This is a genomic window from Rhizobium mesoamericanum STM3625, assembly GCF_000312665.1.
Taxonomy (GTDB): Bacteria; Pseudomonadota; Alphaproteobacteria; order Rhizobiales; family Rhizobiaceae; genus Rhizobium; species Rhizobium mesoamericanum.
Map to the genome: position 1 here is coordinate 925468 of NZ_HF536773.1, position 57671 is coordinate 983138.

General features: G+C 59.4%; 53 protein-coding genes, 2 pseudogenes and 1 riboswitch (1 of these 56 running past the window's edge). Of the genes and pseudogenes, 38 read left to right on the forward strand and 17 right to left on the reverse strand.

Translation table 11 applies throughout. The features are described from left to right. The 3 genes and pseudogenes from BN77_RS34250 to BN77_RS24530 all read left to right on the forward strand — a co-directional run. Positions 1–190, forward strand: a pseudogene (locus tag BN77_RS34250) (hypothetical protein); the annotation flags it as partial. Between the two features lie 147 nt (positions 191–337). Then, a complete protein-coding gene (locus BN77_RS24525; RefSeq protein ID WP_007537168.1) occupies positions 338–1555 on the forward strand; it encodes an alpha/beta hydrolase in 1218 nt (405 codons plus the stop codon). 10 nt (positions 1556–1565) lie between these two features. Then, the gene (locus BN77_RS24530; RefSeq protein WP_007537170.1) at positions 1566–3500 is read left to right on the forward strand and encodes a mechanosensitive ion channel family protein; all 1935 of its coding nucleotides are present in this window, start codon (positions 1566–1568) and stop codon (positions 3498–3500) included. A gap of 627 nt (positions 3501–4127) precedes the next feature. On the opposite strand, the gene BN77_RS24540 is transcribed toward BN77_RS24530, so the two are convergent. Next, complete coding sequence (locus BN77_RS24540; RefSeq protein ID WP_007537175.1) at positions 4128–5396, reverse strand: DUF892 family protein; 1269 nt, start codon at positions 5394–5396, stop codon at positions 4128–4130. A gap of 479 nt (positions 5397–5875) precedes the next feature. On the opposite strand from BN77_RS24540, the gene BN77_RS24545 reads away from it, so the two are divergent. The 6 genes from BN77_RS24545 to BN77_RS24570 all read left to right on the forward strand — a co-directional run bounded on the left by BN77_RS24545 (position 5876) and on the right by BN77_RS24570 (position 11355). After that, complete coding sequence (locus BN77_RS24545) at positions 5876–6355, forward strand: Hsp20 family protein (RefSeq protein WP_007537178.1); 480 nt, start codon at positions 5876–5878, stop codon at positions 6353–6355. A gap of 95 nt (positions 6356–6450) precedes the next feature. Next, positions 6451–6954 (forward strand): Hsp20/alpha crystallin family protein, encoded by a 504-nt coding sequence (locus BN77_RS24550; RefSeq protein WP_007537180.1) that lies wholly within the window; start codon positions 6451–6453, stop codon positions 6952–6954. 71 nt (positions 6955–7025) lie between these two features. Next, positions 7026–7538 carry an NADH dehydrogenase ubiquinone Fe-S protein 4 gene (locus BN77_RS24555; RefSeq protein ID WP_007537182.1) on the forward strand — a complete coding sequence of 171 codons (513 nt, stop codon included), beginning with the start codon at positions 7026–7028 and terminating at the stop codon, positions 7536–7538. Then, complete coding sequence (locus BN77_RS24560) at positions 7535–7951, forward strand: hypothetical protein (protein WP_040678421.1); 417 nt, start codon at positions 7535–7537, stop codon at positions 7949–7951. Before BN77_RS24555 ends, BN77_RS24560 begins: the two co-directional genes overlap by 4 nt. A gap of 79 nt (positions 7952–8030) precedes the next feature. Then, positions 8031–9125, forward strand: a complete 1095-nt coding sequence (locus BN77_RS24565; protein ID WP_007537186.1) for a glycosyltransferase family 4 protein — start codon at positions 8031–8033, stop codon at positions 9123–9125. A 16-nt stretch (positions 9126–9141) separates the two neighbouring features. Then, complete coding sequence (locus BN77_RS24570; protein WP_007537188.1) at positions 9142–11355, forward strand: amylo-alpha-1,6-glucosidase; 2214 nt, start codon at positions 9142–9144, stop codon at positions 11353–11355. Between the two features lie 369 nt (positions 11356–11724). On the opposite strand, the gene BN77_RS24575 is transcribed toward BN77_RS24570, so the two are convergent. Further along, a complete protein-coding gene (locus tag BN77_RS24575) occupies positions 11725–12180 on the reverse strand; it encodes a hypothetical protein (RefSeq protein WP_007537190.1) in 456 nt (151 codons plus the stop codon). Between the two features lie 443 nt (positions 12181–12623). Here BN77_RS24575 and BN77_RS24580 point away from each other — a divergent pair, with 443 nt between their 5' ends. Together BN77_RS24580 and BN77_RS24585 are read left to right on the forward strand one after the other, a co-directional pair. Further along, positions 12624–12959 carry a helix-turn-helix domain-containing protein gene (locus tag BN77_RS24580; RefSeq protein WP_007537192.1) on the forward strand — a complete coding sequence of 112 codons (336 nt, stop codon included), beginning with the start codon at positions 12624–12626 and terminating at the stop codon, positions 12957–12959. Next, entirely contained in the window at positions 12952–14199 is a 1248-nt protein-coding gene (locus tag BN77_RS24585; protein WP_007537194.1) for a type II toxin-antitoxin system HipA family toxin, read from the forward strand. The genes BN77_RS24580 and BN77_RS24585 overlap by 8 nt, the downstream gene beginning before the upstream one ends. A gap of 145 nt (positions 14200–14344) precedes the next feature. Here BN77_RS24585 and BN77_RS24590 read toward each other — a convergent pair whose 3' ends face one another. From BN77_RS24590 to BN77_RS24605, 4 genes are read right to left on the reverse strand one after another with little or no spacing between them, the layout of a single operon-like run. Then, positions 14345–14899, reverse strand: coding sequence for a DUF4334 domain-containing protein (locus BN77_RS24590; protein WP_007537196.1), 555 nt, complete (start codon positions 14897–14899; stop codon positions 14345–14347). Next, a complete protein-coding gene (locus tag BN77_RS24595) occupies positions 14829–15731 on the reverse strand; it encodes a hypothetical protein (RefSeq protein WP_007537198.1) in 903 nt (300 codons plus the stop codon). The genes BN77_RS24590 and BN77_RS24595 overlap by 71 nt, the downstream gene beginning before the upstream one ends. Positions 15732–15762: 31 nt before the next feature. Beyond that, positions 15763–18399 (reverse strand): DNA ligase D, encoded by a 2637-nt coding sequence (gene ligD / locus BN77_RS24600; RefSeq protein ID WP_007537200.1) that lies wholly within the window; start codon positions 18397–18399, stop codon positions 15763–15765. A 2-nt stretch (positions 18400–18401) separates the two neighbouring features. Beyond that, positions 18402–18710 carry a hypothetical protein gene (locus BN77_RS24605; RefSeq protein WP_007537202.1) on the reverse strand — a complete coding sequence of 103 codons (309 nt, stop codon included), beginning with the start codon at positions 18708–18710 and terminating at the stop codon, positions 18402–18404. Positions 18711–18886: 176 nt separating this feature from the next. Between BN77_RS24605 and dinB the strand changes: the two genes are divergently transcribed. From dinB to BN77_RS24625, 4 genes are all read left to right on the forward strand, one after another. Beyond that, positions 18887–19975, forward strand: coding sequence for a DNA polymerase IV (dinB, locus tag BN77_RS24610; RefSeq protein WP_007537205.1), 1089 nt, complete (start codon positions 18887–18889; stop codon positions 19973–19975). 443 nt (positions 19976–20418) lie between these two features. Continuing rightward, positions 20419–20856: a curlin gene (locus BN77_RS24615; protein ID WP_007537207.1), complete on the forward strand. Its 438-nt coding sequence runs from the start codon at positions 20419–20421 to the stop codon at positions 20854–20856. A 60-nt stretch (positions 20857–20916) separates the two neighbouring features. Beyond that, positions 20917–21315, forward strand: a complete 399-nt coding sequence (csgH, locus tag BN77_RS24620; RefSeq protein ID WP_007537209.1) for a curli-like amyloid fiber formation chaperone CsgH — start codon at positions 20917–20919, stop codon at positions 21313–21315. Positions 21316–21484: 169 nt separating this feature from the next. Then, positions 21485–21898, forward strand: a complete 414-nt coding sequence (locus tag BN77_RS24625) for a cryptic curlin major subunit (RefSeq protein ID WP_007537211.1) — start codon at positions 21485–21487, stop codon at positions 21896–21898. A 606-nt stretch (positions 21899–22504) separates the two neighbouring features. Here BN77_RS24625 and BN77_RS24630 read toward each other — a convergent pair. From BN77_RS24630 to BN77_RS24660, 7 genes are all read right to left on the reverse strand, one after another. Beyond that, positions 22505–22828: a DUF982 domain-containing protein gene (locus BN77_RS24630; protein WP_040678755.1), complete on the reverse strand. Its 324-nt coding sequence runs from the start codon at positions 22826–22828 to the stop codon at positions 22505–22507. A 424-nt stretch (positions 22829–23252) separates the two neighbouring features. Further along, the gene (locus tag BN77_RS24635) at positions 23253–23930 is read right to left on the reverse strand and encodes a YoaK family protein (RefSeq protein ID WP_007537215.1); all 678 of its coding nucleotides are present in this window, start codon (positions 23928–23930) and stop codon (positions 23253–23255) included. A gap of 78 nt (positions 23931–24008) precedes the next feature. Further along, complete coding sequence (locus BN77_RS24640; protein ID WP_007537217.1) at positions 24009–24845, reverse strand: alpha/beta fold hydrolase; 837 nt, start codon at positions 24843–24845, stop codon at positions 24009–24011. A 357-nt stretch (positions 24846–25202) separates the two neighbouring features. After that, positions 25203–27080: an amidohydrolase gene (locus tag BN77_RS24645; RefSeq protein ID WP_007537220.1), complete on the reverse strand. Its 1878-nt coding sequence runs from the start codon at positions 27078–27080 to the stop codon at positions 25203–25205. A 95-nt stretch (positions 27081–27175) separates the two neighbouring features. After that, on the reverse strand, positions 27176–27463 hold the full coding sequence (locus tag BN77_RS24650) for a XapX domain-containing protein (protein ID WP_007537221.1): 288 nt from the start codon (positions 27461–27463) through the stop codon (positions 27176–27178). A gap of 65 nt (positions 27464–27528) precedes the next feature. Further along, positions 27529–28215, reverse strand: coding sequence for a hydrolase (locus BN77_RS24655; RefSeq protein ID WP_007537224.1), 687 nt, complete (start codon positions 28213–28215; stop codon positions 27529–27531). Positions 28216–28330: 115 nt separating this feature from the next. Continuing rightward, positions 28331–29263: a ring-cleaving dioxygenase gene (locus tag BN77_RS24660; RefSeq protein ID WP_007537226.1), complete on the reverse strand. Its 933-nt coding sequence runs from the start codon at positions 29261–29263 to the stop codon at positions 28331–28333. A gap of 112 nt (positions 29264–29375) precedes the next feature. Between BN77_RS24660 and BN77_RS24665 the strand changes: the two genes are divergently transcribed. The 10 genes from BN77_RS24665 to BN77_RS24710 all read left to right on the forward strand — a co-directional run bounded on the left by BN77_RS24665 (position 29376) and on the right by BN77_RS24710 (position 42108). Then, positions 29376–30275, forward strand: a complete 900-nt coding sequence (locus tag BN77_RS24665) for a LysR family transcriptional regulator (RefSeq protein WP_007537228.1) — start codon at positions 29376–29378, stop codon at positions 30273–30275. A gap of 192 nt (positions 30276–30467) precedes the next feature. After that, positions 30468–30773, forward strand: coding sequence for a hypothetical protein (locus BN77_RS24670; protein WP_040678425.1), 306 nt, complete (start codon positions 30468–30470; stop codon positions 30771–30773). Between the two features lie 433 nt (positions 30774–31206). Further along, positions 31207–31318: riboswitch (guanidine-I (ykkC/yxkD leader) on the forward strand. Positions 31319–31391: 73 nt separating this feature from the next. Beyond that, positions 31392–32465, forward strand: a complete 1074-nt coding sequence (locus BN77_RS24675; RefSeq protein ID WP_007537231.1) for a putative urea ABC transporter substrate-binding protein — start codon at positions 31392–31394, stop codon at positions 32463–32465. Between the two features lie 58 nt (positions 32466–32523). Further along, a complete protein-coding gene (locus tag BN77_RS24680; RefSeq protein WP_007537232.1) occupies positions 32524–33342 on the forward strand; it encodes an ABC transporter permease in 819 nt (272 codons plus the stop codon). Further along, positions 33339–34163, forward strand: a complete 825-nt coding sequence (locus BN77_RS24685) for an ABC transporter ATP-binding protein (RefSeq protein WP_007537234.1) — start codon at positions 33339–33341, stop codon at positions 34161–34163. The genes BN77_RS24680 and BN77_RS24685 overlap by 4 nt, the downstream gene beginning before the upstream one ends. Then, positions 34160–34981 (forward strand): urea amidolyase associated protein UAAP1, encoded by an 822-nt coding sequence (locus tag BN77_RS24690; RefSeq protein WP_040678427.1) that lies wholly within the window; start codon positions 34160–34162, stop codon positions 34979–34981. Before BN77_RS24685 ends, BN77_RS24690 begins: the two co-directional genes overlap by 4 nt. Before the next feature lie 10 nt (positions 34982–34991). After that, entirely contained in the window at positions 34992–35642 is a 651-nt protein-coding gene (locus BN77_RS24695; protein ID WP_007537238.1) for an urea amidolyase associated protein UAAP2, read from the forward strand. 2 nt (positions 35643–35644) lie between these two features. Further along, a complete protein-coding gene (gene uca / locus BN77_RS24700) occupies positions 35645–39184 on the forward strand; it encodes an urea carboxylase (RefSeq protein ID WP_007537240.1) in 3540 nt (1179 codons plus the stop codon). 3 nt (positions 39185–39187) lie between these two features. After that, a complete protein-coding gene (atzF, locus tag BN77_RS24705) occupies positions 39188–40999 on the forward strand; it encodes an allophanate hydrolase (protein ID WP_007537243.1) in 1812 nt (603 codons plus the stop codon). A 311-nt stretch (positions 41000–41310) separates the two neighbouring features. Beyond that, the gene (locus BN77_RS24710) at positions 41311–42108 is read left to right on the forward strand and encodes a creatininase family protein (protein ID WP_007537245.1); all 798 of its coding nucleotides are present in this window, start codon (positions 41311–41313) and stop codon (positions 42106–42108) included. Between the two features lie 21 nt (positions 42109–42129). Here BN77_RS24710 and BN77_RS24715 read toward each other — a convergent pair whose 3' ends face one another. Next, on the reverse strand, positions 42130–43080 hold the full coding sequence (locus tag BN77_RS24715; RefSeq protein WP_007537248.1) for a LysR family transcriptional regulator: 951 nt from the start codon (positions 43078–43080) through the stop codon (positions 42130–42132). Positions 43081–43262: 182 nt separating this feature from the next. Between BN77_RS24715 and BN77_RS24720 the strand changes: the two genes are divergently transcribed. The 6 genes from BN77_RS24720 (at position 43263) to BN77_RS24745 (ending at position 49313) form a co-directional block, all read left to right on the forward strand. Beyond that, complete coding sequence (locus BN77_RS24720) at positions 43263–44276, forward strand: ABC transporter substrate-binding protein (protein WP_007537250.1); 1014 nt, start codon at positions 43263–43265, stop codon at positions 44274–44276. Between the two features lie 68 nt (positions 44277–44344). Beyond that, positions 44345–45169 carry an ABC transporter ATP-binding protein gene (locus tag BN77_RS24725; protein WP_007537252.1) on the forward strand — a complete coding sequence of 275 codons (825 nt, stop codon included), beginning with the start codon at positions 44345–44347 and terminating at the stop codon, positions 45167–45169. Then, positions 45169–46011, forward strand: coding sequence for an ABC transporter permease (locus tag BN77_RS24730; protein ID WP_007537254.1), 843 nt, complete (start codon positions 45169–45171; stop codon positions 46009–46011). The genes BN77_RS24725 and BN77_RS24730 overlap by 1 nt, the downstream gene beginning before the upstream one ends. Continuing rightward, positions 46011–47324 carry a cytosine deaminase gene (locus BN77_RS24735; RefSeq protein WP_007537256.1) on the forward strand — a complete coding sequence of 438 codons (1314 nt, stop codon included), beginning with the start codon at positions 46011–46013 and terminating at the stop codon, positions 47322–47324. The genes BN77_RS24730 and BN77_RS24735 overlap by 1 nt, the downstream gene beginning before the upstream one ends. Before the next feature lies 1 nt (position 47325). Further along, positions 47326–48735, forward strand: a complete 1410-nt coding sequence (locus tag BN77_RS24740) for an FAD-binding oxidoreductase (protein ID WP_007537259.1) — start codon at positions 47326–47328, stop codon at positions 48733–48735. Then, positions 48732–49313, forward strand: coding sequence for an NAD(P)H-dependent oxidoreductase (locus tag BN77_RS24745; RefSeq protein WP_007537261.1), 582 nt, complete (start codon positions 48732–48734; stop codon positions 49311–49313). The genes BN77_RS24740 and BN77_RS24745 overlap by 4 nt, the downstream gene beginning before the upstream one ends. Before the next feature lie 21 nt (positions 49314–49334). On the opposite strand, the gene BN77_RS24750 is transcribed toward BN77_RS24745, so the two are convergent. Continuing rightward, positions 49335–49724, reverse strand: coding sequence for a RidA family protein (locus tag BN77_RS24750; RefSeq protein ID WP_007537264.1), 390 nt, complete (start codon positions 49722–49724; stop codon positions 49335–49337). A 300-nt stretch (positions 49725–50024) separates the two neighbouring features. Between BN77_RS24750 and BN77_RS32530 the strand changes: the two are divergent. After that, a pseudogene (locus tag BN77_RS32530) lies at positions 50025–50430 on the forward strand (type IV secretory system conjugative DNA transfer family protein); the annotation flags it as partial. On the opposite strand, the gene BN77_RS24755 reads toward BN77_RS32530, so the two are convergent. Beyond that, positions 50418–51122 (reverse strand): SDR family oxidoreductase, encoded by a 705-nt coding sequence (locus tag BN77_RS24755; protein ID WP_007537266.1) that lies wholly within the window; start codon positions 51120–51122, stop codon positions 50418–50420. The pseudogene BN77_RS32530 and the gene BN77_RS24755 sit on opposite strands and share 13 nt — an antisense overlap. A gap of 115 nt (positions 51123–51237) precedes the next feature. Here BN77_RS24755 and BN77_RS24760 point away from each other — a divergent pair, with 115 nt between their 5' ends. Further along, positions 51238–52149: a LysR family transcriptional regulator gene (locus tag BN77_RS24760; protein ID WP_007537268.1), complete on the forward strand. Its 912-nt coding sequence runs from the start codon at positions 51238–51240 to the stop codon at positions 52147–52149. Positions 52150–52242: 93 nt separating this feature from the next. Here the strand turns inward: BN77_RS24760 and BN77_RS24765 are convergent, their stop codons facing one another. Then, positions 52243–52950, reverse strand: coding sequence for a GntR family transcriptional regulator (locus BN77_RS24765; protein WP_040678757.1), 708 nt, complete (start codon positions 52948–52950; stop codon positions 52243–52245). Positions 52951–53289: 339 nt separating this feature from the next. Between BN77_RS24765 and BN77_RS24770 the strand changes: the two genes are divergently transcribed. The 5 genes from BN77_RS24770 to BN77_RS24790 form a co-directional block, all read left to right on the forward strand. After that, complete coding sequence (locus BN77_RS24770) at positions 53290–54417, forward strand: BMP family ABC transporter substrate-binding protein (protein ID WP_007537272.1); 1128 nt, start codon at positions 53290–53292, stop codon at positions 54415–54417. Positions 54418–54437: 20 nt separating this feature from the next. Continuing rightward, positions 54438–55568: an ABC transporter permease gene (locus BN77_RS24775; RefSeq protein WP_007537274.1), complete on the forward strand. Its 1131-nt coding sequence runs from the start codon at positions 54438–54440 to the stop codon at positions 55566–55568. Further along, positions 55568–56494 (forward strand): ABC transporter permease, encoded by a 927-nt coding sequence (locus tag BN77_RS24780; protein ID WP_007537276.1) that lies wholly within the window; start codon positions 55568–55570, stop codon positions 56492–56494. Before BN77_RS24775 ends, BN77_RS24780 begins: the two co-directional genes overlap by 1 nt. Before the next feature lie 99 nt (positions 56495–56593). Then, the gene (biuH, locus tag BN77_RS24785) at positions 56594–57295 is read left to right on the forward strand and encodes a biuret amidohydrolase (RefSeq protein ID WP_007537278.1); all 702 of its coding nucleotides are present in this window, start codon (positions 56594–56596) and stop codon (positions 57293–57295) included. Further along, positions 57292–57671: the 5' end (the start) of an ABC transporter ATP-binding protein gene (locus BN77_RS24790; protein ID WP_007537280.1), read on the forward strand. 1171 nt of this gene lie beyond the right edge of the window; 380 of the gene's 1551 nt are visible here — the first part of the coding sequence; the start codon lies at positions 57292–57294; its stop codon lies off the right edge, out of view. Before biuH ends, BN77_RS24790 begins: the two co-directional genes overlap by 4 nt.

Sequence of the window (57671 nt, forward strand, 5' to 3'; positions counted from 1 at the left end):
ATCCGGAAAGATCGACCAGGCCAGAAGCGAACTCGATCGGCTTGATGCGAAGGCCCCGACGCTTATGCCGATGGTCGAGCGTGAGATTTCTATGCGTCTGGCCCGTCCAGAAGACCAGGAGCGCGTTCTTGCAGGGCTGCGGGCTGCAGGAGCCGCGATCGATCGGGTTCAGCCGACATTAATGAACTAGCCGTTGGCATTTTCAGGCGTGATAATTTCGCACCACGGGCGCGTCCATCCGCACAGATGTTACGCGATGTTACGGGCCTCGTCTCACGCCACCTGCTAGCGTCCAGCGTTGATAAGCCCCTCCCTGGGCGATTGCTGGAATGCGGGCATGGTGAAACGTAGTATCCCTCTTCTTCTCCTCCTTTTGACAAGTTGCGGACATCCCGACGGCGTGATGACGCCGGTTGCAGTCTCGGCGTCCACTCCTGCGACCTCCAAGGTAGAGATGTTGGTTGCAACTACGCGCGAGCCGTCTGGAGACCCGGCGACGCTATTTAATGGAGAGCGCAGCTCCAAACCCCATCTGACGCAAATTTCGGTCTCGCTTCCTCCGAAGCGCGAGGCAGGCACCGTGCAGTGGCCGAAGCGTCTCCCGCCTAACCCGGCAACAGATTTCGCCGTAACAAATGTCCAGCAGATTGACACTGTCGCGCAGGGGCGGGAATGGTTCGGGCAGCATGTGAACGGTGGACATGCGCTGGTGTTCGTTCACGGCTTCAACAACACCTACGAGGATTCTGTCTTCCGGCTGGCGCAGATCGTGCACGACAGCAAGATGGAGGCGACGCCCGTCCTGTTCACATGGCCATCGAGAGCCGAGTTAACGGCCTACGAATACGACAAAGAGAGCACGAATTATTCGCGGACAGGATTGGAGCAGGCTTTGCGCACCCTGGCCGCGGACCCCAATGTCAAGGACATCACCATCATGGCTCACTCGATGGGAACCTGGCTTGCCATGGAATCGCTCCGGCAGATGGGGATACGCGATGGCCACGTGAATTCGAAGATTCATAATGTGATCCTCGCTTCTCCTGATATCGACATCCAGGTCTTCGCCAAGCAATTTGTGGAGATGGGCGAGCCACGTCCGAAGTTCACGATCTTCGTGTCTCAGGATGACAAGGCTCTCGCGGTCTCGAGCTTTATTACCGGTCGGGTCTCCCGTCTAGGCGCGATTAACCCGACCGAAGAGCCCTACCGTTCGAAGCTTGAAAAGGCGGGCATCACCGCGATCGATCTGACGAAGGTGAAGACCGAGGATGGGCTCAATCACGGCAAGTTTGCCGAAAGCCCGGAGATCGTCCAACTTATCGGCCAGCGCCTTATGACTGGCCAGACACTCACCGATTCGAAGGTTACACTTGGCCAGGGCATCACCGCTGTAGTTGGAGGTACCGTAACGAACATCGGGACTGTTGCTGCGACGGCCGTCGCGGTTCCGGCCACGATCATCGAACAGCCGCCTCTCGCAAAAAGAAGGAAACCGCTGCCGGCCGACGAAACACTCGGTGGTGATCTAAAGCCGCAGACGCTCACGCAGTAGGAGGTTTATCATGAAGGGGTTTTTGTCTCTCGTCGCCGGACTTTTCTTCGCCTTCAATGCCCTCGCGCAAGCGCCGACGGCCGCGGCCCCACCGGAGAAGATCAACGAACTCGTGCGCCTCCTTCAGGATCCGGATGTGCAGACATGGCTCAAGGACCGGAAAGAGGCCGGCCCATCGAGCCCTGCCTCATCGACAGATAGCCCGAATTTGGCGAAATTGGAGTCTGCCACACGGACGCGCGTTCACGAAATCATTACTGCGATACCTTCAATTCCGGCGGAAGTGGCCGCGGCCGCTATGAGAGCACGGCAGGATGCCATAAGCAGGGGTTATGCACCCGTCTTCGTCATATTCGGCGGACTGGTCGCACTTGGTCTTTTCGCCGAGGGACTATACCGCAGACTGATCTCGCAGCATCAGACGCTCCCGGGACGGTTGGCCCCGGTGGGCATCTTCGCAGGCGCGATGGCGATTGTATTCTTCGCGGTAGAATGGCCGCCTCTCGCCCGCGTCACTTTGCTTGCCTATCTCTCCGCATTCATTCTGTTTCGCCTGGCAGTCGTATGCTTGTCAGCAGCCGATATCGCGGCGTCGTTGCGCGCAAGATTGATTGTCCTCGTCGGTATCGCTTGTTTGGCTATTGCGACCGCTGCTGTTGGCGAACCCCTTGGAGTTCCACCGCTCGTGACGGCTGCGATCAGTTATTGCTTCTCCGTCATCGGGCTACTTTTCGGAATCGAGGCTGTGTGGGCGACGTCGCAGCGGCCTCGACCGTGGAAAGCCGCTGTGTCAGTCTTTCTCGTCACGTTGTGGCTTATCTGGTGCCTCAATATGAGAGGGCTTTTCTGGATCGGCATCTATTTGCTTGTCCTGCCGGCGATGCTCAACACCGTTGGGCGCGCGGCAGCGTCCTTCGTAAGCGATTCCGGTAGCCTCCGTGGTGTCTTGGTCGTTCGGAGCGCACGCGCTGCGGTGATCTGCCTCGCCGTCGGTTGGCTGGCACTTGTTTGGCAATTCAATCCGGACACAGTGGGTCAGCGCAATCCGACCATCGCTGCCTTGTTCTATGGCGGCCTGAAGAGTGTTCTGATCCTCGTGGTTGCGGATTTGCTTTGGCAACTGGCCAGAGGCTGGATCGACCGAACATTACGCACAGCAACCGACACGACATCCCTTGCGCCTGCCGATGCCGCCCGGCGGGCGCGGTTCCGCACGCTTTTGCCGATCTTCCGCAATGCTTTAGCTGTCGTCGTTGCGGTCATGGCAGCCCTCGTCGTGTTGGCGCAGATGGGTGTGCAGATCGGGCCATTGATCGCGGGCGCCGGCATCTTCGGCGTGGCCATTGGTTTTGGCTCGCAGACTCTCGTCAAGGACGTCATCAGCGGTGTGTTCTACATGCTGGATGACGCTTTTCGCGTTGGGGAATACATCCAGGCCAAGGATTACAAAGGAACCGTCGAGGGTTTCAGCCTGCGATCGGTGCGGCTTCGCCATCATCGCGGACCGGTCTTCACGGTGCCATTCGGCGAACTGGGAGCTGTCCAGAACATGAGCCGCGATTGGGTTATTGACAAGTTCAGGATCACCGTCGGCTTCAATACCGATATCGAGAAGGCCCGCAAGCTGACCAAGAAGGTTGGAGCAGAACTCAAGGAGGACGCGGAACTGGGGCCACTCTTCATCGAGCCCTTGAAGATGAAGGGCGTCGAGGAATTCGCCGACTACGGCATTGTGTTGAGTTTTGCGATGACTACCGTTCCTGGCATGCAGACCTACATCCGTCGCAAAGCCTACGCCAAGATCCGTGAGTTGTTTCTGGCAAACGGAATTACGTTTGCGCAGCCGACTGTGCAGGTCGGAGGTGACGAGAAGGACGGTGGAGGCGCGGCCGCGGCCGCGCAGGCTATCCGGGCCCAGCAGGCAGGTTCTGCGTCGCCGGCATGACTATTCGACATCGACGTGGTTATGGTCAGGCAATTGGCGCTAGGTAGGCGCACGTAATGAACCTCCAATCAAAATAACCGGGGCACAACCAGGTTGTTCGTGTCCTTCGACCAGAATAGGCAACCGGCTGCCGAGCTTTCCAAAAGCAGATTGGTCCTGGACGCCAGTTGGAACTTGCATCTGATCGCGCGTGGTTCTTCCTCGCTATAACAAGCAGGGGAAAGCCGCAGGTTTCCAGCGCCATTCATAGATTCTGGGCTAGTCTTCCAAGAAATAAGATTGCCATCACCGTTCCAATTTTGAGCCAAAGACTCGTGGAACGCCGCGCCCTATTCTCGGTGGCCCTCAACACAGATGAAATCCCATTGCGCAGTTCGGCCACCTGCTTCCAAAGCCTTTCTATCTCCTCCTCTATGGGAACTTGAGAGGAACCAGGTCCCAGATCAGGACCGGTCGATTCGATGTCATTCAGGTACTCTTCCAATTGGGCTTTCGATTCGAAACCATGGGCACGTATGTTTGTCATCGCCTCACCTTAGTTCTGTCGTCTGATTCTTGATTGCGCACGGCGGGAGCGCGTCGCCCTCTCGCCGCAAGGTCTGAAAACCGATTGATTGCCGAGATCACTTACGCAACGGCGAGTGGCATGCGAGCAACCGACATCAGCGGCTGCGAGACCTGATCCAGCAATTGACCGGCATTCTGTTCTTCGCCCAGCGACAGCGTAAGAAGGTGGGCAATCTGCGGCTGCGAAAGCTGCAGCGCCAAGTTCCGGACCGTCATGTAGGCAGCGATTTCATAGTGTTCGACGCGCAAAGCCGCCCCAATCAGGGCGATATCAGCCGACGCATCATCCTTCTTCTTCGCTTCGCTCATCACTTCCTCACCCTCTTCGATGAGGCCGGCCATACCCTTGCACGGCTTCACACGAGCAGGTGCGCCCAAGATTTTGAGACATTCGGTAAGGCGTTCCGCCTGGACTTCAGTCTCATGGAGATGAGTTTGCAGCAGCGTCTGCAACTGCCTCGAGCGCGCGGCCTTTTCCATCTTGGGCAGAGCCTTTAGGAGCTGCTTTTCCGCGTGCAACAGATCTCGCAGTTGGTCAATCAGCACCTCCTGGATTGCCTTCGATCCTTCAAGGGGCGCACTTTGCGCGTGGATAGCTGCTCCCTCAACCTTGCCAGGCTTCATGCCCTGAAACGCTGGAGCCTCGACGAATTCCCACTGCTCGCCTTCATTCCAGGCGCCGCGCGTATCGACCTCTCCGTGATCCCCCTCTCCGGTCGAGTCGTTGAAGTACTGATTGACAAGTTTCGGCGTCGGCGCGATCGCACCAACGCTGAGGGGCGGCTTACCCATGGTCTCCAGAGCAAGCGAAAATGCACGCATATGTGTGATTTCGCGGGTCATCAGAAACTGAAGCGCGTCCTTCGTGCCAGGATCGCGGCAGAAATCAATCAGGCGCTCGTAGACGATCTTGGCGCGGGCCTCAGCGGCAATGTTGCTGCGCAAGTCGACATCAAGCTCGCCGGTGATCTTCAGATAGTCCGCAGTCCATGGATTGCCCATGGAATTGAACAGATTGATTCCACCACCGCCGGCAATGGCAATCAGAGGGTCAACCTCTGCTTCCTCTCTCACGGATTTCAGAGGTTTAAGGTGCAAGCGGGCAAGGGTACCGACAATTTCAAGGTGGCTGAGCTCTTCAGTCCCGATGTCCATGAGCAGATCCTTGCGGCCCGGGTCCTCGCAGTTCATGCCTTGGATCGAATATTGCATGGCAGCTGCCAGTTCGCCATTTGCCCCGCCGAACTGTTCGAGCAACATGTTGCCGAATTTTGGATCCGGTTCGTCGACCCGGACGGTGTACATGAGTTTCTTGACGTGATGATACATGACATCCTCGCTGAACAAAGAACTTCGGCTAACACGCAAATGTTCTGAAGGTTCCTGCGAAGCTGCTCATTCTACCTGACGTGTTCGGAAAATGACCAGGGCAAGCCAAAGATCCTCATCCATGTCACAAAATGGGAACATAATTGGGAAGCTCGCGACGCCTTCAATTTGCGGCGCGTTTTGTGAACCGGCGCACCTGAAATACACGAGCCGACTGGAAGGAATTCGGCCGCGTTTACATGCGAAACATTCCTTCATCAGGGCCGTGTCAAACTGTTGGTCATGAAGTCCGGCGGCCTTGCGGACCTTCGAAATTAGAAATTACGCGATCGGCGCCAGCCCCTCTTGAACCGTCACTTCGAGTAACTAAATCGTTTGTTGCCGGACGCCCAAACGGGGCCGGTACGTTGAGCAGACGCCGGGATGTCTTTGAACTCGGCGCTGTCTCGTATCCATGTTGCTTCAAGGAGGATGTGGCTATGAGAACCACCAATTTCGATTTCTCGCCCCTGTTTCGGTCGAGCATTGGCTTTGACCGAATGTTGAATGCCCTCGAGGCTGCGAGCCGTGCCGAGACGATGGACGATTGGCCGCCGTACAACATCGCCAAGACCAGCGATGATGACTACCGAATCACGATGGCGGTTGCAGGCTTCTCGCAAGACGAACTCGATCTTACGCAGAACCAGAACATGCTGATCGTCTCCGGTCAAAAGGCAAATGCTGAAGACGGCGAATACCTACATCACGGTATTGGCGGTCAAGCATTTCAGCGTCGCTTCGAGCTTGCCGACCATGTCAAGATCATGGGCGCAAGCCTCGTCAACGGTCTGCTGACCATCGATTTGAAGCGTGAACTTCCCGAAGAGATGAAGCCACACCGGATCGCGATCTCAACCGATTCGGCTCTGCCGGAAAGTGAGACCAAGCGGATCGACACGGCAAACCAGGCGGCCTGAAACCTTCCCGCCAGTGCATAGTTCGAACAAGGTGCCGGGGTGTGTCCCCGGCGCCATCGCAGACATGTCTATAAGAACGAGAAGGAGAAAAACCCATGAGTGTCCGTGATCTTATCCCCTGGGGTCGCAATGACGGCAACCAGGCACCCAGTCTCTACCGCGACAGCGATCGGGATCCATTCCTGGCGTTGCATCGCGAAGTAAACCGGCTGTTTGATGACGTCTTCCGCGGATTTGGTTCCGCTCTGCCTTCGGTTGGCGCAACCAGCGCATTCGGCGCCGGCTGGCCTAACATCGAGATCTCCGACAGCGACAAGGAGATCAAGGTGACAGCCGAGGTGGCCGGCCTCGAAGAAAAAGACATCGAGATCTTGCTGAACGATGGTGTGTTGACGCTGAAAGGGCAGAAGAACTCCGAGACCGAGAACAAACAGTTCTCGGAGCGCTTTTACGGTCGCTTCGAGCGCCGTATTCCCCTCGGCGTCGACGTCGAGGAAGACAAGGTGGAGGCCCTGTTCAAGAATGGCGTCCTGACCGTCACGCTACCCAAAACCGAGAAGGCGCAGTCGCAGCTAAAGCGTATCGCCATCAAGACCTGAGGAGAACAATTGACTGGGCCGCCGGTCAGCGGCGGCCCCTGCCATCCTTCGCCAATAAAGAGGGATGAACAATGGACAATATCAGCGAGACATATAGCACAGGCACGGCCCCCAATTCAGGTTTACGGCCCTCAAATGACAATCGGCGGGAAGCTCTGTTTTTGGAGCGCTCGCCGTTTCCAGAGGATGCGGTCGCTCGCATTTTCAAACCGCCGCGCTCGGTGACGACGTCGGGGGCCGCGCGGACCAGAGCTTGGCACCTTGTCTTCGAAGTCCGCACCCCACCCTTCATCGAGCCGTTGATGGGTTATACGGGCAGTGCCGACACGCTCACACAGCTCAAACTGGAGTTCCCAACCCTTCAGTCCGCTGTGCGCTATGCGGAAAGCAAAGGGTTGAGTTATGTCGTGCAGCGCCAGCCCAGCCGAACCGCTCGTCAGTCAATCCAAAGAGCCGACCGGCTGACGGAATTGCCGTCCCATTCCGATAGCACGCCAGAGCGCCTCGCTCTTGTCGCGCCCGCTTGCACGCAACATCGAACAAGACACGTTCCAACGGTCAAGATCAATGGAGCAACACCATGAGAAAGGAAGGCATCAGCAATTCAATACCGCAGGAAGCCATGGCCGCTATCAATGCCGGTCATCTGCTTCGCCCAGGCGAACATTTCCATCACCCGCGGGACGTCATTGCGGCCGAAAACATCGGCAAGGACGAAAAGCGGGCTATTCTGGCTTCATGGGCGTCCGACATCTTTGCCGTCGAGTCCACGCCTGCGCTTCGGCTCTATCCGGGAACCGATAAAGCCGCTTCTTATGATGAAATTCTCGAGGCGTTGAAGTTGTTGGACGGCGCGCATGAACCGTCACAGCAATGCTCTTCGGTGTCGCCCGTTCGCAAGACTCAACGTCGACGAGCGCGGGCACGGCCGTTCGGCGGATTTGGTCTCTGCAGCTACAGAAGAGGAGACCGACACCGACACCCATTCGAAAGCTGACCCCGGTTCGAACAAACCCGTGCCAACGAAAGGCATGATTTTTACCGACGACTCTTGCTCAATCGAGGAGGTTTTGCCGATGAAGATCGCTCAGATCGCACCGCTCGCCGAAAGCGTTCCGCCCAAGCTCTATGGAGGAACAGAGCGGATTGTCTCCTATCTCACCGAAGAACTTGTCGCGCAGGGCCACGACGTCACGCTCTTTGCCAGCGCAGACTCCGTCAGCGACGCAACACTGGTGCCCTGCTCGGACGTTGCACTTCGCCTTAATCCCGCAGTCCAGGATCAGCTCCCGCATCAGCTCGTAATGCTTGAGGAAATTCGCCGGCGCGCACATGAGTTCGACGTGCTGCATTTCCACATCGATCTGTTGCATTTTCCGTTGATCCGGGATTTTGCCGATCGCACGCTCACGACCTTGCACGGTCGTCTTGATCTGCCGGATCTCAGGCCCTTCTACAAGACCTTTGCCGATATCCCGTTGGTGTCGATCTCCAACGACCAGCGCCGACCGATGCCACCGGTTAATTGGGCAGGGACGGTCTATCACGGCATTCCGGCCGATCTCCTCCCCTTCACCGCCAAACCGCAAGGCAACTATCTTGCCTTCCTCGGCCGCATCTCCCCGGAAAAACGACCGGATCGCGCCATCAAGATTGCGGCCAAACTTGGCATTACTCTGAAGATCGCCGCCAAGATCGATAATGCGGACAAGGCCTATTGGGAAGCCGTTATCAAGCCGATGGTGGAGAGTCATTCCAACGTCGAGTTCATCGGCGAGATCAACGAGCAGCAGAAAGCAGCATTCCTTGGAAACGCGGGAGCCTTGCTTTTCCCGATCGATTGGCCCGAGCCGTTCGGACTGGTGATGATCGAGGCAATGGCTTGCGGCACACCGGTCATTGCCTTCGGCTGCGGATCGGTTCCGGAGGTGATTGACTGCGGCGTCTCCGGCATTGTGGTTGACAGCGTCACCGAGGCGGTCGAGAACGTCGAATGGGCGCTTCGGTTAGATCGCCGCAAAGTGCGAGCAACATTCGAGAAGCGCTTCACTGCGGAACGGATGGCGCGCGACTACCTCAACATCTACCGCAAGCTTCCGGGTGTTCGTACAAAAGCCGCGCCACGTCGCCGGTCGAACGGACAAGCAGTCGGACTTCAGGTCGTCGCCTGAGTTTTGAGGAGGAGCAATGTCGGTCGCTTCTGCAAACCCCAATTCATCCCCCGCATCGACAGGTCTGGCGCGGCCCGTCGCTCAGTTTTTCATCCCGGCCGCCGCCTCATTGCAGGAGCGCCGGCCGCGCACCCTTAAGCACGGCGATACATTCACCGTCTTCGATCACAATGGCGACGTGCTTTTCGGGCCAGGTAGCCCGGAAGGGCTTTTTCATCGCGACACCCGATATCTCTCGCATTTCTATCTGACCATCAATCGCCAGCGACCAATGCTGTTGTCGTCGAGCTTGCGCGACGACAACGCAACGCTCACCTGCGATCTCACCAATCCCGATCTCTTTGATGACAAGGATAGGCTTGTCCTCGGCCACGATCTCATTCACCTGCGTCGGTCTCGCTTTCTCTGGAATGGTCACTGCCACGAACGATTGACGGCAAAGAACTACGACGACCGGCCGCACCGAATTCGAATTGAGATCGCTTTTGAAGCCGATTTCGCCGATCTGTTCGAAGTCCGGGGCACGGTAAGAAGCAAGAGAGGACGTCATCTGTCGCCTGTCGTCAAACAGGACTATGTCCTTCTCTCCTATATCGGTCTCGACGATCGGACGCGATCGACCCGGCTTTCATTCGATCCAAAGCCGGACGAACTTGGCAGCAACCATATCAGTTATGATCTCGATCTTGCGCCGCATCAGTCCCGATCTTTGTTCATCGAGATTGGCTGCTACGAGGGCGAGCCCAAAAAACCCGGGGACCATCGATCCTTTTTCCTTGCGCTGCGAGACGCACGCAGAGCCTTACGCGCTTCCAGCTCACGTGCGGCTTCGATCGATACATCCAACGAAATCTTCAACGAGATGGCCCGTCGCAGCATCTCCGACCTCTACATGCTGATAACAGACAAATCGGAAGGCCCGTATCCTTATGCCGGTATCCCATGGTTCAGCACAGTCTTTGGCCGCGACGCGCTCATAACCGCGCTCGAGACGCTCTGGCTGGACCCTGCGATTGCCCGCGGTGTTCTGAGGCATCTCGCGGCAAATCAGGCAACGGAGATCGATCCCGCCGCTGACGCCGAACCGGGGAAAATCCTGCACGAGGTTCGCTGCGGTGAGATGGCCGAACTTGGTGAAGTTCCCTTCCGGCGCTACTACGGGAGCATCGATTCCACACCACTCTTTGTGATTCTGGCTGGCGAATATCTCAAGCGCACCGGTGATCTTTCGAGCATCTATCCTCTTCTGGCGCATCTGGAGGCCGCCCTTACGTGGATCGACGAGTATGGCGATCGAGACGGTGACGGCTTCGTAGAGTATGGTCGACTGACCGACGAGGGCCTCATCAACCAAGCGTGGAAGGACAGCCGAGATTCCGTCTTTCATGCGGACGGGACTTTGGCTCAGGGACCGATTGCCATCGCCGAGGTACAGGCATATGTCTACGGCGCTTGGCAAGCGGCGGCTGAAATATTCCGGCAGATTAATCGTCCAGAACGCGCAGCAAACCTCCTGGCGCGGGCGGAGGGCCTGCGACGATCCTTCGATGCCGCCTTTTTCGACGAGGAACTCGGCACTTACGTGCTGGCTCTCGATGGCGACAAGCAACCCTGCCGGGTTCGCTCCTCAAATGCCGGCCACGCCCTGTTCACCGGCATAGCCTATCCCGAACGGGCGGCACAGGTCGCCCGTGGCCTGATGAGTGCATCATTTTTTTGCGGATGGGGCATTCGCACGGTCGCCTCGACGGAGGCACGCTACAATCCCATGAGCTATCACAATGGGTCGATATGGCCGCACGACAATGCCCTGATCGCCAGCGGTCTTGCACGTTATGGTTTTCGAGCCGATGCCGCTCGGATCTTTGAGGGGTTGTTTGCCGCCTCAACCTACATCGATCTGCGGCGACTCCCCGAACTGTTTTGTGGACTGCCGCGTCAGCGCGCGCAAGGGCCGACCTTCTATCCCGTCGCCTGTTCACCGCAAGCCTGGGCGGCGGCAGCGCCACTGTTGTTGCTACAATGCTGCCTCGGTCTCGATTTCGAACCAAACGCATTGCAGATCAGCCTCAATCAACCACAGCTTCCATCCTTCCTAGACGAGGTGGTCTTGCAGCATATGTTGATTGGTGACGGGTCAGCCGATGTTGCGATCCGCCGTTCCGGCCGCCAAGTGGTGGTCGATGTCGTTTGCCGAAGGGGTGATGTACGCGTCCTCACGAGGGCATAGCAGGTGAACCTGCTGACCGTTTGTTCCCTGGCCCATCTTCAGGCTGGCCACCCTGCAGCCGCCTGGATGTGAAGTATCCTGGTTGGCGACAGGACTTCAAGTCCGCCTCGCCTTGTCGCGGCGGCCTACGGAGCGATGAAGCCAACCAAACCTTTGCCGCAATATCGAACCGCAGTCTTAGCTCGGCTTCCGTCATCCTTGCGCCAATTGCCGCGGAGATCGTCCTTGGCCATTGCTGGTCAAGCTCTGGCTGCCGAGAAAATCGGTCCGAAGCGACACGCGGCAGTTAAGCCCCAAACATTTACAGCTGAAGAGTACGCGCAGGCCGTATGTATTTCATGAAGCCTGTCACTTGCACTCACTTTGGAACTAACGATCAGTTTGAACCGGCAGGATCGTATTGACCGAAACGGTTCCTTGAAGCACACCCCGTTTCACGTCACGCCTGCCCCTGTCAATTTCCACAACCGAATAGAGTTTGTCGTCGCGAAAGGCACTGGCATTGGATGTGGTGACATCTTCTGCGGGCGCCGCGTCGACTTCCATAAAGTCAAGCTCTCGGCTTGATGCAACGATGCGCGCGTCCCCAGCTGTGCGGGCTGCCACGACGATAATGCCGTGATTGGTAGCATTGCCCCATCTTGGATCCTGCGGGGCGGCGAGCGGCTCAAGACGATAGATGTTTAGCATTTCCCCGTCAGCAGTCTCGAAGGCCTCGGATGCTGCGTCACGCCTTTGAGCTTGACTCTCAACTGACCTGCCAAAGGTTGTCCGGCTTGTCGCATTGTTCGGGTCATCACCCCCGGCTTTGGAAACATTGGACATCGTCTTTTCTCCGTTTAAGTTGGATAACAGCGACATGAGCTTTCAGTTCCCAATCATTGCGGCAGATCACCACATTGCGGGGCTTCAGACGAATTGCTCGCTGCCCTGACCCCGTCCCCTATGCCATCCCGTCTTGGAAGTTCAGACCAAGAGATGCGTCACTTCCGAGATCGCGCGAAGGATATCTGCTCGAATGAACTCCGCCCACATCGGAGAAATCTTTAGGAATTTATTACCAATGGGCTGAGGTTTGTGTTTCCTAGGTGGGGCTCATGCAACGGGGATCCCCAACGACGTTTGGCGCGCCGATGCTCCAGCAGCTTCTCGCCGGCGGCGGGACCCTAAAACGTGTGGCCCGCCGCCGACCTACGCTCCGACTCCAGCTTGGAAAATTGTAAACTTCGTGCTACATATTTAGCGAATTTGTAGTTTGATGGTGACAAATGCCTACTCCACATACCCCTCCAGCGGCCGTTCGCCGCGCGCTGCGGAAGCTTGGCGCGGATATCCACGACGCCCGCCGGCGCCGCAAGCTGCCTATGGCGGTCGTGGCTGAGCGCGCTTTCACATCTCGCTCGACTCTGCAAAAGGTCGAAGCCGGCGATACTAATGTCAGCATCGGTATCTATGCCGGCGTCCTCCAGGCCCTCGGTCTGCTCGAAGGTCTGGGCAAAGTGGCCGACATCAGCAACGACAGCGTCGGACAGGTGCTGGCCAGTGCCGATCTGCCCAAGCACGTTCATCTAAAGCGGCCAACCGGATCGTCCCGCGATGGCTGACTTCGAGGTACATATCGATCTGCATGGCAGCATGCGCCGGATAGGATTGGCGAGAGGCAATCGCGTCCGCGGCGCAGAAACAATTCTCTTCGAGTACGACGTTGCATGGCTTGAGGATCCGGACCGCTTCTCGCTGGAGCCTGCCCTTGCACTGACGCGTGGCGCCTTCGCTCCTCCTGCCGGACTGGCGACCTTCGGCTCGATCGGCGACTCGGCGCCGGATACCTGGGGCCGCCGCCTTATGCAGCGCGCCGAGCGTCGCCTAGCCGAACGCGAGAGCCGCGCCCTTCGTACACTCGCGGAAAGCGACTACCTGCTCGGGGTCGCAGATGCGACGCGACTCGGTGCGCTCCGGTTCCGCTGGGTTGGCGATGAGACCTTCCAGGCGCCGATAGGGGCCGACGTTCCGGCCATGATTGACCTTGGCCGCCTGCTTCAGATCACTGAGCGGATTCTTCGGGACGAGGAGACCGACGAAGACCTTCAACTAATCTTCGCGCCCGGCTCCTCCCTTGGCGGTGCGCGGCCGAAGGCCTCGGTCATCGATCAACATGGCCATCTCTCCATCGCCAAATTTCCGAAGGAGACCGACAGCTACAGCATGGAAACCTGGGAGGAGATCGCGCTGCGGCTGGCCGGCCAAGCCGGCATCGCCACTCCGCAACACGAACTTGTCGAAGTCGCTGGCAAGGCGGTGATGCTATCGCGGCGCTTCGATCGCGATGGCGTAATCCGCGTTCCGTTCCTGTCCGCAATGGCGATGATGGCCGCCAAGGATGGCGACCGTGGCAGCTACCCCGAGATCGTCGACGCCCTGGCCCGGCATGGCGCGCAGGGAAAGACGGACGCCCACGCGCTCTATCGGCGCGTCGTCTTCAATGTGCTGATCTCCAATGTCGACGATCATCTGCGCAACCACGGCTTCCTCTGGCTCGGCAAAGCTGGATGGTCCCTCTCGCCTGTTTACGACCTCAATCCAGTGCCGACCGATCTCAAGGCGCGCGTGCTGACGACAAACATAGATCTCGACGAGGGTACCTGCTCGCTCGATCTGCTCGAACACGCGTCGCAGTATTTCGGGCTCACCCTGACGCGGGCCCGCGCGATCATCAAAGAAGTCGCGACGGTGACCGCGACGTGGCGCGAGACCGCCAAGGCAGTTGGCGCCCGGTCGGCCGAAATAACCCGCATGGCCAGCGCTTTCGAGCACGACGATCTCACACGGGCGCTGGCGCTATGACGAGGAAGTCCCCTCACAGCTTTTAGCCAGCGACAGCGACCCATCGCTTCACCGTCGATTTGGAGGCGGTCTCAGACCTCTCCTCGGCAAGTCGATCATCATAACCAGCGGGTGGTGGATGGTAGATGATGCGGGTGACAGGTTTTCAGGGCTCGTCAACGCGCTCAAGTTCGAAGAAATAGACCCGCGCCTCGCCGGGGATCGTCATTGCCCCCATGACCCTGCGCTCATCGATCCGCCGGAAATGATCGACGATCGGCTGGTCGTCATAGGCCATCGCCGCACTCTCGACACCCCCAAACATCATGGTCTTTACGGAGGCGACCGGCCCCCTGGCGCGCAGCCGGCGCTGGAGATAGGAAAACAGGTTTCTCGCGATGCGGGTCCGGCCGAGCCCATGGAAGCGAAGTGCCAGGCGAAGTGGTATCCATTTCGGATTGATTGCGATCAGGCGCCGTTCGCCTGCACGAAACAGCAAGGCATCCGCGCGCATGTCAGACGTGAACCGCTTGCCAAACCAACCGAGATTTTCGAGCACCCCGTCGAAGGGATGCCCCGACTGTATGCCGCGTCCCTTCCACAGACCGACGAGTTCGCGTGGCTGGACCGGCGGCAGGCTTCGAAAGGCCTCAAGGGTCTGCAGTTCTCTCACCGGATGATTTGTCCTTGCGCTCTTCGGCTCGCCGCCTGGATCTCGCATTGCGTCGCGCCACTCGCAACTCTTCCAGGGTTGGCATCCACCAGCCGCGGTCGAGTTCGCTTTGTTCCGGTGGCGACCGGGCCGGCCAGGTGGTCACCAATTCTTCCAACCTGCCTGTTCGCCAGGACGCCCAGACATATTCCTTGCCATCCGCCGCAGGAAAGTAGAAGGCATCGATCATCGCCTGCTCGGCCAGCTCGCCGTCCGTGCCGGTGAAGAAAATGACGCCGACATGCGTGCCGATCGCGCGCTCGAGCGGCGGGTTGTCATCGGCAGGAACCGGATATCGCTTTTGCCGGCGTTCCCTGGTCCTTGCCTTGGACGCCGCCTCTTCCTCCGTCCCCTTGATGGCCTCACGCCTTGCGCGACGGGCCTCCGGCTCGCTGCGCAAGGCGGCCGCCTCGATTGCCGGCCAGCGCTGACGCAGTTCCTCAAACGAGCGATATGGAACGGTCCAAAGACGGCGGTCAGCGTCCCAGCGCGCATGCGGGATTTCCCGGATCTCGTCGATGACGCGCCGTGAATAGGGCGTACGGATCTGGAAGGCCGCCGGTGCTGCTTCGAGATAGCAGCTTTCAATCCTGTCGAAGGCGAAAGCATCCCGCCCTTTCTCGTCGGCGAACCTGTCTGCCTCGGCCTCGATCTCAGCCAGCCAGCGGCCGATGCGCTTCTCGGCGGTGCGGCCGGGCACGAACCAGGCATTGAGGCGGTCGTTCCACCGCGCACGTGGGAATGCCTGCCGAAACCGCTCAATGCTTATCCGGTCGTGCGGCAGATCGGTCGTTGCACCCTCACGTGGGGGGTTGGATGTATCCTTCGTTTCCTTTTCCATGTGACACTAACCGGAAGCCGCTCTTCGGAGATCATGCGGCCCGCCTTGATTTTCCCAGACGCTTGATGGCCTGCTCAAGCGGGCGCTCGCCATCGCAATAGTCCTGCCAGGCGGATGTTTTCGCAAGAAGCGCCGGCACCGTACGCACGGTAAACCGCTTCGGGTCGAGATCCGACTTCACTTGCATCCAGGTGAGCGGCATCGACACGGTGGCGCCTGTCCGCGCCCGTGGTGACAGCGGCGCCACGGCAGTCGCCATACGATCATTGCGTAGATAGTCGAGGAAGATCCTGCCGCCCCTCAGGCTCTTGGTCATCTTGATGAGATAGAGGTCGGAATTGTCGCGCGCCATCTCTTGGCACACGTCGTGCGCAAAGCTCTTGGCCTCGGCCCAAGTGAGCGGCTTGCGCTTGTTGACTGCGAGCGGGGTGACCACATGCAGGCCCTTGCCACCCGTGGTCTTGCAGAAACTGACGAGGCCGAGTTCCTCGAGCCGGTCGCGCATTTCACGCGCAGCGTCCGCAACGGTGGCAAAGGGCACGTCGGGGCCGGGATCGAGGTCGAACACCAGCCGGCCCGGCACTTCCGGCTGGCCCGGGTCGCAATTCCACGGATGCAGTTCGATGCCTCCGATTTGGGCGATGGCCGCCAGTCCCTCGATCCGGTCCACCTGCAGATAAGGTTTTTTGTCACCGAATACCTTCACCAGTTCGAGAAGGTTCGACGTCCCAGGCATTGCGTGGCGCTGGAAGAACTGCTCACCGCCAATGCCGTCAGGCGCCCGAATGATCGAACATGGCCTCCCCTTGATATGTCCGATGAGCCAGGCGCCGACGGCTTCGTGATAGCGAGCAAGATCTTCCTTGGTAACCGGCTCGCCATCGCCAGCATCCGGCCAGAGCGGCTTGTCGGGATTTGAAATGAGCACTCCCATGACCTCGGCCTTCGCGCCTTTGCGGCGATCCCGCCTGGAGTTGGCGGCAGGGGCAGGCTCAGCTGTATCGGTCTTGGCGGGTGATGCCGGCTTCTCGGCCTCAACCTCTTTTGCCGGCTTGTCCTCTCGCAGCCCCTTGAAAGCAGCCTGACGGACGAGGCCATCCGCGGTCCAGCCTTCGAATTCTATTTCAGCAACAAGCTCGGGTTTTAGCCAGACAACCTCGGCCTGCTTCTTCGGAGCGCCGATACCGGTGAACGGCGATCTTGCCGTCTCTAACGCCTTCAGTTTCGGTAGCAGCATCTCGACTTTCCTTGCGCCGTAGCCCGTGCCGACGCGGCCGACATAGACGAAGTGATCGCCTCGGTGCACACCGACCAGGAGGGAACGGAATTTGCCATTGGTCTTGGCATAACCACCGATCACCACTTCATGGCCAGCCCGGCATTTTGACTTTGCCCACGTATCCGTACGGCCCGATTGATAGGGCGCATCCATCTGCTTTGAGACAATGCCTTCGAGCGACAGCTTGCAGGCGGAGCGCAGAACAGCATCGCCACCGGATTCGAAATGTTCGACATAGCGGAGACGAGGATCGTCAGGCGCATCTGCGAGGAGGCCTTGCAGTCGCTCTTTGCGCCTAACCAGAGCCAAGGGCCGCAGGTCTTCGCCACCATCGAACAGCAGGTCGAACGCGAAATAGACGAGGTCACCCGTCTTGCCCTGCGACAGGGATGCCTGAAGCGCGGCGAAGTCAGGTGCGCCATTTTCGTCGAGGGCACAGATCTCGCCGTCGATGATGCAATCGGGCAGTTCAGAGGCCGCCTTTGCGATCTCAGGGTATCTTGCCGTCCAATCGAGGCCCTTGCGCGTCTTCAGCGTTGCTAAGCCATCGGCAACACGCACCTGGATGCGATAACCGTCAAACTTGATCTCGTGCAACCAATCCTTACCGGCCGGCGGCCGGGCAAGCGTCTCGCAAAGCTGCGGGGCAATAAAATCCGGCAGCTCGGCCACGGTAGAGGTCACGACCTCCTCGTGCGACTTCTTCTTACGCTCGTCGGCGGCCAAGCCGTGCTTGCTGTCCCAGACCGCGTCGGCCTCAACATCTGCATTCGACATCATGAATGGTCTGGGCTTACGCCCCTTGCCCGCGGCGATCTCCTCCATGCTGCGGCCGGATGCGACCGAGCTCGTGTTCTCCTCCAGGATTGCCGCGCCATTCTTCTCGACCGAGTGATCGTCATGGTGTTTGATCAGCAGCCAGTTGGTCCGTTTGGCGTCATCCTTGTCGCTGCGCATCCGGACCAGGACGAAGCTGCCGTGCAGACGCTTTCCCTCGAGCCTAAACTTGAAATCGCCCTTCCTCAGCGCCTCCTGGGGAGACTTTCTGCCTTCCGGTTCCCAGTAGCCGCGATCCCACAGCAGCACCGTGCCGCCGCCGTACTGGCCCTTGGGGATCGTGCCCTCGAAGTCGCCGTAGTCTAGCGGGTGATCCTCGACCTCGACTGCCAGCCGCTTATCATGGGGATCGAGTGACGGACCCCTGGTTACCGCCCACGATTTGAACACGCCGTCGAGTTCGAGCCTGAGATCATAGTGCAGTTGCCTCGCATCGTGCTTCTGGATCACAAATCGCCGCTGGTTCGACGGTTTGACTTGCGTTTCGCCGCTCGGCTCGCTCGTCTTCTTAAAATCGCGCTTTGCACGGTATTTCGAGAGATTGTCGGCCATGTTCAGTGGCTCGATATGCGAAGCCCGCCGGCGTCTCCGAGACTGCGCTGGACGGCGGTGACCTGGTTGGACGCAATATCGGCCGATACCTCTATCTCGCCCGCAAGTGGCGCGTCACGGCGAGCACCGTCTTCATGAGAGGCATCCCCGCCCGATGGCACCGATCCAGTAGTATTGCGGTCGCTTGCCGACTGGATGAAAATGTCGGGCCTCGAAATACCGTGCTGCTGAACCAGATGTTCGACGGCAAGATCGGCTGCTTCGCGTGTCTGGAACGTAGCTCGGATTGTCGTGGTGCTGTCGTCCGCCATTAGCTGTCTCCTGATACTGAATACCTGAGAGGAGAACGCCTGTGGCGGCCGGGAGTTTCGAAGGCAGACCGAGGTGGCAATCGAATCCGGTTGCTATCGCGCCGAAGGCTGCTATGTTCTCTTTTTGTTTCAGCCCGTAATTCAACTACCGATCCTATCCGATCGCTTAAGCCGCCATGAACGACATGAGCTCGACCGCCATCCGTAAAATCGTCCATGTGGACATGGATGCCTTTTATGCCTCGGTCGAGCAGCGCGACAATCCGGAACTGCGAGGCAAACCAATTGCCGTAGGCGGAGCGGCTGCGCGCGGCGTTGTCGCGGCTGCGAGCTATGAGGCCCGCAAATTCGGCGTCCATTCGGCAATGCCGTCGGCGACCGCAAAACGAAAGTGTCCGGCGCTGATCTTTGTTCCGCCGCGCTTCGACGTCTATAGGGCGGTCTCCCAGCAGATCCGTGAGATCTTCGCTGAATACACGACGGTCATTGAGCCGCTCTCGCTCGATGAGGCGTATCTCGATGTATCGCAAAACCTGAAAGGGATGAAGATCGCCACGGAGATCGCGTCAGAGATCCGCGCCAAAATAAAGCAGGTCACCGGTCTCAACGCGTCGGCGGGGATTTCCTACAACAAGTTCCTGGCCAAGATGGCAAGCGACCTGAACAAGCCCAACGGTCAGGCCGTCATCACGCCGAAGAACGGGCCGGGCTTTGTCGAGGCCCTTCCGGTCCAAAAATTCCATGGCGTCGGCCCTGCGACGGCAGAGAAGATGCATCGGCTCGGGATAGACACGGGCGCCGATCTCAAGGAGAAGACGCTCGAGTTCCTGGTCGAGCATTTCGGGAAGTCGGGGCCGTATTTCTACGGCATTGCCCGTGGTATCGATGAACGCCAGGTCAAGCCGGACCGGGTGCGCAAATCAGTCGGCGCCGAGGATACGTTTTCGCACGACGTCCATGCATATGAGCCGGCTCGCGAGGGGCTCCAGCCGCTGATCGAAAAAGTCTGGGGTTACTGCGAGGCAAACGGAATCGGCGCCAAGACGGTGACGCTGAAGGTCAAATATGCCGACTTCAATCAGATCACCCGCAGCAAGACAGTTCCGGCACCTCTGCCGGCGATCGCCGACCTCGAAGAGATAGTTGACCTTCTGCTTTCACCGATCTTTCCGCCTCGAAAAGGCATCCGCCTGCTCGGCGTCACCCTCTCCTCGCTGAAGCGGCAAACTTCTGGAGCGGAGCCGCAGCTACGGCTGGCACTTTAGACAGCCAGCACCGATTGAGCAGATACGCCCGCGATGTTTTGTGCCTCTCTGAGCTTTAAGTAACCGATGTCAGGGCGCAGTTCTTTGCCGAAAGAGTTCTCGCCGACTACGGCTATGCGCGCAAGAAAGGCTGGCGGCACGCCGATGGTGGCGGGATAGGCGGTGTCGATCGCAATCCCGCGCCCAGCACCGTCCGACTAATCCGGAGTCTAGGGTCGCAATCGCCGGCCAAGCGGATTTTGGTGCGGGCACGTGAATATGAACAACAGAAAGCGATCAGTGGAGCATCGAATTTGAACAGGTAGGTTTACCGAATAATGAGAAGAGCGCCGATCTCTGCGAATGAACCCCGACTGAATGGTGCCTTCAGCTTCCGTTCGAAAGGGAGCGCCTAAAAGAAAGTCGTTCAACCGCGGTCTTATCCGCCTGAGGAGACACAGTTCATGATCCGCACGTCTTTCATTGCAACCGCACTCATCGCTCTCGTCGGCCTCACCGCCACAGCCCCTGCCATGGCCAACGACGTGCGTATCGAACAATATGGCTGGTTGAACTCTGCCGGTGGTGCGCAGGAAGGGTACGGAAACCGCATCAGGACTTACCAAAACGGTGGCTACAATCGGATTGTCGGCCATCAATATGGTCGCCATAATCTTTCGGCTGTCGGTCAGGAAGGCAATGACAACTACGGCGCCACCTATCAGAGCGGCGACCGCAACATAGCTGGCATCGGCCAGTTTGGTTCCAACCACACGACTATCCTTACCCAGGACGGCAATGGCAACATCGCCGCAGGCGTCCAGGTCGGCCATGGCTGCAGCGCCAATGTCAGTCAGGGCGGCAACGGCAATGTCGCAGCCTTCATCCAGGCATGCCCGTAAGTGGCGATAACGTGAAAGAGACCAAGAGCGCAACAGCACACCACTAGGGGATAACGACCCATGCCAAATAGCATCAAACATCCACGTCGTCTGATTGCCATTTTTGCGCTGGTTCTGCTTCCCGTCGGCGCCATTGCGGCCATGACGACTGCCAACCAATCTGACGAGGCGCAGCTTTGCGAAATCAAAGCAGCGCCGGGAGCAGGTATGGTGAGACTGGATGCACTCGTCAAGGCCAACAAACATGTCGGCGGAACCTACACCTTTCACGTCGAAAAAGCAGGAGACGGCGGAAGCTCCACAATCAACCAGAGTGGCGATTTTGATGCGAAAGCGGGGCACGCGGCAATCCTCAGCTCTGTCACGCTCAACTCCAAGGGAGCCGAATACAAGGCGACACTGGATGTCGTGATTGGGGATAAGGGTTTCAGCTGCACGAAGCAGATCGGCGGCAACTGAACGGTCTCCACACTTTGCAATCATTAAGAGGGCGCCGGTTTCAGCGCCCTTTTGCTTTCGAGCAGGCCGAACCGACTGAACGACAACTGAACGGCAAATTCCGACTGGGTTCAGCTGCAAAATGCGAAAGTTGATCATCGGCTCAGGCAGCCGCCAATTGGAGATCAAAATGATCCGCAACATGTTTAAGATCTTTACCGTCACTCTTCTTACCGGGAGCCTGGGGCAAGTAGCCCTGTCTGTACCGGCCTATGCCGGCGGCCGAATCTCGTTCAACCTCGCGCCGGACAATGCTGAGGATGCGGGTCTTTTCTCAACCGGACTGCGTATCTATTCGCTTTACCGCGATCTGAAAGATGCCGACATCCGGCAGCAGGGCCGTGGTAACGCGGCTGGCATCGGCCAGGCCGGCCGTGGCAATCTCGGCTTCATCCAGCAACGGGGCAACGGTCATTCCGCGACCTTGCGGCAGAACGGCAACAACAATGCTTATGGCATTTTCCAGTATGGGCGAAATACTCAAACCGACGTGGCACAGGATGGAGAAAACGGCAGCGGCGCTACCTTCAGCTATGGATGGTAAGGTAGTTTACAACAGTCCCGAAGGCGATGCCCGTTGTTCCATCAAATGCCTGCTTGCTGCCTTTCCCGCAGGCACGCGACGGCCATCAAGTCAGTGAGGCCTGCAAGCGCGGCGAAGGCCGCCATGACGAGGCCGGCCCCAGGCATCCAATTGCTCGAACGCGACCGCCTCGTCAGTATCAATGACGATTTGTCGTGCGCAGGGCCATTTAGGAGGAGTCTGCTTGATGCGTCACCGGAGCGGGAAAAATCGAGAAAATTAGTTCAGCGGGGCCCTGAGGCTGGGGCCCACAGGTCCATTTCTCAGGGTCACACGCCAGTTGCTCGCGAAGGTGTACGCTTAGCCTTCGACGGACAGCAGCATCAGCTTACGCTCACTCCAGAATGACGGCCAGATAAACTGTCAGTCTAAGTGCGAGTGCGCACCACAAAGAAAGCCCCGCAGTCGCGGTTGCGGGGGCAGAGTGACGAGTTGACTTTGAGGGGTTTCGATTCTCAAAGTTTCGGAAAAACAAATTCCGCGGGCTTTTGTTCCGCTGCTTCAAAAAAAGCTCCACAATGGGCCTGTGGGCGAGGAAGAGGGACGTGGACAGGGACTGACCTGCCGTCACTGGTTCGTTTGCGGTTTCTTCTTTGACGTCTCCCGCTTCCGGGGTTCGAAGTGCTCGGCGTTGGCGTTCACGCTTATTCCAGCGTCTTTCGCAGCCATGATGAAGGCGGACCTGGCGACTTCGGCATCGGTCTGTGTCTCGAGCGCTCTCAGACAGGCGACAACGGCGCTGCGCCATGCGCGGCCTCTCTGCTTTTCCGGCCATCGCTCCATCAAGACGTCACCCAAAGCCGCAACCGACGTCAAAACGCGGTAGACACCCGGGCGGACATCCAAGTCTATGCCCAGTGGCGGAATTGGCATTTCGGAGGGCTCTTCCATGAAGGCCTCACGCATAACGTCAGATCATCATCATTTCCGGATCCACGATGATGTACGCGCGTCGTTTCCAGGGGTGTTTTGGCGCCATCGGGGGATCCAGAAGGCTCCGAGGCTTGATTCGCGAGGAGGTCGCTCGGAGCCTTCCAGTGTCCGGATGGGCTTGGACAACGAAAGGAAATGGGGCGCAATCGCGAGCTTGGGAAGTTGGACTAAAGTCCCGTCCAAGGAGGCGGGAGGGCACGATATGTCTTAGTTTATTGCGCCCCAATATCTAGACATGCTGAAAACCTTCAACAAGTCAGCGCCGGCCGCATTTCCGTCCGGACAACACCGCTGACTTGGTGGCCCGACGCGAGGGGTAAGGCGTCGGGCCACACCCACGGCGCCGTCAGTCCAATCTGTCGAAGCCCAGCCACCTGCCCCTTTAGCCGTCGGATGCAGCGGGGTTCAAGAATAGCCCTGCTGCAGCAACGACAGCGGGTATGACGAAGGCTGCCGCAGGCGCCACCATGAAGGCGAGTGCTCCTAGCCCACACCCGATGGCGAATGCGATAACTGCGACGATCATGCGTTTGATGCGCGCAGAGGCTGCCTTGGTCTGTTCGCCCTTCTCACCTGCAAGAAGATCGGCCAGGTCAAGCATGATCTGCGTCGTCGTCCCAGTCATCAGTGTCGAGGGCGGAGCCTTCGGAAAGTGCGCTCTGTGGACGGCGTTCTGGATCGCCATTGCTGAGACGAGCGTCATGCCGACGACCAGCGTCACGAGACGTTCGCTCGCCGCAAACGGACCATGATAGAGGGCGTAAACAGCAACAGCGCCCAGCAACAGGAATTTCACAGACAGAAGCGGCCTGACCACCGGCAAGTTTTTCCGCTGCAGGCACAGCCCCGCAAGGCGAGACAAGAAGACGACCACGCAAAAGACCGGCAGGGCCAGGAGCTTCGGAAGGGCACCTGCCGTGCCGAGCGCAACCGTCGCGCCGAAGGTGACGAAGTTGCCGGTCACATGCGCGGTGAACAACCCTGACAGAGCGAGAAAGCCGAGCGTGTCGACGTAGCCGCCATTGAAACTCAATAGAAGCGGAAGGGATGGGAGCTTCATATTTCTATCCGATCAGTTTTAAATTTGTGCCAACGGGTACGGCCTGCCGCGTCGATCGGCGGCAGACCGTTGTCGGGTTTACGCTTTTGCGAAGGCGAGGAGGTCGGCGTTCAAGACATCCGCGTTGACCGTCAGCATGCCATGCGAAAGGCCGGGATAAGTCTTGAGAGTGCCGTTCTTCAGAAGCCTCACGGATTTCAGAGCCGAGTCGGCGATCGGCACGATCTGGTCGTCCTCCCCGTGCAGCACGAGTGTCGGAACGGAGATCGCCTTTAGGTCTTCCGTCTGATCCGTTTCGGAAAAGGCCTTGATGCCGTCGTAATGCGCCTTGGCACCGCCCATCATGCCCTGGCGCCACCAATTCTGGATGACACCTTCCTGCACCTTGGCGCCGTCGCGGTTAAAGCCGTAGAAGGGACCAGCCGGGACATCACGAAAGAACTGGGCGCGGTTTGCTGCAAGAGCTGCGCGGAAGCCATCGAAGACCTCGATCGGCAGTCCGTCGGGATTGGCTTCAGTCTTCAGCATCAGCGGGGGAACCGCAGAGACCAGAACAGCTTTGGCGACGCGACCGGCCGGCTCGCCATGCTTGGCCACATAGCGGGCGACTTCGCCTCCACCTGTCGAGTGCCCGATGTGGATCACATTCTTGAGGTCGAGCGCCTCGACGACCGCGAAGGCGTCGGAGGCATAATGATCCATGTCATGGCCGTCGGAGACCTGCGCGGAACGGCCATGGCCGCGGCGATCGTGGGCAACAACGCGGTAGCCCTTGGAGAGGAAGAACAGCATCTGCGCGTCCCAGTCATCCGACGACAGCGGCCATCCATGATGGAACATGATCGGCTGTGCGTCCTTCGAACCCCAGTCCTTGTAGAAAATTTCGGTGCCGTCTTTGGTGGTGATAAAGCCCATGGTCTTGTTTCCTTCTATGGTGGTGGATGCCGCATTCGCGGCGGAATTGAACGGGACGGGAAAAGCTATGGAAGCGGCAGCAACTGCTCCAGCAAGCAGTGCGTCGCGGCGAGTAAGAGTTAAATATTGGTCGGTCATTTCTGCTCCTGCGATCGGCGCGGCTTATTCAAACCGGCCTGTGTTCGTCTGATGGAGTGATATTGACCGAAGAAATTGCTACCAACAATTGCACGAATAGTTTCGATTTAATTGCGACTTTTGCAATAGCCGGTTTCTCGCGGTCCCATCCCGGCAAATTGCAAAACGGGCAGCAATCCGCCGCCCGTTCCAAAGTGCCCACTAACAAGTTCCGCCAGTCTACACGGCCCAGCAGGAGCAGCCGAGCGCCCCGAAGAAGCCTTTGAGGTCCGAGATCGGCAGCTTCGACGTCCAGGCGCCGGCATGATCGTGGCCGTGGACGCCACAATCATTTGTGCAGCCACAAGAAGTGATTGCCGTGCGGCGCAGTGAGTGCCGGCCAGCGCCGTCGGGATCGCCCCACGCGGCATAACCTTTGAACGATCGCACTGGTGACCAATCTGGCATCGCTGGTGGCACTTCATTTTCGTTTAATTTCGCGAAGTCGCCGGTGCCATAGACCACCTTGCCGCCGACCATTGTAAGGTCAGAGGTGAGGAAGGAGATCTCGTCCTCCGCGCAGGCGAAAAAGTCTTTGTCAGGCACGATCAGATCTGCGAACTGGCCCTTTTCGATCCGGCCTTTTTTGCCTTCCTCGTTTGAGAACCAGGTGACCTTTTCCGTCCACATGCGCAGAGCCGTCTCACGGTCAAGGCAATTCGCACGGGGATAGAGCTGCATGCCGCCGACCGTTTTGCCGGTGATCATCCAATAGAGGGAAACCCAGGGATTATAGCTCGCAACGCGGGTTGCATCCGTGCCGGCGGAGACATTGACGCCCTTATCCAGCATGCGCGCGATCGGCGGCGTCGCTTCGGCGACGCCATGACCGTAGCGCTCGACGAAATACTCACCCTGGTAGGCCATGCGATGCTGCGTGGCGATGCCGCCACCGAGGGCGGCGATACGATCGATCGAGCGGTCGGAGATGGTTTCGGCATGGTCGAAGAACCAGTTGAGGCCTTCGAGCGGAATATCCCGGTTCACCTTCTCGAAGACGTCGAGCGCGCGCGAGATCGTTTCGTCATAGGTGGCATGAAGACGCCACGGCCAGCGGTTTTCGGCAAGGACGCGAACGACCTCTTCCAATTCGCCTTCCATCTCCGGCGGCATCTCGGGTCGCGGTTGACGGAAGTCTTCGAAGTCGGCGGCGGAGAAGACGAGCATCTCTCCGGCGCCGTTGTGGCGGAAGTAGTCCGTTCCCTGCTTGTATTTGACGGATGACGTCCAGTTGAGGAAGTCTTCCTTCTCGGCCTTCGGCTTCTGGGTAAAGAGGTTATAGGCGAGGCGAACCGTCAGCTGATCTTCGTCTGCCAGTTTCTGAATAACCTCGTAATCGTCGGGGTAGTTTTGGAAGCCGCCACCGGCGTCGATAACCCCCGTGATCCCAAGCCGATTGAGTTCTCGCATAAAATGACGGGTGGAGTTGACCTGGTAGTCGAAGGGCAGCTTCGGGCCCTTGGCAAGCGTCGAATAGAGAATGCCGGCGTTGGGCTTTGCAAGCAGCATTCCGGTCGGATTGCCATTGGCATCACGCGTGATTTCGCCGCCGGGCGGGTTCGGCGTATCCTTCGTATAACCGACAGCCCGCAGGGCCGCACCGTTCAAGAGCGCTCTGTCGTAGAGGTGTAGGAGAAATACCGGCGTGTCGGGCGCGATTGCATTGATCTCCTCGATGGTGGGCAGGCGCTTTTCGACGAATTGATGCTCGGTAAAACCACCGACGACCCGCACCCATTGCGGCGCCGGTGTGATCGCGACCTGGCGCTTCAGCATGTTCATCGCATCGGCAAGCGAACGGACCCCGTCCCAGCGCAGTTCCATGTTGAAGTTCAGGCCGCCGCGCACGACGTGGGTGTGGTTGTCGATCAGGCCGGGAAGCACGCGCTTGCCCTTCAGGTCGATGATTTTGGTATCCGGTCCGGCGAGAGGCATGATGGTCTGCTCATCCCCCACTGATAGGAGCTTGCCATCCTTGATCGCAACGGCGCTTGCGGTCGGATTGCTGCGGTCGAGCGTGGTGAAGAGACCGTGGTGGAGGATGAGGTCGGCGAACATGAGATATGCTCCTGGCTTCATGACGAGGATTGAAATCAGAGCCTTGCGCCAGACCACCAGCGTGGTGCCTGCCGCAAGGCAATTCTCGTTGGCCGTCAGCTGTCAGAGTTGGGTTGGGTCTGGCGAGACAAGACGACGTTATCGCGTCTCTCGCCTTTCGGCAGGTGGCCGAACATGTGCGGCTTGACCTGACCGATCCAGGAGACGACTGCAGGCTCCCTGCCCCACAGACTTTTCGCCAAAGGAATGATCTGCTCGCCGACGAGGATACCGAGGAGACCGATCAGGGCAATGACCGGCGGGGCTGGGGAACGAACGTTAAGAAGGCTGTAGACGATGCCGACCAGCAACCCGGCGCCGAGTGACATGAGATAGAGTTTCATGGAGTTGCTTCCTGATCTAACCTTGCGCTCTGACGGTATCCCATCAGAGCGCTTTCCTGGGATGCTTACTTTACAGGGTTCGGGCCAATGCGCTTTCCGTGGGAGACGCGCTCAGCGGCCTTGTGAACCATGGTGTAGGCGTAGTCGATGCCCATGCCGTAGGCGCCGGAATGCTCCTTGACCAGCGCGGTGACCGCATCATAGGTTTCCCTGCGGGCCCAATCGCGTTGCCATTCGAGCAAAACCTGCTGCCAGGTTACCGGAATGACGCCGGCCTGTACCATGCGGTCCATCGCATATTTGTGTGCTTCGAGGGACGTGCCGCCCGAAGCGTCGGCGACCATGTAGATTTCATAGTCGGTGTCGTTGAGGGCCGAGAGCGCGAAGGTTGTGTTGCAGACTTCCGTCCAGAGGCCTGAAACGACGATCTTCTTGCGGCCGTTCGCAGCGTTTTTCGCCAGTGCATCGCGGACATTCTGGTCATCCCAGGAGTTCATCGAGGTGCGCTCCAGAATGTCGTTCTCCGGATATACCGCCAACAGTTCCGGATAGGTGTGCCCTGAGAAGGATCCCGTTTCCACGGTCGTGATCGTGGTCGGAATATCAAAGATCCTGGCGGCCTTGGCGAGACCGATGACGTTGTTCTTCAGCGTCTGGCGGTCGATGGATTGCACGCCAAATGCCATTTGCGGCTGCTGGTCGATGAAGATGAGCTGGCTGTTTGCAGGGGTCAGGACTTCAAGCTTGGACATTTGACTACTCCGTTCGATGTTTTGTGCCATGTTCGGCGTTTGAAAGTAATGAGCCCTTGGTGGTCTCAAGGGCGAAAGTCTTTTGGTCGGCTGGCGCCGATCAGATGCGCCAGCATTATGCCGCAAGCGGAGCCAGGTTGGCCTCGATCTGGTCGCGGAACGGTTCATATCGGGTCGGCAGTTTCAATGCTTCGCCAAGATGCGCGGTATCCTCGTCACGGTTGAACCCAGGCTCGTTGGTTGCGATCTCAAACAAGATCCCGCCGGGGGTCCGGAAATAGATCGCCCAGAAATAATCCCGGTCAATGACGGGGGTTACCTGGTAACCGGTGTCCATCAGGGCCTGGCGGACCTTAAGCTGCTTTTCACGGTTTTCGACCGCAAAAGCGATGTGATGAACCGAACCTGCGCCTTGACGGGCAAACGGTGTGTTTGGAAGGGTCGCAAGGTCGATCGTGTCAGCGCCGTTTCCAGCCGGAATAATGTACCGTTTGACGTCTCCCTCGGCTTCAGCGCGCTCATACCCCATGAAACGAAGGAGTTCCTCGGTTGCTGCCGTATCGCGAAGGTTGAAACGAGCACCGGAAAAGCCACGGATCGCAGTGTCTGAAGAAATGCCCTCCGCCAGCCAGGGAGCGCGGACATCCTCGTTCTTTTCGATGAGTGCAAATCCGTCGCCATCAGGGCCAACAAAACGTATGCGCTTGTCACCAAAGACGGTGTCCGTCTGAATGCCGCCGACACCATGAGCAATGAGACGCTCTTTCCAGAATGCCAGCGCGCCCTTTGGGATGGAAAACTGGGTTTCGCCGACCTCGCCGACACCAGGTCGACCTGTCAGCATGTGTGGGAACGGAAAGTAGGTCATAACCGTGCCGGGAGTGCCGTTCTCGTCACCGTAATAAAGATGATAGACGTTGGGCTCGTCGAAATTGACGGTCTTCTTTACCCGGCGCAGGCCGAGTGTGTCCGTGAAGAACTTGTTATTCTGCTGAGCATCCGACGCCATGGAGGTGACGTGATGCAGTCCCGTGATATCCTTGATCATGGCCGTGCCTTTCTGCCTTGCCCGTTTCGATGCAGAAAGATGTATCCCGGTTGATCGACGCGCGGAATTGCAATATTCCTTTCGAGTGAATTGCGTTTTGTGAAATAATGAGATGAATGACTATAAAGCCCTGAAAACCTTCCTACTGGCGGCCGAGAAGCGTAATTTTGCGCAGGTCGCGCGCGAACTCGATATGACCCCGGCCGCTGTGACGAGAGCAATCGCGGCCCTCGAGGACGATCTGGGTGTCCAGCTGTTCGTCCGCACCACGCGGCAGGTCTCCCTGACCACAGATGGCGCTGTTTTTGCCGCGCAGATCCAGCCGGCGGTCGAAGCACTTGAAAATGCCCGCAAGGACGTTCGCAACGCCCACAAGGCGGACGAAGGTCGCCTGAGGATCAGTGCGCCAACCTGGTTCGGCAAGGCGGTACTGCCTCCGATCCTTTCCGGCTTTCGCGAGCTCTACCCCAAGATGGGTTTTGAGATTTCGTTATCCGACGGCTTGGTCAACATCGTCGATGACGACTACGATCTCGCAATCCGCATTTCGTCGGCGCCTTCCGACAAGTTCACCATCTGGCGAAAGATAAGAATCGTGCCGCGAATCCTCGTGGCGGCGCCTGGAAGCCGATTTACTGAAATGGACCATCCCAGCCAGCTGACACCGGATGACTGTCTCGCATATAGCGGCGAAAGCCGGCGGGAGAATTGGGTTCTGTCGGATGGTGCCTCGACCATTACCGTGGCGGCCGGCCGCGCATTCAGCGCCAACAGTGGCGAGGTGCTCGCCGATATGGCTGCGAATGGTGCGGGCGTGGCGATGCTGCCGGGATTTAATATCGCCGAGCACCTGCAAACAGGCAGGCTCGTTCACGTCTTGCGAGGATGGTCTCCACCTGATCTCTGGCTGACCCTCTATTATCCTCCCTATCAAGCGCTGCCGCCCCGCATTGCGTCCTTTTCGAGGTTTTTTGAGGAGCAGGTGCCCGCGTTCATGGTCATGTTGGACTGAGCACCGATCCAGGTTTTCCCGGTCGTCGGGCAAACCAGTTTCGATGACCGCGGAGCGCCGGACCGAACATCCTTTCTAACTGACATGACATTGTGACAGCGGAACACATAGGATGCCTGTGCAAAAGTGTGGGTTGACCGTTTTCAATGGCAAGGCGACACTTGCAGGCCGCAGCAAGGGAGGAGGAAGATGATGGATAAGCCAGACCGCTGGCGCCATATGGCAACTGCGCCGAAAGACGGCAGTCGGATCCTCGTCACAATCCGCCCGTCCGAACAAGGACCGGCAGAAGTTGATCTTGCGTATTGGTCGAATGGCGATCAGTTCGGTGCTGAAGGATGGCGTGCGTCTGATTCCTCGCCCGGCCGCCTCGTCGAATACGCCGAGCCGGAATTGAAGTGCTGGATGCCCATGCCTTCTGCCAATCTCAATAATAGCTCACTGCCTTTGCCCTGGGAGGGCGAGGACGCCCAGGAGCTTGACGGGTCAGGAATATAAGGCCGGGATGCAAACAAGACCGGACGACAGCCAGAGATGCCCAGTGAGCCACCTGCGGTCACGGCGCTACTCGCCAGTTGAGACCGCCCGGCCGTGAACGAGCTGGCGATATCGACGATGTCATCGCGCGAGCCGAATCCTCCCGGTTCCATATGTGGACGGTCACACGTCTTGGTCGGAAGGCGCCCACGTGCGTTACCTGCGGCACACGACCCGACAATCTCCTGTCTCCTGGTGCTGAACAACTCCGGAAATTCCAGCGCGCTCGGACATTGAGGACAGCGGTGACCATCGATCGATTGTCACCTCCGCTTCATTTTGCCTAAATACTAAGCAAATGCTGCAGAGTGCACACAGTGTCCGACAAGTAGCGGCGCGGATATAGCAAAATCAAAGGCTTACAAGGTGGCACACTACTTGCAAAGTATTTTGCTGAGTTGGTGGCTAGGGTTCCGGCGCTTTCCTGAAGTGCGACTGGTCCGAGAGCTACCACCGGCCGGGGAGAAATCCGGTCGGGTGCACGGCGGGACAAAAGCCCGGGAGACCTCGTAAGCCAAGGGATTGGTGGCACGATGGTCATTGCCGATCCCTTTTGAAGAAAAGCAAAGGGGAATTTCAATGCAGACTTTTTCGAAAATTGTTTCCACCACAGCGCTGGCAGCATCGCTGATGCTTGGGCTTGCTTCCGTCGCAGAGGCAAAACAGAAGACCGAATTCAAGGTCGCCTGGTCGATATACGTCGGCTGGATGCCCTGGGGCTATGCGGCTGACCACGGCATCGTCAAGAAATGGGCCGACAAATACGGCATCAAGATCGATGTCACGCAGTTCAACGACTATGTGGAGTCGATGAACCAGTACACGGCCGGCGCCTTCGATGCCGTGACCCTGACCAACATGGACGGCCTATCGATCCCGGCGGCCGGTGGCGTCGATACCACGGCCGTGATCGTCGGTGACTTTTCGAACGGCAACGACGCCGTCATCCTGAAGGACAAGGCGAGCCTTACCGACATCAAGGGCCAGAACGTCAACCTCGTCCAATATTCCGTCTCGCACTATCTCCTCGCCCGCGCACTGGACAGCATCAAGCTGACGGAGCGCGACGTGAAGGTGGTCAACACATCAGACGCCGACATGGTCGCCGCCTACAAAACGCCCGATGTCACGGCCGTGGTCACCTGGAACCCGCTGGTTTCCACCATCCTCGAAGATCCTACCGCCAAAAAGGTTTTCGACAGTTCGCAAGTGCCCGGAGAAATCATCGACCTGATGGTCGCCAACAGTAGCGTGCTGAAAGACAATCCGAACTTCGGCAAGGCGCTCGCCGGCATCTGGTACGAGACGGCCGCATTGCTGCGCGCCGACACCGCCGGGGGCAAGGCTGCCCGCGAAGCCATGGGTTCGGCTTCGGGCACCGATCTCGCCGGCTTCGAAGCCCAGCTTGCCGCCACCAAGCTCTTCGACAAGCCGGCTGATGCCGTTGCCTTCACAGCCTCACCCAATCTGCCGAAAACCATGGATCTGGTGCGCAACTTCCTTTTCGAGAAGGGCCTGCTCGGGAATGGCGCGCCATCCGCCGACGTCATCGGCATCGAAATGCCGGACGGCAAGGTACTGGGCGATACCGGTAATGTGAGACTGCGGTTCACCGAGGCCTACATGAAGGCGGCCGCCGACGGTTCGCTCTGATCGTAACGGAGGCGCGGTTCATCCAAGCCTCCTCCCCTTCATTAGCGGAGCATTTCCCATGCGTTGGATCAACAGGAGGCCGAGCCGGGGCGCGCAGTTCGCCCTGATGCTGCTTCCCTTCGTGCTGCTCGCCCTTGCCTATGCCTTCGGCTCGGCCGCGCGACTGGCTGATAACGCCAATGACAAGCTTCTGCCGAGCCTTGCCGGCTTTGCCGATGCGATCAACCGCCTGACTTTCGTCGCCGACCAGCGCACCGGCGAATTTCTGCTGTGGTCGGACACCGGCGCCAGCCTGGTCCGCCTGCTCTCCGGCCTCGGCATCTCGACGGTGATCGCGCTTGTTATCGGCATGCTGATCGGCATGCTGCCTTATCTCAGGGCGCTGCTCGCCCCTTTCATCGCCGTCATTTCTATGGTGCCGCCGCTGGCGCTGCTGCCGATCCTCTTCATTGTGATGGGACTTGGCGAAACCTCGAAGATCGCCCTCATCGTCATCGGTGTTGCGCCGACGATGATCCGTGACCTGGCGTTGAAGGCACTGGAATTGCCACGTGAGCAGATCGTCAAGGCCGAGACGCTTGGCGGCTCCTCCTGGCAGATCGGCCTGCGTGTCGTGCTGCCGCAGATCCTGCCGCGGCTGATCACCTGCCTCAGACTGCAGCTCGGCCCGGCCTGGCTGTTCCTGATCGCGGCCGAGGCGATCTCCTCGGACTCCGGCCTCGGCTACCGCATCTTCCTCGTCCGCCGCTATCTCTCGATGGATATCATCTTTCCATACGTCGTCTGGATCACCCTGCTTGCGGTGGTCATGAACGCCCTGCTCGATCGCCTGCGCATTGCCGTTTTCCCCTGGTCCGAACTGGAGAAACAGGCATGAGTGAACTGAAGATCGAAAGGGTCTGGAAGGAGTATGGCGACCAGGTCGTGCTCGAGGACGTTTCGCTGACCGTTGCTTCGCGCGCCTTCGTCGCCCTTGTCGGCCCGTCCGGCTGTGGCAAGACCACGTTTCTGCGCATGCTGCTCGGCCAGGAGCAACCGACGAAAGGCAAGATCCTGCTCGATGGTGAGCCGCTGCCGTCGGAACCGGGATCGGATCGTGGTGTCGTCTTTCAGCGCTACTCCGTCTTTCCGCATCTGACGGTGCTCGGCAATGTGTTGCTCGGCAAGGAATTTTCCGCTGCGCGCTACAAGGCCAAGCTTTTCGGAACCGCACGCCGCACCGCCGTCGAGGAAGCACGTCAGCTCATCGCCGAGGTCGGCCTCGCCGGTTCAGAAACCAAATATCCCGCCCAGCTTTCTGGCGGCATGCAACAGCGCCTTGCCCTTGCTCAGGCGCTCATCATGAAGCCGAAGGTGCTGCTGCTCGACGAACCCTTCGGAGCACTGGATCCCGGCATCCGTGCCGAGATCCACACGCTGATGAAGCGGCTCTGGCACGAAACGCAAATGACCGTGGTCATGGTGACCCATGACATGCGTGAAGCCTTCACACTTGCCAGCCGCGTCGTTGCCTTCGAACGCCGTCGTGATCGGCCGGAGGAGAAGGAGCGTTACGGCGCCACCATCACCAAGGATATTACCATCTGGCCGCCGCGCCTTGCCGGCCAGCCATCGATCTTCAGCCCCGACCGGGACGGCCCGGTCGCTTCCCTGGGGCACAGCCGGGACGACCTGGCACCATCAGGAGAGACGCTATGATGCATGTGAGACGCTCCCCGGAAGAAATCGCCGCCAATCGCGCGCGCTACGAGGAGCACCAGAAGAAGGGTCTGGAATTCGCACCCAAGGCCCTGCCCGGCCCAAGCCCGCTACCGGCGCCGGCGATCGACGCCGCCGCGATCATCCACCAGGAGACAGTCCCGGGCGGCTGGTATTGGTCGACGAAGCTTCTGCGCGGCGAAGCGATCCGCATCGACCAGTGCGAGGGAAATTCCACCGTGGCGCTCGTCGCCTGGAATGCCGACGACAAAAGCGAGCGGATCAATCTCGTCGACACCGCGAAGGTTCAGTGGACGACGGCGCTCGGCAAGGGGCGTGTGATCTTTTCCGATATGGGCCGCGTCATGTTTTCGATGATCGAGGACAGTTCCGGCGCTCATGACTGCCTGATGGGGGGCTCGACGGCCAGCTCGAACGCGGCGAAATATCCCGGCCAAAAAACACGCAACACCCGCGACAACCTAATCCTGGTTGCTGTCAAGCTCGGCCTCGACAGGCGCGATATTCCAGGCATCCTCAATCTCTTCGCACCGGTGCGCCTCGCTGAGGCCGGCGGTTTCGACTGGCAGGCCAAGCGCTCCAACAGCGGCGATTACGTCGAGCTGCGCGCGGAGATGGACATGCTGGTCGGCCTTTCCAATTGCCCGCATCCGCTGGATCCCGATCCCACCTATCAGCCGAAGCCTGTTCTCATCACCCGCTACAAGGCGGCAACCGCTGCTGCCGATGACCTTTGCCGCACGGCAACGGCCGAAGCCGTGCGCGGTTTCGAAAACAACGCCCTGATGCAGGCCTGAGGAGAAGACGATGTCCGATTTCATCCAGACCTCTCCTGCCCGCAGCCTGCAGAATGCGGCGCAGGATCATTTCATCGCGGCCGAAGCCCCATGGTCCGGCATTGTGCGCAAGGGCCAGACCATCCGCATCGAGGACAGTTTTGGCCAGCAGGCAATCGACACGCTCTTCTACCGTGCCGATGATTTCTCCGAGCGCTATTCCAATCAGGATACGATGCGCATGCAGGGTGCCGCCTATATCGGCATCGGCACGAAGATCATGTCGAATGAGGGCAATGTCATGCTGACCATGACGGCCGACAGCTGCGGCCGCCATGATACGTCCGCCGGCGCCTGCTCCTGCGAGAGCAATACGGTGCGCTTCGGCCACGGAACGAAATACCTGCATGCCTGCCGAGACAACTTCGTTCTCGAAGTCAGCAAGCACGGCATGAGCAAGCGCGATATCGTGCCGAACATCAATTTTTTCATGAACGTGCCGATCAAGCCGAATGGCGAAATGACGATCGTCGACGGCATCTCGGCGCCAGGCGACTATGTCGAGCTAGTCGCGGACATGGACGTGCTCTGTGTCATCTCCAACTGCCCGCAGATCAACAATCCCTGCAACGGTTTCGACCCGACGCCGATCCGCGTTCTCATCTGGGATGGCGAGGACTGAGCATGTTCAAGAAAGTCCTGATCGCCAACCGTGGCGAAATTGCTATCCGGGTTATCAAGACCCTGAGGCGGATGGGCATCGCCTCGGTCGCCGTCTATTCCGATGCCGATCGTTTCGCCAGGCCGGCGATGATTGCTGATGAAGCAGTGCGTCTCGGCGCGGCACCGGCCAGCGAAAGCTATCTCAATGTCGATGCGGTCATCGCCGCGTGCAAGGCGACAGGCGCTGAGGCCGTACATCCAGGCTACGGCTTCCTGTCGGAAAATATCGGTTTTGCCGAGCGGCTCGCCGCCGAAGGCGTCGCCTTCATCGGGCCACGGCCCGAGCACCTCTCTGCCTTCGGCCTGAAGCATACCGCGCGCGAACTCGCCAAGGCGAGCGGCGTGCCGCTTTTGCCCGGCACCGGTCTGCTTTCGAGCGCCGATGAAGCGCTCGAGGCGGCCGAAAGGATCGGCTATCCCGTCATGCTGAAAAGCACGGCCGGCGGCGGCGGCATCGGCATGCAGCTCTGCGCCGACGCCGGAAGCCTGAAAGCGTCCTTCGAAAGCGTGCAGCGCACCGCCCGGGCAAGCTTTGGCGACGCGCGCGTCTATGTCGAGCGTTTCGTGGCTGATGCCCGGCATGTCGAAGTGCAGATCTTCGGTGACGGCAAAGGCAAGGTCATCGCACTTGGCGAGCGCGACTGCTCGCTGCAGCGACGCAACCAGAAGGTGGTCGAGGAGACCCCAGCCCCCGGACTTTCCACCGCAACCCGCGCCCGGCTGCATAAGGCGGCTGTCGATCTCGGTGCCGCCGTCTCCTATGAATCCGCCGGCACCGTCGAATTCATCTATGATCCGCTACGCGAGGAATTCTATTTCCTCGAGGTAAACACCCGTCTGCAGGTCGAACATCCGGTTACCGAAGCCGTCTTCGGCATCGACCTTGTCGAATGGATGATCCGTCAGGCGGCGGGCGAGGAGGTGCTGTCAGGCGCCGAAGCTCTGCCGCCGAAAGGAGCTGCAATCGAAGTGCGGGTGTATGCCGAGATGCCGCACGCCGATTTCCGGCCGAGCGCCGGTCTGCTGACCAAGGTCGTTTTTCCCGAAGACGCGCGCATCGACGGCTGGATCGAGACCGGCACTGAGGTGACGCCCTTCTACGACCCTATGCTCGCCAAGGTGATCGTTTCCGCTGAAGATCGTCCGGCGGCGATCGAAAAGCTGAAGGCGGCCCTTGCCGGCACATCGATATCCGGCATCGAGACAAATCTCGACTATCTCAGCACAATCGCCGGCTCCGATCTCCTCGCCAGCGGCAAGGTCGCGACGACGGCGTTGCGCGACTTTACCTTCGTTCCTGACGTCATCGAGGTCATCGCACCGGGCGCCCAGTCCAGCATCCAGGAACTGCCGGGCCGGCTTGGCCTCTGGCATGTCGGCGTGCCGCCGAGCGGCCCTATGGATGAGCACTCCTTTCGCCATGCCAATCGCCTTGTCGGCAATGGCGACGCGGTCGCAGCACTCGAGCTGACGGTGTCCGGCCCGGTGTTGAAATTTTATACCGATACCGTGGTTGCCCTTGCCGGCGCTAGGATGACAATGAGCGTTGATGGCGAGAAACTGCCGCATGGCGAGGCCGTCACCATCCGTGCCGGCCAGATCCTCGTCATCGGCAGTATCGATGGACCGGGACAACGGGCTTACCTTGCTGTCGCTGGCGGTTTTGCGGCTCCCATCGTGCTCGGCTCGCGCGCCACCTTCGGTCTCGGCCAGTTCGGCGGCAATGCCACCGGTACGCTGAAAACCGGCCATGTCCTTCATCTTGCCCGTCGGGTGGCCGCCGAAGCGCCCAAGCCGGCGACGGAGCCGGCAGAGCTGACGCACGAATGGGATGTCGGTGTTGTCTACGGTCCGCATGGCGCGCCTGATTTCTTTCAGGATAGCGATATCGAGACGTTGTTTTCGACGAGCTACGAGGTGCATTTCAACAGCGCTCGCACCGGCGTGCGTCTGATCGGCCCCGCGCCGAAATGGGCGCGCAGCGATGGCGGCGAGGCTGGCCTCCATCCGTCCAATCTGCATGACAATGCCTATGCGATCGGCGCGATCGATTTCACCGGCGACATGCCGATCATCCTCGGACCCGACGGGCCGAGCCTTGGCGGCTTCGTCTGCCCGGCAGTCATTGCTCGCGACGAGAAATGGAAGATGGGCCAGTTCAAGCCGGGTGATCGTATCCGCTTCCATCCCGTCGCGCGGCCTGAGGATCCGGTTGCGGGGCCGTCGGTGCACCGGGCGAAGGAGGAAAGAGGTTCGCCGATCCTCGCCAAAAGCGACGACGGGCCTGTCTCGGTTGTCTACCGCCGACAAGGCGATGACAATCTGTTGGTCGAATATGGATCGATGACACTCGATATCGCCTTGCGGCTCCGGGTGCATCTCTTGATGCAGGCCGTCTCGAAGGCCCGGTTGCCCGGTATCATCGATCTCACCCCCGGCATCCGTTCGCTGCAGATTCACTATGACGGCACGATGCTGACCCGCAGACGCCTGCTCGGCCTGCTGGCCGAGATCGAGGCAAGCCTGCCGGCAGCCCAGGACGTCAAGGTACCGAGCCGCATCGTCCATTTGCCGCTTTCCTGGAACGATCCGGATGCGGAGCTTGCCATGCGCAAGTATCAGGAACTCGTGCGGCCGAACGCGCCCTGGTGCCCTGACAACATCGAGTTCATCCGCCGCATCAACGGACTGGCCGACGAACAAGCCGTGCGCGACGTCGTTTTCGACGCCAGCTATCTCGTGCTTGGCCTCGGCGATGTCTATCTCGGCGCGCCGGTTGCCACCCCGGTCGATCCGCGCCATCGCCTGGTGACGACGAAATACAATCCGGCCCGCACATGGACGCCTGAAAATGCCGTCGGCATTGGCGGAGCCTACATGTGCATCTATGGCATGGAGGGTCCCGGCGGTTACCAGCTCTTCGGCCGTACCATCCAGGTCTGGAATACATGGCGGCAGACACCAGTCTTCGCCAAGGATAAGCCGTGGCTGCTGGATTTCTTCGATCAGATCCGCTTCTTCCCGGTCAGCCATCAGGAGTTGGCGGAAGCCCGCAGCGCCTTCCCGCATGGCGGCTATCCAGTCCGGATCGAAGAGACGGAATTCTCCTACGCCGCCTATGAGCGGGAATTGCACGCCAATGCCGCCTCGATCGGAAGCTTCAAGACACGCCAGCAGGCCGCCTTCGATGCAGAGCGCCAACGCTGGAAGGAGGCGGGCCTCGACAGCTTTGTCACCGACGAAGGCTCCGGCGAAAGCCCGGATGGGGACATTCCCGAAGGCTGCTTCGGCGTTGCCAGCGCCGTTCCCGGTAATATTTGGAAACTGCTGGTCGAGCCGGGCGCACCGGTGGCGGCCGGCGACACGCTTGCCATCATCGAATCCATGAAAATGGAAATCAACGTTACCGCACATGCGCCAGGCCGCGTCCGTGACCTGCGCGCTGGCCCCGGGCGAAACGTCAAAGCGGGCGATATCATTGTTGTTGTGGAGGAATGCTGACCCATGCTGCCGACCATTCTTGACCTGTCCAGCCTTCGCGCAGCCTATGAGGCAGGCAAAAGCCCGCTCGATATCATCGAGATCGTCATTGCCCGCCGGGCCGCCTCGACGGATCCCGCCATTTTCATCACGCCGACGCCGGATGAAGCACTACGGGCCGAAGCGCGCGCCCTGATTGAGCGCGCACCGGAGCCGAACAGCCTGCCGCTTTGGGGCATTCCCTTCGCGGTAAAGGACAATATCGACGTGTCGGGCCTGCCGACGACAGCAGCCTGCCCTGCCTTTTCGTACCAGCCGGAGAAGGACGCAACTGTTGTTGCGAGGCTTCGGGCCGCGGGCGCAATCGTCATCGGTAAGACCAATCTCGACCAGTTTGCGACCGGCCTTAACGGCACACGCTCGCCCTATGGAGCGCCGCGCTCGGTCTTCGATAAGAACTATGTGTCGGGCGGCTCGAGCTCAGGCTCGGCGGTTGCCGTCGCCTCGGGCCTTGCAAGCTTCGCGCTCGGCACGGACACCGCCGGCTCGGGTCGCGTGCCGGCGGCATTCAACAATCTCGTCGGCATCAAACCGACACCGGGACTGGTGCCGAATGTCGGGGTCGTGCCTGCCTGCCGCAGCGTCGATGTGGTCACCGTCTTTGCTCCAACGGTCGGCGACGGCGTCGCAATCCGCAAGGTGATGGAGGGTTACGATGCCGCCGATCCGTACTCGCGCAAGGCGGTTCCAGCGAGCCTTCCCGCCTCCGGTCTGCGGATCGGCGTGCTCGACGGAGCCGAGCGGGAATTTTTTGGCAACAGGCAGGTCGAAGCTCTCTACGACGCCGCGATCGGAAGCGCGCGCGCTCTCGGCGCCACCGTCGTTCCCTTCGACTACGCGCCGTTCCGGCAGGCGGCCGAACTGCTCTACAACGGCCCCTGGGTCGCCGAGCGGCTGGCGGCGGTGAAGGAGTTTCTTGAAACGAATGCCGCCGACTTCGACCTGACGGTGCGGGCCATTATCGAAGGCGCCAGAGCTTATGATGCCGTCGACGCCTTCGAAGGCCGGTACAAGCTGGAAGCGCTGCGGCAGAAAACCCGCTCTGAATGGGACAAGGTTGACCTGCTGATGCTGCCGACGTCCCCCACAACCTATACAGTCGAAGAAATGCAGGCAGACCCGATCGTCAAAAACAGCCATTTCGGCCGCTATACAAACTTTGCCAACTTGCTTGACTGCGCGGCGATTGCCATTCCCGCAGGTTTTGACGCCAGCGGCCATCTGCCCGCAGGTGTGATGCTGGTGGGGCCTGCCTTCACCGACGATGCGATGGCACCCTTCGCCGACGCCATGCACCGAGCGGCGGAGGCCGGCATGGGTAAGGACCGCAAAGCCGCGCTGCCGGAGAAATGCCGCGTGACACCTCCAGCTGATGACGTCGTTCCGATCGTGGTCGTCGGCGCGCATCTGACGGATATGCCGCTGAACCATGAGCTCACGCGTGCGGGCGGATACATGTTGAAAGCCGGACGGACGGATGGCAGCTACCGGCTCTTTGCCCTCAATGGCACGATCCCGCCAAAGCCGGGGCTGGTGCGAGATCCGGATTTTGCCGGCAATGGCGTGGAAGTTGAAGTCTGGGCCCTGCCACCGGCGGCATTCGCCCGTTTCGTCCAGAACATTCCGGCCCCGCTTGGTGTGGGCAAGATCACCCTCGATGATGGAACTTGCGTAACGGGATTTCTCTGCGAGGGCCATGCCGTGATCGGTGGACGAGAGATCACCGAGTTCGGCGGCTGGCGCAACTTTATCATGGCAACCAGCCCGGCGGCCTGAAGCTGGGATTGAAAAACTTCTGTCAAAGGTGATGCAGCTCGTTCTCTGGAAGCTCCTATCCCCGTGCAATCTGGACGCGTAGGCGATAGGAGCCTTCAGCTCGTTGATTTCTGTGCGTCGTTGTCTGGAAGCGGCGCACACTTTCCTGCGCCTTGCCCTCATTTCATAGATGTCTGCGATGGGCAAATGCTCTTAAAGAGCGATAGAGCTTCACCAGCCTCTAAAAGGCATCGGTATGGGCGCAAATTGATGCTTTTCGTGCGCAATTAATTTCCCTACTCACTGCTAGACAAGCAATGAGAGGTGCGGCGATGGCGATGCCATTCTACTGGAATGAACTGAACAGCTACGATTTTGCCGGGCTTTCCGCTGACACCACGATCGCCGTGCTTCCCATCGCCTCGACCGAACAGCATGGCCCTCATCTGCCTGTCGCAACCGATGTCGCCATTGCCCACGGCATGCTTGCCGAGTTGCGCAAGCAGAAGCCCGCCGATCTCGATTGTCTGGTGCTTCCAACACAGGAGGTCGGCAAGGCCAATGAACATATCTACGGACCGGGAACGTTATCGCTTAGCGCCGAACTGCTCATTCCGGTCTGGACAGCGATCGGCGCCAAGGTCGCCGAAGCCGGCATCCGCAAGATGGTGATCGTCAATTCGCATGGCGGCAATGTCGATATCATGAGCATCGTCGCGAGGGAGCTGCGCGTGCGCTATGCGATGGCCGTGGTCTCCACGCAATGGGGCCGCTTCGGTCATCCCCAAGGCATGATCAGCGAAAATGAACTGAAATACGGCATCCATGGCGGCGAGGTGGAAACGTCGCTCATGCTCTACTTCCGGCCCGATCTGGTACGGATGGACAAGGCCGAGAATTTCACGTCCAAGGCGGAATGGATGCGCGAGCACACGAAATACATGCAGCCGTTGCCGCCGCATTCGCTGGCCTGGATCGCCCACGACCTCAATCCCTATGGCGTCGTCGGCGACGCATCTCTCGGCACAGCCGAAAAGGGCGAAGCCATCTGCCGCCATCAGGTCAAGGGTTTTGTCGAACTGCTTTATGATCTGAAGAACTATCCGCTTTCCAACCTTTACTCGCAGTAAAGCCTTGTCGCGAATCGTGGCTCAAATCGCAACGGAAGTATCCGCCGTGATGTGACCCTTGGCCTGCAGCTCCTGCACGAGGCCGGCCAGTTCGGCGAGAAGATATTCGACGAACAGGCTGGTGGCGGAATCAAGTGGCGCGCGTGCGCGGGCAAAAAGCTTCATCGGCTGGCGGCGCCCGTGTGGCTCCGCGATCGGTCGGAAGACCAGTTCGCCCTGCCGGCATTCGTTGATGACATCGAGCGGGTTCAGGATCGTCAGCCCCGCCCCGGATTTGACCAGCTTCTTCAGCATCTCCGATGCATTGGTTTCGAGCACCGGTTCGACATGCACGTCCAAGCGCGCCAAAGCCAGATTGATCACGTCGCGCAGGCTGGTCCCTTGCTGCGCCAGCACGAGCCGCTCCTGGACGATATCGGCCAGATTGATCGGCCCAGAGCCGATCAGGTGGTGACCGGGCGGCAGAACCACGCCGATCGGAATGTCGAAATTGCCGAGCGTTCGGATGCCGGGCGTTGCCGGAATATTGAAGCCGAGGCCGATATCGACTTCGCCTGACAGCACCGGATTGACCGTCATCGTGCCGGCGTCGTTGCGCAATTGCATGAAGACGCGCGGATGCTCCGATTGGAACCGCGCAATGATTTCCGGCAACGGGCCTGCCGCTAGGCCGACCGTCGTTACCAGCCGCACCTTGCCCGCCTGCTGCATCTTCAGGCTGCGGATGCGCCCCTCCAGCCGCTCGTAATTCTTCAAGACCTCTCGGATGTGTTCAATGCAGAGTTCGCCGGCCGCCGTCAGGCGCAGGCCACGCGGCAGCCGCTCGAACAGCGGCGCTCCCATTTCTTCTTCCAATGCGAGAATCTGCCGATTGATCGCCGAAGACGCCACATTCAGCCGCGCCGCTGCTTTGCGGATCGAGCCGGAGCGTGCGATTTCGTTGATATAGAGAAGTTTTCTGGAGTGCAGCATCACAACCTCGTTGCACAAAAATAAAGCATACAGCGCAAATTAGGCACAGGCATCCCTAGAGATGCCGAAAAGGCATCGTTGCGCACGAAATTTGATGCTTTTCAAAGAGCAAAGCAATCGCTCCTATGAAGAAAATCGAACGTCGCCTCAGACGTTGCGAGTTCAGAAGGGGAACGTCGATCATGTCCAATATATTGAAGCACAGCGTCTCTTCCGCCCTTGTAGGTCTTGGTGGAATGTTAGCCTGCATGGCTGGCGCGCACGCGGCCGATAAAGTCAGCTATGGCACCAACTGGCTGGCGCAGGCCGAACATGGCGGTTTCTATCAGGCGGTCGCCGATGGCACCTATGCGAAACACGGCCTCGATGTGACGATCGTCCAGGGAGGCCCGAATGCGGCAAACAGCGCACTGCTGATCTCCGGCAAGATCGATTTCTACATGGGTGGGCCGCAGGCCGAGATCTCGGCCGTCGAACAGGGCATTCCGCTCGTCGACGTCGCGGCGATCTTCCAGAAAGACCCGCAAGTGCTGATCGCGCATCCCGATGCCGGCATCGAAAAATTCGAAGACCTTGCGAAGCTCAAGACGCTGTTTCTCGGCAAGGACGGTTATCTCAGCTATTTCGAATGGATGAAGGCAAACTTCAAAGGCTTCAGGGACGAGCAGTACAAGCCCTATAACTTCAGCCCGGCGCCGTTCCTTGCTGACAAGGAGTCGGCGCAGCAGGGCTACCTCACCTCCGAACCCTATGAGATCCAGAAGCAGGCCGGCTTCGAGCCGAAGGTCTTCCTGCTCGCCGACAACGGATACTCGCCCTACTCGACGATGATCACCACCACGAAGGCGATGATCGACAGCAAGCCCGATGTCGTCCAGCGCTTCGTCGATGCCTCGATCGAAGGCTGGTACCACTATCTCTACGGCGACAACGCCAAGGCCAACGAACTGATCAAGAAGGACAATCCTGAAATGACGGATGGCCAGATCGCCTATTCCATCGCCAAGATGAAGGAATACGGCATCATCGAATCAGGCGACAGCCTCGACAAGGGCATCGGCTGCCTGACGGACGCGCATTACAAGGCCTTCTTCGACGAGATGGTGGCGATCAAGGTGTTCAAGCCGGAGACGGACTACACCAAGGCATTCACGACGAAATTCGTCTGCAAGGGCACCGGAATGGCGATGAAATAAGCGGCAAACGCCGCCTGCGATCCGCCGCCAACACGGCGGATCATTCCCCTGCATGAACGAGACAGGCAATGCCCCCAGCAGAAGCTCAGGCCCTATCACCGAAACAGACGCGCAAGCGGCCACTGGTCGTCATGCATTCGGTTTCGAAAGTCTTCTCCAGCGGAACCGTGGCCCTTTCCAACATGTCGCTTACCGTTGAAAGCGGAGAGTTCATTAGCCTGCTCGGCCCGTCCGGCTGCGGTAAATCCACGGCGCTGCGCATCATTGCAGGTCTCGGCAATGTCACCTCGGGTGCGATCGACTGGCCGAGTTCGCGTATCAACTCCAAAGGTCTCCCGGAGGGCGACATCAGCTTCGTCTTTCAGGAGCCGACGCTCATGCCCTGGAAGAACGTGTTCGACAATGTCCATCTGCCGTTGAAGCTGAAACATATTTCGAAGGCAGCGGCGCACGACCGAATCCTGGAGGCGCTGAGCACGGTCGGACTTCAGGATTTCGCCAGGGCCTATCCCCGCGAACTGTCCGGCGGCATGAAGATGCGTGTGTCGATTGCCCGGGCGCTGGTGACCAGGCCGAAGCTGCTGCTGATGGACGAGCCCTTCGCAGCACTGGACGAGATCACCCGCCAGAGGCTGAATGACGACGTCCTGCGTCTTTGGAAAACGACCGGCATCACCGTCATCTTCGTCACCCATTCAGTGTTCGAATCCGCCTATCTCTCGAACCGCATCGTCGTGATGAAGGCAAGGCCGGGACGCGTGCATGCCGATCTGCCGCTGACGACCAGTCTGGAACGCGACGCCCATTACCGCACTTCGGAAGAATACCGCAAAGCCTGCGAGACGGTCTCGCATTCGCTGATCGGGGCGATCAACGCGGCGGAGGATCATTGATGAGTGACGAGACCGCCGCAGCGCCGCTGCTTTTCAAAACCACTGCAAGCGCGAGGCGCCGAAATCTCGCGCTGCGCATCTCGATCCCCCTCCTCGTGATCGCGGCGCTGATCCTGATATGGTATGCCTATGTGAAGCTGTCCGGCGTGCCGCCCTACATCCTGCCGGGTCCGGCCGCGGTCGCCAGTGCCTTCGTAACCGATTGGGGCACGCTTGCCCCTGCTCTCTGGGTCACCACCAAGATTACGCTCATGTCGCTGATGCTGGCGCTCTGCGGCGGCGTCGGTTTTGCGATCTTCCTCGTGCAGTCGCGCTGGATCGAACTCGCTTTCTATCCGCTCGCGGTCATTCTTCAGGTCACGCCGATCGTGGCGATCTCGCCGCTCATCCTGATCTATGCGCCGTCCACTCAGGTGGCGCTGCTAATCTGCGCCTTCCTCGTCGCCTTTTTCCCGATACTTTCGAATATGGTCCAGGGGCTGAAAAGCGTCGATCACAATCTCATCAACCTGTTTGAGCTCTACGGTGCCTCGCGCTGGCAAACGCTGCTCTTTCTCAAGCTGCCGGCCGCCCAGCCCTATTTCATGACCGGCCTCAGGATCGGCGGCGGCCTTGCGCTGATTGCCGCCGTCGTCGCGGAATTTGCCGCAGGCTCGGCGGGCGCCGGCTCCGGCCTTGCCTTCCGGCTCCTCGAAGCACAATACCGGCTCAATATTCCGCGCCTCTTCGCGGCGCTGCTTTTGCTCTCCCTGCTCGGCGTGGCGATCTTCGCCGTCACCTCCTTCATTTCGTGGCTTGCCCTGCACCGCTGGCACGAGAGCAGCCTGAAACGGGAAAACTGATGACCTATTCCTTCATCTCCCCGCCCAATGCCGGCCGCTTCGTGCTGAGCAATGCGACCCTGCCTGCCGCGGCCGTCACCGGTTATGAGGCACCTGTCGTCGAGGGGCTCGTCAGGGCCGATATCGTCATCGCGGAAGGCATGATTTCGGCCCTGTTGCCGCCGGGCGAAGCACCGGTCGAATTGGCGAAAACCGACCTGAAGGAGGGCATGGTCTGGCCTTGCTTCGCCGACATGCATACGCATCTCGACAAGGGCCACATCTGGCCGCGCAACGCCAATCCGGACGGCACCTTCCCGGGAGCCTTGGAGGCTGTGCGGGCAGACCGCGAGGCGAATTGGACAGCCGCCGACGTGAAGAAGCGCATGGAGTTTTCCCTGCGTTCGGCCTACGCGCACGGCACCAGCCTGATCCGGACCCATCTCGACTCACTGGCGCCGCAGCACCGTATTTCCTTCGAAGTCTTTGCCGAGATGCGCGATGTCTGGAAGGACAGGATCGCTTTGCAGGCAGTGGCGCTGTTTCCGATGGAAAACATGGCGGACACGGCCTATTTCGCCGATCTCGTCACCATAGTCCGCGAAAAGGGCGGGCTGATCGGCGGCGTCAGCCGGATGAGCGCCGATCTCGACCGTAACCTCGACATGCTGTTTAAAGCCGCGGCCGATAACGGCCTCGATGTCGATCTCCATGTCGACGAGACCGACGATCCGGCTGCGGAGACCCTGAAGGCGATCGCAGAAGCGGTGCTGCGCAACCGCTTCGACGGCAAGGTGACAGCCGGCCATTGCTGCTCGCTCGCCCGCCAGGACGAAGAGACGGCAAAACGTACGGTCGAACTCGTCGCGCGGGCCGGCCTCGCCATCGTCTCACTGCCGATGTGCAACGTGTATCTCCAGGACCGTTATCCCGGCCGCACACCGCGCTGGCGCGGCGTCACCCTGTTCAAGGAATTGGCAGCGGCCGGCGTTGCAACCGCGGTCGCCTCCGACAATACCCGCGATCCCTTCTACGCCTATGGCGATCTGGATCCGGTGGAGGTTTTCCGCGAGGCGGTCCGCATCCTGCATCTCGACCATCCGCTGGATACTGCCGCGCGTATCGTCACCACCTCGCCCGCCGATATTCTCGGCCGGCGGGATATGGGGCGCATCGCCGTCGGGGCCGCCGCTGATCTCGTGCTCTTCAGCGCCAGACGCTGGAGCGAATTTCTTTCCCGTCCGCAGTCCGACCGCGTCGTCCTTCGCCGCGGCAAGGTAATCGACCGCAGCCTGCCGGACTATCGTGAACTCGACAGCGTCGTTGGAGCCTGACATGCCGGATTATCAGACGATCAAGAAAGAACTCGAAGGCATCGCCATCGAGGATAATCCGGCGCTCGTGCGCCAGAAGAGCCGCGATTTCTACTGGTACTCGCCCATACTGAAGGCGCAGCTCGACAATGTGACGGCCGATCTCGTCGTCACGCCGAAAAACGAAGAAGACGTCATCCGGACGCTGAAGGTTGCCTTCGCGCACGGCGTGCCGGTCACGCCCCGCGGCGGCGGCACCGGCAATTACGGCCAGGCGATGCCACTCTCCGGCGGGATCGTGCTGAACCTTGCCGCCATGGACAAGATCAAGGAAATCCATCCCGGCCGGGTGATCTGCGAACCGGGCATCATCATTGCCCAGCTCGACAAGCAGACCAAGGCTCATTCCGGCCAGGAGCTGCGGTTCCATCCCTCGACGGCGCAGATGGCGACCGTTGGCGGCTTCATTGCAGGCGGCTCGGGCGGCGTCGGCTCGATCACCTGGGGCGGGCTGCGCGATCTCGGCAATATTCTGCGCCTGCGCGTCGTCACCATGGAAGCCGAGCCGCGCGTGCTCGATCTCACCGGCTGGGATCTGCAGAAGGTGAGCCATGCCTACGGCACCAACGGCGTCATCACCGAGATCGAAATGCCGCTTGCGCCTGCCTATGACTGGGTCGATGTTCTCGTCGGTTACGACGACTTCATGGCCTGCGTGCGCTTTTCGGATGCGCTTGCCAAGTGCAACGGCATCCTCGTAAAGGAAATCGCACCGATCGCAGCTCCAATCCCCCACGACTATTTCACCCGCCACAAGCCTTATATCCGCAAGGGGCAGTCGGTGGCGGTGCTGATGATCGCGCCGCATGCGATGGACGCCTTCCTCGCCTTCACTTCGGCCCACAGGGGCGAGGTGATCTTCCGCTCCGACAAGGTCGACAGCATGAAGGGCATCCCGCATGCCTATGAACTTGCCTGGAACCACACGACGCTGCGAGCGCTGAAAGTCGATCCGGGCTTCACCTATCTGCAGGTCCAGTATCCGGGCCCGGATCATGTGGCCAAGGTCGCCAAGATGGTGGAGATCTTCGGCGACGAGGTCCCAGGGCATCTCGAATTCATCAAGTTCGACGGGCAAATCCAGTGCTCCGGTCTGCCGCTGGTGCGCTATACCACCGAGGAGCGTCTCGAAGAGATCATCCAGATTCACCAGGATCACGGCTGCCCGATCTTCAATCCGCATCGCTATACGCTCGAGGAAGGCGGCATGAAGCGCACCGACAAGGTGCAGCTTGCCTTCAAACACGAGACCGACCCAATGGGGCTTCTGAACCCCGGCAAGATGATCGCCTGGGAGAACCCGGACTTCGATTTCAATGCCGGCAAGAACTATCTCTTTCCCGGCCTTGCGAGCGTCATGGAGGCCTCATGAGGGTTCTCGTGCTGCATTCGCATCCGGTGGAGGAAAGCTATGGCAAGACGCTCTATAGACAGACGCTGGATAGCCTGCGCCAAGCCGGTCACGAAGTCGACGGATGCGATCTCTACGCCGAGAATTTCGATCCCGTTCTCTCCCGGCATGACCGGCTCGCCTATCACGACTATCCCGGCAATACCGAACTCGTGAAGTCCTATGTCGAGCGGCTGAAGCGGGCCGAAGGGCTGGTGCTGGTCACGCCGATCTGGAATTTTGGTTTCCCCGCAATATTGAAGGGCTATTTCGACCGCGTCTGGCTTCCGGGCGTCTCCTTCGAACTCGTCGACGGCAAGGTGGAATCGCGGCTGCGCCATATCAGGAAGCTTGCCGCCGTGCTGACTTATGGAGCAACGCCATTCCGCGCCTTTGCCGCCGGCAACCCGCCAAAGAAGATCGTCAAGCGGGTTTTGAGGGCGCAGATCAACCCGCTACGTCCGGTCACTTTCCTTGCTCACTACGACATGAACAACTGTACGCCTGAAACGCGGGCACGTTTTCTGGCGAGGGTGAAGACGTCGATGGAAAACTTCTGAAGCACATCGCGCCACCGCGCATTAGAGCACTTTGGCGGCTGTGACTTCGACCTCGACGAGGAATTCCGGCCGGGTGAAACCGCCGACGATGATGAGCGTCGAGACGGGCTTCGGGTCCAGAGTATACCGATCGCGCACCGCCATATAGGCTGGGAAATCCTCCCGTTTCGTCACGAACCCGGAAATGCGGATGACGTCCGCAAAACTCATCTCCGCATCGGCAAGAATGGCTTTGATCGCTTCGAAGCAGAGCTCGGCCTGCTTGCCGATGTCTTCCGGAACCTCGTCGTCGAGACCAATGCCGAGCTGACCTGAGGTGACGAGCAGGCAAGCACCCGGCGGCACAAGCAACCCATGATTATAATTTCCGAACGGACGGCGAACCGCGGGCGGATTGAAAATCTTTTTCATCGGCATTTCCTGCTATCAGCGGAACACGACACGTCATTCCATCCTGTTGGATAACAAGAGCGGGAATGGGTGGACAGCAATTTCTTTGAATCCCGACACCAATCAAGTTTCACCTGGGCCTCGCAACTTCGCCCCCGCGTGCCGTGCACAAAAAGAACGCAGTTACAAACGAACGCGCAGCCATAAACGCATAACCCTCCCCAGCCCTCGCAATCGCATAGAACTCGCCTCCAACCGGACATACCTCGATGCCGTGAGGCCGCGCTGAAGTTTCTCTATGAACGCCACCGCTTCAGCTGCAAGCATGGGATTAGCCTCACGATGATCTATCAGTCGATCGGCGAGTTGCGCTATGCGTCAACCAAGTGGTTCGAGAGCCAGCTGAATCTCGTTTGCTGCGATCAATGATCCCGAAACAGCCGACTACATCTCCCCGCGCTGCAGCACCACGACCGTCGAGATCGATCAGGTCAGCCGGAGTTTCCAGCCGCGTGGATCCTCGCGCACGCGCTCGAAGCAGCTGGCGTCCCGGTCGCTGATCCAGCCACATGACGTGCTGCGAATGCGTGCCGATGAGCAGATCGTCTTCACGGCCTGCAATGCGCCACTCCGCTGCGGACGAGCCATATGGTTTCGCCGATTGGACATGAAACAAGGAGGCTTTTTTGCACAACGGCGCCTCCTCAAAATAGGTTATGTCAAATGAAGACCGCCATCGACATCGAGGACGACACCCGTGATGAACTTGTTTCTCGCCAGAAATAGAGCCGCCTCCGCGACTTCGTTCGGCTGGCCGGCTCTTCCCAGCGGCGCCTTGCGAGCCTGCTGCTCAAACATATTGGTGGGCTTGTCAGACCACCATGGCGTGTCGATCACTCCGGGAGATATGGCGTTAACGCGGATTGGTGCAAGTTCTCGCGCTAACGTCGGTACCAGTCGCTCAATTGCGCCATTTATTGCTGCAAGCCCCGATGTGCCGGGATTCGCGAACCGCGATGAGGCTGCTGTAATGAACGTGATTGAACCATCTCGGTTCAGGCGAGGCAGAGCGGCTTGCGCAGCGTTGAACTGAACCCAAAATTTAGCTTCGAACCCCCGGCGTACGTCTTCCGCGGCAATCGAGCCGAATGGTCCCGCGCCCGCGCCGCCGGACGCGGCGATGATCAGGTGGTCGATCGGAGAAAGCCGAGCGTACAAGCTATCCATGGCGGATCGATCCGACGCATCAGCCGTCTCGCCATGGGCCATTTCACCCAGTTTGCTGAGTGCATCGGAAAGCTTTGCTGAATCGCGGCCGACAATCGTCGTGTGGTTGTTCGCCTGGATGCTAGATAAGGCGGTGGCTAGGCCAATCCCAGAGGTCCCACCAATGACAACGACATGCGCGTGTCTATCCATTTTCTTTTTTCCTCATTGAACATGCCGAAGCAATGCGGTTGCAAGGAGACTTTTGGCACTTTGTCTGGCATACGTGAAATCGATGGATTGTATAGGACCAATAGATTTGACGTATATGGAACACATCGATCTGAATCTGCTTCGATCGCTGGATGTCTTAATCGAAGAAGAAAATGTTACTCGTGCGGCTCAACGGCTGGGCGTGACACAGCCAGGGCTGTCAGCGCAGCTCGCGAAGCTGCGCGCCATCTTCGGCGATCGCCTTCTGGTCCCCGCGGAAAAGGGGCGTGGTATGGTGGCCACAAGCCGTGCACTCGAATTACGAGAGCCGCTGCGCGCCGCGCTCAAGGATCTTGAGGCCGTCGTACAGACCCCTGCTCGGTTCGATCCGTATTCTGACAAGCGGGATTTTGTGATTGCCACGTCCGATAACGCGGCGATCGTCATCGGTGTGCCCCTTGTCGAAAAACTTCGCAAAGAGGCTGGAAGAGGGATTAGGCTGTCATTTGTACGCGCCGACGCTGACGTATCGTCGCAGCTTGAACGTGGCGACGTTGACCTACTGTTTGGATCCGAACGAGCAGTTCCCGCATCGATGAAAGTGCGCAAACTGATCGATGAAACTTATGTGATGGTTCAGCGGAAAGGGCATCCGAGAGGAAACGTGGCCCTGGATGTCGACACCTATTGTGCTCTGGAGCATGTCCTGGTGTCCACCAGCGGTGGCAGTTTTCACGGTTTCATAGATGAGCAGCTAGAACGACTGGGCCGTCATAGACGTGTTGGTCTTTCCGTCCACCAGTTCGTAATGGCGCCAACAATCGTGGCTTCTACGGATTATGTATCGACTTTGCCGAAACACTTCGCGTGCCGATTTGCGGAATGGCTGGACATTCACGAGCTACCAATCGCAGCTGAAGGTTTTTCCCTGTTCGCCGCATGGCATCCCCGTGCTCATGCAGATCCGGGCCTGGTATGGTTGCGTCAACAGCTTGTCGCAAAGTCCGAATCACGATGGCTGACCTGACCTTCCGCCTTCACACGGAGCGTCGACAACTGGTCCGCATTGGGGCACTTCACTCGCGTCGGGGCTATGTCCGATGGGTTTCATCGTCCAACATCATGGTCCTCGAGGCGGCAGAGTAGAGGCCGCCGGCTCCCCGGCGGCTGCAAACACCGCGCTGGCATCGCTGACCGTCTCCACATGGCAATAAGCCGCCTGAGCCGCGCCTGCGCCATCTGCTCGCATGATCGCGGTTACGATCCGGTCGTGTTCCTCATAGGATTTTGCCAGGCGCCCAGGCAGACGGAACTGCGCCCGCCGAAAGGGTGCCAGCCGGGCCCGCGTCTGGGCCACCATCTCGAAAACATGATCGTTGTGCGCGCCCCGATAAAGACGGGTGTGAAACTCGGTGTTGTAGGCCGCATATTCCTCTTCCGCGCCGGTATGCACGAGCCGCATCGACGCCTTGTGCTCCAGCTCCAGCGTACGCCGCTCATCGACGGTCATACGCTCGGCCGAGAGTCTGGCGCAGATCGCTTCGAGTTCCGCCATCGCCTCGAACATCGAATGCAGATAGGTTTCGGTCACGTTGGTAACGACGGCGCTGCGGTTTGGCTCGCGGTCGACAAGCCCCATCGCCCCGAGTTCACGAAGAGCCTCACGCACGGGTGTGCGCGACACGTCAAAACGGGCGGCAAGCGAGACTTCGTCAAGCTTCTCGCCAGGCAGCATCTGTCCCGTGACGATCATATCGGCAATCGCTCGTACCATCTGTTCGACGGTGGTTCCTGCCCTGATGAGCTCTCTGCGCCTGACTTGCTTCAAGAGATGATTCTGCATTGTTGTGGTTGCATACACATGCCTGCTCCGGCACGCAAAGTCAAACGCCAGTATATACGATTGATATCGCTAGTAAAAACCTATCTTACATGAGTCTTTCGCATGACATCCTCGTGCGACAACAGGGCATCAGGCCATTTTTATAGGCGATGCATATTTTTTGATCTATTATTGAGGTGAAATTGCATGCATTTTTCAATATCCGGTCAGATGCGGGAAATTTTTCTCGCAGAATCAATAGCCTAAATTCTGGCATAACCATTGCATACACTTTTCTGTAACCAAATTGAAAACGGCTAAGACCGCCGTAAGGGGAGCATTCCGATGACCAGACTCCTTTCCATGAAACGACGCCATTTCCTTCAGGCTTCTGCGGCCGCCGCTGTTGTCGGCGCAGCGCCTGGTCTTCTCTCCTCGCGCGCATTCGCGCAGACCGCTCTGACCGTCGGCTTCATCTATGTCGGCCCCAAGGATGACTATGGCTACAACCAGGCGCATGCCGAGGGTGCAGCCCTCGTCAAGGCGTTGCCCGGCATCACCGTCGTTGAAGAAGAGAACGTTCCCGAGACGGTGGATGTTCAAAAAACGATGGAATCGATGATCAATCTCGATGGCGCCACCCTGCTCTTCCCGACCTCCTTCGGTTATTTCGATCCGCATATGCTGGCGATGGCAGTCAAGTATCCCAATGCCCAGTTCCGTCACTGCGGCGGGCTCTGGCAGGAGGGCAAGCATCCGGCCAATACCGGTTCCTATTTCGGCTACATTTTTCAGGGGCAATATTTGAATGGTATCGCCGCGGGTTATGCGACAAAGAGCAAAAAGATAGGCTTCGTGGCCGCCAAACCGATCCCCCAGGTTCTGCAGAATATAAACGCCTTCCTGCTCGGGGCGCGCAGCGTCGATCCGACCATCACCTGCCAGGTAATTTTCACCGGCGAGTGGTCGCTTGCCGTCAAGGAAGCAGAAGCCACCAACGCGCTCGTTGACCAGGGCGCCGACGTCATCACTTGCCATGTCGATAGCCCCAAAGTGGTCGTCGAAACTGCTGCCGGCCGCGGTGCCTTCGTCTGCGGCTATCACGCCAATCAGAGCTCGCTTGCGCCCGAGAAATACCTCACCGGCGCCGAATGGGCCTGGGGAAATGTCTACAGCGACTTCGTTAAGAAGGCCCAGGCCGGAGACAAGCTCGGCAACTTCGTGCGCGGCGGTCTGAAGGACGGTTTCGTGAAGATGAGCGCGCTCGGCCCTGGTGTTTCCGAAGCAGGCCGCAAGGCATTCGAAGCGACACACGCCGATATGATGAAGGGCGCCTTTTCGGTCTTCAAGGGACCGCTGAAGGACAATAAGGGCAACACCGTCGTCACGGCCGACAAGAGCTACTCCGAAGATGCGATCGAGCTCGAAAGCATGAATTATCTGGTCGAGGGTGTCGTCGGATCAACCGCGTAAAAGCGACAGGGAGAAGCGCCATGACCGTTCAGGCCAACGATCCCGCAATATCAGTCGCTTCCGACAAACCAGTCTGGCTGCGTTCGCTGCTCGAGTGGGCCGCGCGCAGGGCCGAACCAATGGTCATCGGCCTTGCTGCCATCCTGATTGGCCTTTCGGTTTTCTCCCTCTTCATCCTGGCTATCGGCAAATCGCCGGTCATGCTCTTCCAGCTCATGTACACCGGCGGCTTCGGCAGCTGGTTTTCCGTACAGAACAGCTTAAGCCGTGCCGCACCCCTTCTCCTGACGGCACTCTGCGTCGCCCTGCCTGCCCGCCTTGGCCTCGTGATCATCGGTGGCGAAGGCGCGGTCGTGCTCGGAGGCGTCGCCGCGGCAGCCATGGCGGTGCCGCTCGTCGGCACCGCCCCTGCCCTGCCATCTCTCTTTCTCATGGCGATCGCCGCCATGGTGATCGGCGGCGTCTGGATCGGCTTTGCCGGCTTCCTGCGCCACTACCGCGGCGTCAACGAGACCATCTCCTCGCTGCTGCTCTCCTATATCGCCATCGCTCTGATGAACCAGTTCGTCGAGGGCCCATTGCGCGATCCTGCCAGCCTCAACAAACCTTCGACCAAGCCCCTGCCGGCGGACTACATGCTCGGCAACATCCCTGGAATGGAAGTGCATTGGGGCCTTGTGATCGGCATCCTCGCCTGCATCCTCTCCTGGGTTCTGCTAGAAGTGACGAGCTATGGTTTTGCAGCGCGGATCGCCGGGGGCAATGTGCGCGCCGCCCAGATCCAGGGCTTACCGGTCGGTAGGCTGATCGCGGGCTTCACGGCGATCGCCGGCAGTTTCGCAGGTCTTGCCGGCATGATCGAGGTCGTCGCCGTCCAGGCCAGCGCCAATGCCTCGCTTGCGGCGGGTTATGGCTATACCGGTATCCTTGTCGCCTTCCTCGCCCGCCACAATCCTTTGGCGATTATCCCGGTTGCAGTCCTGCTCGGGGGCATCGATGCTTCGGGCGGCCTTATCCAGCGCCGCATGGGCCTGCCCGATGCTACGGTGCTGGTGCTGCAGGGCACTCTCTTCATCGTGATCCTCTTTTGCGAAACCTTCTACGGGCGCTTCAAGGCCTTCAATCCCGACCTCTGGAAAAGGAGCCTCTGATGGAAGAGACAGGCATTGGCATCTGGGGCGTGCCGCTCGCAATCCTGGCGGGCGCAATCCGCGTGTCCACCCCCTTCATCTTCGTCAGCCTCGGTGAAACGATCACCGAGCGCTCCGGCCGCATCAATCTCGGCCTCGAAGGTACGCTGGTCTTTGGCGCCATGACGGCCTATGCCGTCACCGTCATGACCAATTCGCCTTGGTTCGGCGTGCTTGCCGCCATGGCGACCGGTGCCATCTTTGGTCTCGTTCACGGCTGGATCTGCAAATGGCCGAAGGTGAACGACATCGCGATCGGCATTGCCATGATGCAATTCGGCCTCGGCCTCGCCTTCTTCCTCGGTAAGTCATTCATTCAGCCCGCCGCGCCGCATCTGCCGTCGATCCCCTTCGGTTTCTGGTCGAGCCTGCCGCAGATCCAGGCAGCGCTGAACATCAACGTGCTCTTCATCCTCGGCGCCTTGCTTGCCTTCGCACTCTGGTGGGCCTTCGGCAATACGCGGGTGGGTCTCATCCTGCGCGTGGTCGGCGACAGCACGGATGCCGCCCGCGCTATGGGCATCGACCCGGATCGGGTTCGCCTGCTTGCCACCGCCGTGGGCGGGTCGCTGGCGGCAGTCGGCGGCGCCTATCTCTCGCTCTATTATCCAGGATCGTGGAACGAGGGCATTTCTTCCGGGCAAGGCTTGATGGCCGTGGCACTCGTCATTTTCGCCCGCTGGAACCCGATCGGCTGTTTTCTTGCCGCCCTGCTCTTCGGTGGAGCCGGGGCACTTGGGCCGGCTCTGCAATCAATCGGCGTGACCAAGGGCTACTATCTCTTCTATGCGGCCCCTTACATCCTCACCCTCATCATCATGATTGCGACCTCCTCGCCTACACGTTCGCTCACCGGTGCACCGGGGGCGCTGTCGCTGACGAAATGAGGAGGCAGCACGATATCCAGCCTCGGCGATTGCCGGTCAACGCGGTCAAGCCGCAACAGAAGAACATTCAACCTCGCGGGTGAATAGGAGAAGAAGACAATGGACGCCATGGCCGAGACCAAAGGACATTATATCGACGCCGATCCCTATGCCTGGCCCTATAATGGTGCTCTGCGGCCAGACAATACCGCCCTCATCATAATTGACATGCAGACCGATTTCTGCGGCAAGGGCGGTTATGTCGATCACATGGGATACGACCTGTCGTTGGTCCAGGCGCCTATCGAGCCGATCAAGAGGGTACTCGCCGCCATGCGCGCCAAGGGCTACCACATCATTCATACACGCGAAGGCCATCGCCCCGACCTCGCCGATCTGCCCGCAAACAAGCGCTGGCGCTCACGCCGTATCAATGCCGGGATTGGCGATCCCGGACCCTGCGGGCGCATTCTCGTTCGCGGCGAGCCCGGATGGGAGATCATCCCCGAGCTTCGCCCGGCCGACGGCGAGACAGTCATCGACAAGCCAGGAAAAGGTTCCTTCTGCGCTACCGATCTCGAGCTGATCCTCAACCAGAAGCGTATCGAGAACATCATCCTGACAGGCATCACGACAGATGTCTGCGTTTCCACCACGATGCGCGAGGCGAATGATCGCGGCTTCGAGTGCCTGCTTTTGGAAGACTGCTGCGGAGCGACCGACTACGGCAACCATCTCGCCGCGATCAAGATGGTGAAGATGCAGGGCGGCGTCTTCGGCTCTGTTTCCAACGCCGAGACGCTTGTGAGCCAGCTGCCATGAGCACGGTCCGCGACACACCCCTTCCCCAACCTGGCAAGGCTGTCGGCATCGACACGATTGACATGACGATGCGCTTTGGCAGTTTCACCGCACTCGACCATGTTTCAATCAAGGTTCCCCCAGGCAGCTTCCACGCGCTGCTTGGTGAAAATGGCGCCGGCAAGTCGACGCTCGTCAAATGCATCATGGGCTTCTATCACGCGACATCCGGTTCTCTCTCCGTCGATGGCCATGAGGTGGCGATTTCCTCGCCCAGGGACGCGGCGAGCTACGGCCTCGGCATGGTCTATCAGCATTTCACCCTGGTTCCTTCGCTGACGGGTGCCGAAAACCTCGTCATCAGCCGCGCGCAGGTCCCTGCTATCATCAGCTGGGC

Coding starts and splice junctions, on each gene's coding strand:
- BN77_RS24525 (WP_007537168.1), top strand. CDS start 338: ATGGTGAAACGTAGTATCCCTCTTCTTCTCCTCCTTTTGACAAGTTGC.
- BN77_RS24530 (WP_007537170.1), top strand. CDS start 1,566: ATGAAGGGGTTTTTGTCTCTCGTCGCCGGACTTTTCTTCGCCTTCAAT.
- BN77_RS24540 (WP_007537175.1), bottom strand. CDS start 5,396: ATGTATCATCACGTCAAGAAACTCATGTACACCGTCCGGGTCGACGAA.
- BN77_RS24545 (WP_007537178.1), top strand. CDS start 5,876: ATGAGAACCACCAATTTCGATTTCTCGCCCCTGTTTCGGTCGAGCATT.
- BN77_RS24550 (WP_007537180.1), top strand. CDS start 6,451: ATGAGTGTCCGTGATCTTATCCCCTGGGGTCGCAATGACGGCAACCAG.
- BN77_RS24555 (WP_007537182.1), top strand. CDS start 7,026: ATGGACAATATCAGCGAGACATATAGCACAGGCACGGCCCCCAATTCA.
- BN77_RS24560 (WP_040678421.1), top strand. CDS start 7,535: ATGAGAAAGGAAGGCATCAGCAATTCAATACCGCAGGAAGCCATGGCC.
- BN77_RS24565 (WP_007537186.1), top strand. CDS start 8,031: ATGAAGATCGCTCAGATCGCACCGCTCGCCGAAAGCGTTCCGCCCAAG.
- BN77_RS24570 (WP_007537188.1), top strand. CDS start 9,142: ATGTCGGTCGCTTCTGCAAACCCCAATTCATCCCCCGCATCGACAGGT.
- BN77_RS24575 (WP_007537190.1), bottom strand. CDS start 12,180: ATGTCCAATGTTTCCAAAGCCGGGGGTGATGACCCGAACAATGCGACA.
- BN77_RS24580 (WP_007537192.1), top strand. CDS start 12,624: ATGCCTACTCCACATACCCCTCCAGCGGCCGTTCGCCGCGCGCTGCGG.
- BN77_RS24585 (WP_007537194.1), top strand. CDS start 12,952: ATGGCTGACTTCGAGGTACATATCGATCTGCATGGCAGCATGCGCCGG.
- BN77_RS24590 (WP_007537196.1), bottom strand. CDS start 14,899: ATGCGAGATCCAGGCGGCGAGCCGAAGAGCGCAAGGACAAATCATCCG.
- BN77_RS24595 (WP_007537198.1), bottom strand. CDS start 15,731: ATGGAAAAGGAAACGAAGGATACATCCAACCCCCCACGTGAGGGTGCA.
- ligD (WP_007537200.1), bottom strand. CDS start 18,399: ATGGCCGACAATCTCTCGAAATACCGTGCAAAGCGCGATTTTAAGAAG.
- BN77_RS24605 (WP_007537202.1), bottom strand. CDS start 18,710: ATGGCGGACGACAGCACCACGACAATCCGAGCTACGTTCCAGACACGC.
- dinB (WP_007537205.1), top strand. CDS start 18,887: ATGAACGACATGAGCTCGACCGCCATCCGTAAAATCGTCCATGTGGAC.
- BN77_RS24615 (WP_007537207.1), top strand. CDS start 20,419: ATGATCCGCACGTCTTTCATTGCAACCGCACTCATCGCTCTCGTCGGC.
- csgH (WP_007537209.1), top strand. CDS start 20,917: ATGCCAAATAGCATCAAACATCCACGTCGTCTGATTGCCATTTTTGCG.
- BN77_RS24625 (WP_007537211.1), top strand. CDS start 21,485: ATGATCCGCAACATGTTTAAGATCTTTACCGTCACTCTTCTTACCGGG.
- BN77_RS24630 (WP_040678755.1), bottom strand. CDS start 22,828: ATGGAAGAGCCCTCCGAAATGCCAATTCCGCCACTGGGCATAGACTTG.
- BN77_RS24635 (WP_007537215.1), bottom strand. CDS start 23,930: ATGAAGCTCCCATCCCTTCCGCTTCTATTGAGTTTCAATGGCGGCTAC.
- BN77_RS24640 (WP_007537217.1), bottom strand. CDS start 24,845: ATGGGCTTTATCACCACCAAAGACGGCACCGAAATTTTCTACAAGGAC.
- BN77_RS24645 (WP_007537220.1), bottom strand. CDS start 27,080: ATGTTCGCCGACCTCATCCTCCACCACGGTCTCTTCACCACGCTCGAC.
- BN77_RS24650 (WP_007537221.1), bottom strand. CDS start 27,463: ATGAAACTCTATCTCATGTCACTCGGCGCCGGGTTGCTGGTCGGCATC.
- BN77_RS24655 (WP_007537224.1), bottom strand. CDS start 28,215: ATGTCCAAGCTTGAAGTCCTGACCCCTGCAAACAGCCAGCTCATCTTC.
- BN77_RS24660 (WP_007537226.1), bottom strand. CDS start 29,263: ATGATCAAGGATATCACGGGACTGCATCACGTCACCTCCATGGCGTCG.
- BN77_RS24665 (WP_007537228.1), top strand. CDS start 29,376: ATGAATGACTATAAAGCCCTGAAAACCTTCCTACTGGCGGCCGAGAAG.
- BN77_RS24670 (WP_040678425.1), top strand. CDS start 30,468: ATGGATAAGCCAGACCGCTGGCGCCATATGGCAACTGCGCCGAAAGAC.
- BN77_RS24675 (WP_007537231.1), top strand. CDS start 31,392: ATGCAGACTTTTTCGAAAATTGTTTCCACCACAGCGCTGGCAGCATCG.
- BN77_RS24680 (WP_007537232.1), top strand. CDS start 32,524: ATGCGTTGGATCAACAGGAGGCCGAGCCGGGGCGCGCAGTTCGCCCTG.
- BN77_RS24685 (WP_007537234.1), top strand. CDS start 33,339: ATGAGTGAACTGAAGATCGAAAGGGTCTGGAAGGAGTATGGCGACCAG.
- BN77_RS24690 (WP_040678427.1), top strand. CDS start 34,160: ATGATGCATGTGAGACGCTCCCCGGAAGAAATCGCCGCCAATCGCGCG.
- BN77_RS24695 (WP_007537238.1), top strand. CDS start 34,992: ATGTCCGATTTCATCCAGACCTCTCCTGCCCGCAGCCTGCAGAATGCG.
- uca (WP_007537240.1), top strand. CDS start 35,645: ATGTTCAAGAAAGTCCTGATCGCCAACCGTGGCGAAATTGCTATCCGG.
- atzF (WP_007537243.1), top strand. CDS start 39,188: ATGCTGCCGACCATTCTTGACCTGTCCAGCCTTCGCGCAGCCTATGAG.
- BN77_RS24710 (WP_007537245.1), top strand. CDS start 41,311: ATGGCGATGCCATTCTACTGGAATGAACTGAACAGCTACGATTTTGCC.
- BN77_RS24715 (WP_007537248.1), bottom strand. CDS start 43,080: ATGCTGCACTCCAGAAAACTTCTCTATATCAACGAAATCGCACGCTCC.
- BN77_RS24720 (WP_007537250.1), top strand. CDS start 43,263: ATGTCCAATATATTGAAGCACAGCGTCTCTTCCGCCCTTGTAGGTCTT.
- BN77_RS24725 (WP_007537252.1), top strand. CDS start 44,345: ATGCCCCCAGCAGAAGCTCAGGCCCTATCACCGAAACAGACGCGCAAG.
- BN77_RS24730 (WP_007537254.1), top strand. CDS start 45,169: ATGAGTGACGAGACCGCCGCAGCGCCGCTGCTTTTCAAAACCACTGCA.
- BN77_RS24735 (WP_007537256.1), top strand. CDS start 46,011: ATGACCTATTCCTTCATCTCCCCGCCCAATGCCGGCCGCTTCGTGCTG.
- BN77_RS24740 (WP_007537259.1), top strand. CDS start 47,326: ATGCCGGATTATCAGACGATCAAGAAAGAACTCGAAGGCATCGCCATC.
- BN77_RS24745 (WP_007537261.1), top strand. CDS start 48,732: ATGAGGGTTCTCGTGCTGCATTCGCATCCGGTGGAGGAAAGCTATGGC.
- BN77_RS24750 (WP_007537264.1), bottom strand. CDS start 49,724: ATGAAAAAGATTTTCAATCCGCCCGCGGTTCGCCGTCCGTTCGGAAAT.
- BN77_RS24755 (WP_007537266.1), bottom strand. CDS start 51,122: ATGGATAGACACGCGCATGTCGTTGTCATTGGTGGGACCTCTGGGATT.
- BN77_RS24760 (WP_007537268.1), top strand. CDS start 51,238: ATGGAACACATCGATCTGAATCTGCTTCGATCGCTGGATGTCTTAATC.
- BN77_RS24770 (WP_007537272.1), top strand. CDS start 53,290: ATGACCAGACTCCTTTCCATGAAACGACGCCATTTCCTTCAGGCTTCT.
- BN77_RS24775 (WP_007537274.1), top strand. CDS start 54,438: ATGACCGTTCAGGCCAACGATCCCGCAATATCAGTCGCTTCCGACAAA.
- BN77_RS24780 (WP_007537276.1), top strand. CDS start 55,568: ATGGAAGAGACAGGCATTGGCATCTGGGGCGTGCCGCTCGCAATCCTG.
- biuH (WP_007537278.1), top strand. CDS start 56,594: ATGGACGCCATGGCCGAGACCAAAGGACATTATATCGACGCCGATCCC.